This is a genomic window from Caulobacter sp. P4_E5 (genome assembly GCF_056401555.1).
This window is the reverse complement of the sequence record NZ_JBFUJD010000040.1, coordinates 1-44,277: the sequence shown is the minus strand read 5'-3', so window position 1 is coordinate 44,277 and position 44,277 is coordinate 1. Positions and strand designations below refer to the sequence as shown.

The 44,277-nt window shown below is 68.7% G+C and carries 51 protein-coding genes and 3 pseudogenes; 31 read left to right on the top strand and 23 right to left on the bottom strand.

Features of this window, described 5'->3' with window-relative positions; genetic code table 11:
* The coding region (locus AC1DSO_RS13870) for a hypothetical protein (RefSeq protein WP_477069372.1) at positions 1–420 on the top strand (420 nt) is incomplete at its 5' end.
* Between the two features lies 1 nt (position 421).
* On the opposite strand, the gene AC1DSO_RS13865 is transcribed toward AC1DSO_RS13870, so the two are convergent.
* The 3 genes from AC1DSO_RS13865 to uvrB all read right to left on the bottom strand — a co-directional run bounded on the left by AC1DSO_RS13865 (position 422) and on the right by uvrB (position 4,103).
* A complete protein-coding gene (locus AC1DSO_RS13865) occupies positions 422–814 on the bottom strand; it encodes a hypothetical protein (protein WP_477069371.1) in 393 nt (130 codons plus the stop codon).
* 58 nt (positions 815–872) lie between these two features.
* Positions 873–1,607 (bottom strand): hypothetical protein, encoded by a 735-nt coding sequence (locus AC1DSO_RS13860; protein WP_477069370.1) that lies wholly within the window; start codon positions 1,605–1,607, stop codon positions 873–875.
* Between the two features lie 201 nt (positions 1,608–1,808).
* Positions 1,809–4,103 (bottom strand): excinuclease ABC subunit UvrB, encoded by a 2,295-nt coding sequence (gene uvrB / locus AC1DSO_RS13855; protein ID WP_477069369.1) that lies wholly within the window; start codon positions 4,101–4,103, stop codon positions 1,809–1,811.
* 231 nt (positions 4,104–4,334) lie between these two features.
* On the opposite strand from uvrB, the gene AC1DSO_RS13850 reads away from it, so the two are divergent.
* From AC1DSO_RS13850 to AC1DSO_RS13840, 3 genes are all read left to right on the top strand, one after another.
* On the top strand, positions 4,335–4,736 hold the full coding sequence (locus AC1DSO_RS13850) for a nuclear transport factor 2 family protein (RefSeq protein ID WP_477069368.1): 402 nt from the start codon (positions 4,335–4,337) through the stop codon (positions 4,734–4,736).
* A complete protein-coding gene (locus AC1DSO_RS13845) occupies positions 4,733–5,233 on the top strand; it encodes a DUF3237 domain-containing protein (protein WP_477069367.1) in 501 nt (166 codons plus the stop codon). Before AC1DSO_RS13850 ends, AC1DSO_RS13845 begins: the two co-directional genes overlap by 4 nt.
* A gap of 111 nt (positions 5,234–5,344) precedes the next feature.
* The gene (locus AC1DSO_RS13840) at positions 5,345–5,845 is read left to right on the top strand and encodes a winged helix-turn-helix transcriptional regulator (RefSeq protein ID WP_477069366.1); all 501 of its coding nucleotides are present in this window, start codon (positions 5,345–5,347) and stop codon (positions 5,843–5,845) included.
* A gap of 44 nt (positions 5,846–5,889) precedes the next feature.
* Here AC1DSO_RS13840 and AC1DSO_RS13835 read toward each other — a convergent pair whose 3' ends face one another.
* The 8 genes from AC1DSO_RS13835 to AC1DSO_RS13800 form a co-directional block, all read right to left on the bottom strand.
* Positions 5,890–6,738, bottom strand: coding sequence for a DNA/RNA non-specific endonuclease (locus tag AC1DSO_RS13835; RefSeq protein WP_477069365.1), 849 nt, complete (start codon positions 6,736–6,738; stop codon positions 5,890–5,892).
* Between the two features lie 22 nt (positions 6,739–6,760).
* Entirely contained in the window at positions 6,761–7,189 is a 429-nt protein-coding gene (locus AC1DSO_RS13830) for a hypothetical protein (RefSeq protein WP_477069364.1), read from the bottom strand.
* 22 nt (positions 7,190–7,211) lie between these two features.
* A complete protein-coding gene (locus tag AC1DSO_RS13825) occupies positions 7,212–7,619 on the bottom strand; it encodes a hypothetical protein (protein ID WP_477069363.1) in 408 nt (135 codons plus the stop codon).
* A 361-nt stretch (positions 7,620–7,980) separates the two neighbouring features.
* Entirely contained in the window at positions 7,981–8,394 is a 414-nt protein-coding gene (locus AC1DSO_RS13820) for a DUF1801 domain-containing protein (protein WP_477069362.1), read from the bottom strand.
* A gap of 12 nt (positions 8,395–8,406) precedes the next feature.
* A complete protein-coding gene (locus tag AC1DSO_RS13815) occupies positions 8,407–8,622 on the bottom strand; it encodes a hypothetical protein (protein WP_477069361.1) in 216 nt (71 codons plus the stop codon).
* A gap of 30 nt (positions 8,623–8,652) precedes the next feature.
* Positions 8,653–9,084: an SRPBCC family protein gene (locus tag AC1DSO_RS13810; protein WP_477069360.1), complete on the bottom strand. Its 432-nt coding sequence runs from the start codon at positions 9,082–9,084 to the stop codon at positions 8,653–8,655.
* Positions 9,081–9,404 (bottom strand): ArsR/SmtB family transcription factor, encoded by a 324-nt coding sequence (locus AC1DSO_RS13805; protein ID WP_477069359.1) that lies wholly within the window; start codon positions 9,402–9,404, stop codon positions 9,081–9,083. Before AC1DSO_RS13805 ends, AC1DSO_RS13810 begins: the two co-directional genes overlap by 4 nt.
* A gap of 70 nt (positions 9,405–9,474) precedes the next feature.
* Positions 9,475–10,263: a winged helix-turn-helix domain-containing protein gene (locus tag AC1DSO_RS13800; RefSeq protein ID WP_477069358.1), complete on the bottom strand. Its 789-nt coding sequence runs from the start codon at positions 10,261–10,263 to the stop codon at positions 9,475–9,477.
* Positions 10,264–10,444: 181 nt separating this feature from the next.
* Here AC1DSO_RS13800 and AC1DSO_RS13795 point away from each other — a divergent pair, with 181 nt between their 5' ends.
* Positions 10,445–11,239, top strand: coding sequence for a hypothetical protein (locus AC1DSO_RS13795; protein ID WP_477069357.1), 795 nt, complete (start codon positions 10,445–10,447; stop codon positions 11,237–11,239).
* Between the two features lie 7 nt (positions 11,240–11,246).
* A pseudogene (locus AC1DSO_RS13790) lies at positions 11,247–11,373 on the top strand (hypothetical protein); the annotation flags it as partial.
* 29 nt (positions 11,374–11,402) lie between these two features.
* Here AC1DSO_RS13790 and AC1DSO_RS13785 read toward each other — a convergent pair.
* Positions 11,403–12,290, bottom strand: a complete 888-nt coding sequence (locus tag AC1DSO_RS13785; protein ID WP_477069356.1) for a LysR family transcriptional regulator — start codon at positions 12,288–12,290, stop codon at positions 11,403–11,405.
* A 182-nt stretch (positions 12,291–12,472) separates the two neighbouring features.
* On the opposite strand from AC1DSO_RS13785, the gene AC1DSO_RS13780 reads away from it, so the two are divergent.
* Positions 12,473–13,456 carry a quinone oxidoreductase family protein gene (locus AC1DSO_RS13780; protein WP_477069355.1) on the top strand — a complete coding sequence of 328 codons (984 nt, stop codon included), beginning with the start codon at positions 12,473–12,475 and terminating at the stop codon, positions 13,454–13,456.
* Positions 13,457–13,587: 131 nt separating this feature from the next.
* On the opposite strand, the gene AC1DSO_RS13775 is transcribed toward AC1DSO_RS13780, so the two are convergent.
* On the bottom strand, positions 13,588–14,022 hold the full coding sequence (locus AC1DSO_RS13775) for a DUF1810 domain-containing protein (protein ID WP_477069354.1): 435 nt from the start codon (positions 14,020–14,022) through the stop codon (positions 13,588–13,590).
* Between the two features lies 1 nt (position 14,023).
* Positions 14,024–14,401, bottom strand: coding sequence for a VOC family protein (locus AC1DSO_RS13770; RefSeq protein WP_477069353.1), 378 nt, complete (start codon positions 14,399–14,401; stop codon positions 14,024–14,026).
* Between the two features lie 133 nt (positions 14,402–14,534).
* Between AC1DSO_RS13770 and AC1DSO_RS13765 the strand changes: the two genes are divergently transcribed.
* The 4 genes from AC1DSO_RS13765 (at position 14,535) to AC1DSO_RS13750 (ending at position 19,206) form a co-directional block, all read left to right on the top strand.
* Positions 14,535–14,864 carry a PadR family transcriptional regulator gene (locus tag AC1DSO_RS13765; protein ID WP_056047493.1) on the top strand — a complete coding sequence of 110 codons (330 nt, stop codon included), beginning with the start codon at positions 14,535–14,537 and terminating at the stop codon, positions 14,862–14,864.
* A 33-nt stretch (positions 14,865–14,897) separates the two neighbouring features.
* Positions 14,898–15,860 carry an HAAS signaling domain-containing protein gene (locus tag AC1DSO_RS13760; protein ID WP_477069352.1) on the top strand — a complete coding sequence of 321 codons (963 nt, stop codon included), beginning with the start codon at positions 14,898–14,900 and terminating at the stop codon, positions 15,858–15,860.
* Between the two features lie 305 nt (positions 15,861–16,165).
* Complete coding sequence (locus tag AC1DSO_RS13755; protein ID WP_477069351.1) at positions 16,166–17,380, top strand: S41 family peptidase; 1,215 nt, start codon at positions 16,166–16,168, stop codon at positions 17,378–17,380.
* A 626-nt stretch (positions 17,381–18,006) separates the two neighbouring features.
* The gene (locus AC1DSO_RS13750; protein WP_477069350.1) at positions 18,007–19,206 is read left to right on the top strand and encodes a cell wall hydrolase; all 1,200 of its coding nucleotides are present in this window, start codon (positions 18,007–18,009) and stop codon (positions 19,204–19,206) included.
* Here the strand turns inward: AC1DSO_RS13750 and AC1DSO_RS13745 are convergent.
* Together AC1DSO_RS13745 and AC1DSO_RS13740 are read right to left on the bottom strand one after the other, a co-directional pair.
* A pseudogene (locus AC1DSO_RS13745) lies at positions 19,166–19,995 on the bottom strand (SDR family oxidoreductase). The gene AC1DSO_RS13750 and the pseudogene AC1DSO_RS13745 sit on opposite strands and share 41 nt — an antisense overlap.
* A gap of 172 nt (positions 19,996–20,167) precedes the next feature.
* Positions 20,168–20,347 carry a YegP family protein gene (locus AC1DSO_RS13740; protein ID WP_047407703.1) on the bottom strand — a complete coding sequence of 60 codons (180 nt, stop codon included), beginning with the start codon at positions 20,345–20,347 and terminating at the stop codon, positions 20,168–20,170.
* 154 nt (positions 20,348–20,501) lie between these two features.
* Here AC1DSO_RS13740 and AC1DSO_RS13735 point away from each other — a divergent pair, with 154 nt between their 5' ends.
* Positions 20,502–21,056: a DUF1003 domain-containing protein gene (locus AC1DSO_RS13735; protein WP_477069349.1), complete on the top strand. Its 555-nt coding sequence runs from the start codon at positions 20,502–20,504 to the stop codon at positions 21,054–21,056.
* Here AC1DSO_RS13735 and AC1DSO_RS13730 read toward each other — a convergent pair.
* Complete coding sequence (locus AC1DSO_RS13730; protein WP_477069348.1) at positions 21,053–21,403, bottom strand: DUF3147 family protein; 351 nt, start codon at positions 21,401–21,403, stop codon at positions 21,053–21,055. The two genes, AC1DSO_RS13735 and AC1DSO_RS13730, sit on opposite strands and share 4 nt — an antisense overlap.
* Before the next feature lie 129 nt (positions 21,404–21,532).
* Here AC1DSO_RS13730 and AC1DSO_RS13725 point away from each other — a divergent pair, with 129 nt between their 5' ends.
* Both AC1DSO_RS13725 and AC1DSO_RS13720 read left to right on the top strand, forming a co-directional pair.
* Positions 21,533–22,153 (top strand): DJ-1/PfpI family protein, encoded by a 621-nt coding sequence (locus tag AC1DSO_RS13725; RefSeq protein ID WP_477069347.1) that lies wholly within the window; start codon positions 21,533–21,535, stop codon positions 22,151–22,153.
* A gap of 59 nt (positions 22,154–22,212) precedes the next feature.
* Positions 22,213–22,392, top strand: coding sequence for a hypothetical protein (locus AC1DSO_RS13720; RefSeq protein WP_477069346.1), 180 nt, complete (start codon positions 22,213–22,215; stop codon positions 22,390–22,392).
* A gap of 142 nt (positions 22,393–22,534) precedes the next feature.
* Here AC1DSO_RS13720 and AC1DSO_RS13715 read toward each other — a convergent pair whose 3' ends face one another.
* Positions 22,535–22,810 carry a hypothetical protein gene (locus AC1DSO_RS13715; RefSeq protein WP_477069345.1) on the bottom strand — a complete coding sequence of 92 codons (276 nt, stop codon included), beginning with the start codon at positions 22,808–22,810 and terminating at the stop codon, positions 22,535–22,537.
* Between the two features lie 81 nt (positions 22,811–22,891).
* Complete coding sequence (locus AC1DSO_RS13710; RefSeq protein WP_477069344.1) at positions 22,892–23,833, bottom strand: GlxA family transcriptional regulator; 942 nt, start codon at positions 23,831–23,833, stop codon at positions 22,892–22,894.
* Positions 23,834–23,929: 96 nt separating this feature from the next.
* On the opposite strand from AC1DSO_RS13710, the gene AC1DSO_RS13705 reads away from it, so the two are divergent.
* Positions 23,930–24,610, top strand: a complete 681-nt coding sequence (locus tag AC1DSO_RS13705) for a DJ-1/PfpI family protein (protein WP_477069343.1) — start codon at positions 23,930–23,932, stop codon at positions 24,608–24,610.
* A 129-nt stretch (positions 24,611–24,739) separates the two neighbouring features.
* On the opposite strand, the gene ygiD is transcribed toward AC1DSO_RS13705, so the two are convergent.
* Positions 24,740–25,510 carry a 4,5-DOPA-extradiol-dioxygenase gene (gene ygiD / locus AC1DSO_RS13700; RefSeq protein ID WP_477069342.1) on the bottom strand — a complete coding sequence of 257 codons (771 nt, stop codon included), beginning with the start codon at positions 25,508–25,510 and terminating at the stop codon, positions 24,740–24,742.
* A gap of 128 nt (positions 25,511–25,638) precedes the next feature.
* Between ygiD and AC1DSO_RS13695 the strand changes: the two genes are divergently transcribed.
* The 6 genes and pseudogenes from AC1DSO_RS13695 (at position 25,639) to AC1DSO_RS13670 (ending at position 32,349) form a co-directional block, all read left to right on the top strand.
* Positions 25,639–26,829 (top strand): acyltransferase family protein, encoded by a 1,191-nt coding sequence (locus AC1DSO_RS13695; protein ID WP_477069373.1) that lies wholly within the window; start codon positions 25,639–25,641, stop codon positions 26,827–26,829.
* Positions 26,830–27,016: 187 nt separating this feature from the next.
* The gene (locus AC1DSO_RS13690; RefSeq protein ID WP_477069341.1) at positions 27,017–27,790 is read left to right on the top strand and encodes a tyrosine-protein phosphatase; all 774 of its coding nucleotides are present in this window, start codon (positions 27,017–27,019) and stop codon (positions 27,788–27,790) included.
* A gap of 341 nt (positions 27,791–28,131) precedes the next feature.
* Entirely contained in the window at positions 28,132–29,613 is a 1,482-nt protein-coding gene (locus AC1DSO_RS13685; RefSeq protein ID WP_477069340.1) for an MFS transporter, read from the top strand.
* Between the two features lie 11 nt (positions 29,614–29,624).
* Positions 29,625–31,093, top strand: a pseudogene (gene pabB / locus AC1DSO_RS13680) (aminodeoxychorismate synthase, component I).
* The gene (locus AC1DSO_RS13675; protein ID WP_477069339.1) at positions 31,090–31,845 is read left to right on the top strand and encodes an aminotransferase class IV; all 756 of its coding nucleotides are present in this window, start codon (positions 31,090–31,092) and stop codon (positions 31,843–31,845) included. The pseudogene pabB and the gene AC1DSO_RS13675 overlap by 4 nt, the downstream one beginning before the upstream one ends.
* A gap of 207 nt (positions 31,846–32,052) precedes the next feature.
* Positions 32,053–32,349, top strand: a complete 297-nt coding sequence (locus AC1DSO_RS13670; protein ID WP_477069338.1) for a GIY-YIG nuclease family protein — start codon at positions 32,053–32,055, stop codon at positions 32,347–32,349.
* Between the two features lie 13 nt (positions 32,350–32,362).
* Here AC1DSO_RS13670 and AC1DSO_RS13665 read toward each other — a convergent pair whose 3' ends face one another.
* The 3 genes from AC1DSO_RS13665 to AC1DSO_RS13655 form a co-directional block, all read right to left on the bottom strand.
* Entirely contained in the window at positions 32,363–32,929 is a 567-nt protein-coding gene (locus AC1DSO_RS13665; RefSeq protein WP_477069337.1) for a TadE/TadG family type IV pilus assembly protein, read from the bottom strand.
* On the bottom strand, positions 32,926–33,477 hold the full coding sequence (locus tag AC1DSO_RS13660; RefSeq protein ID WP_477069336.1) for a TadE/TadG family type IV pilus assembly protein: 552 nt from the start codon (positions 33,475–33,477) through the stop codon (positions 32,926–32,928). The genes AC1DSO_RS13665 and AC1DSO_RS13660 overlap by 4 nt, the downstream gene beginning before the upstream one ends.
* 186 nt (positions 33,478–33,663) lie before the next feature.
* Positions 33,664–34,110 (bottom strand): pilus assembly protein N-terminal domain-containing protein, encoded by a 447-nt coding sequence (locus tag AC1DSO_RS13655; RefSeq protein ID WP_477069335.1) that lies wholly within the window; start codon positions 34,108–34,110, stop codon positions 33,664–33,666.
* A 318-nt stretch (positions 34,111–34,428) separates the two neighbouring features.
* Here AC1DSO_RS13655 and AC1DSO_RS13650 point away from each other — a divergent pair, with 318 nt between their 5' ends.
* From AC1DSO_RS13650 to AC1DSO_RS13605, 10 genes are all read left to right on the top strand, one after another.
* Entirely contained in the window at positions 34,429–34,605 is a 177-nt protein-coding gene (locus AC1DSO_RS13650; protein WP_082009219.1) for a Flp family type IVb pilin, read from the top strand.
* Positions 34,606–34,783: 178 nt separating this feature from the next.
* On the top strand, positions 34,784–35,296 hold the full coding sequence (locus tag AC1DSO_RS13645; RefSeq protein WP_477069334.1) for an A24 family peptidase: 513 nt from the start codon (positions 34,784–34,786) through the stop codon (positions 35,294–35,296).
* A gap of 189 nt (positions 35,297–35,485) precedes the next feature.
* Positions 35,486–36,382, top strand: a complete 897-nt coding sequence (gene cpaB / locus AC1DSO_RS13640) for a Flp pilus assembly protein CpaB (RefSeq protein ID WP_477069333.1) — start codon at positions 35,486–35,488, stop codon at positions 36,380–36,382.
* A 20-nt stretch (positions 36,383–36,402) separates the two neighbouring features.
* Entirely contained in the window at positions 36,403–38,064 is a 1,662-nt protein-coding gene (locus AC1DSO_RS13635; RefSeq protein ID WP_477069332.1) for a type II and III secretion system protein family protein, read from the top strand.
* A gap of 9 nt (positions 38,065–38,073) precedes the next feature.
* Entirely contained in the window at positions 38,074–38,754 is a 681-nt protein-coding gene (locus tag AC1DSO_RS13630) for a CpaD family pilus assembly lipoprotein (protein WP_477069331.1), read from the top strand.
* The gene (locus AC1DSO_RS13625) at positions 38,754–40,358 is read left to right on the top strand and encodes an AAA family ATPase (protein ID WP_477069330.1); all 1,605 of its coding nucleotides are present in this window, start codon (positions 38,754–38,756) and stop codon (positions 40,356–40,358) included. The genes AC1DSO_RS13630 and AC1DSO_RS13625 overlap by 1 nt, the downstream gene beginning before the upstream one ends.
* Positions 40,359–41,888, top strand: a complete 1,530-nt coding sequence (locus AC1DSO_RS13620; protein ID WP_477069329.1) for a CpaF family protein — start codon at positions 40,359–40,361, stop codon at positions 41,886–41,888.
* A gap of 3 nt (positions 41,889–41,891) precedes the next feature.
* On the top strand, positions 41,892–42,869 hold the full coding sequence (locus tag AC1DSO_RS13615) for a type II secretion system F family protein (protein ID WP_477069328.1): 978 nt from the start codon (positions 41,892–41,894) through the stop codon (positions 42,867–42,869).
* Positions 42,870–42,881: 12 nt separating this feature from the next.
* A complete protein-coding gene (locus AC1DSO_RS13610) occupies positions 42,882–43,871 on the top strand; it encodes a type II secretion system F family protein (RefSeq protein WP_477069327.1) in 990 nt (329 codons plus the stop codon).
* A 64-nt stretch (positions 43,872–43,935) separates the two neighbouring features.
* The gene (locus AC1DSO_RS13605) at positions 43,936–44,127 is read left to right on the top strand and encodes a hypothetical protein (RefSeq protein WP_477069326.1); all 192 of its coding nucleotides are present in this window, start codon (positions 43,936–43,938) and stop codon (positions 44,125–44,127) included.
* The last annotated feature ends 150 nt before the right edge of the window (positions 44,128–44,277 follow it).

The following is a 44,277-nucleotide window of genomic DNA, read 5'->3' as shown; positions in this document are numbered from 1 at the left end:
GTATATATACTAAAAATTGCGGGCCTCGGACCCGATTTCCCATTTTCCTATCATTATTACGGTCCGTACAGTGAGGAGCTGGCCTCATCTGTTCGGGATGCTGTGCTTGATGATATTGTCCGTGAGGAAGAGGATGTCGCAAAATGGGGCGGGCGATATTCAATTTACTCTACAGATGAGCGTGGCGATTTAAATCCGCAATTTGAAGAGGTTGTTAGAACTGCATGTTCAACCGATCCAGTTACCTTGGAGCTTGCCGCGACTGCGGCTTTCCTAAAGCTGTCGGGTATTGAAAATTGGTGGGAAGAAACACAGCGTAGAAAGCCCCAGAAGGCGACGGAAGAGAGAGTGGCTTCCGCTAAGGCGCTTTGGAGCAAATTACGACTTGTAGAAACGCCAGARGCTCTGCCCGCGCTTTAACCTACCGCCCCACCCACCGCTCCGCCGCCACATCACTATCGTCCGGCCGCGTGTTGAACGCGATCCGCGCCCCCGGCGCCCCGCGGTGCACGGCGTTCAGCACCACCTCGAACAGCCCCAGGCTCGGCGGCGGGTTCCTGATGCCGGCCCCGATCACCACCACGTCGTAGGGCGCGCCGGACAGCTGGGCCTCGACCTCGGCTTCGGCGACGACGGGGTCGGGCTGGACCTGGAGCATGTCGACGTGGTGGCCCTTGGTCTCCAAGGCGGCCTCGGCGCGGGCCAGGCCGGCCAGGACCTTCTCGGCGGTCATGCCCGGCGGCAGGGCCGGGCTGGTGTAGTCGACGGTGTTGACGTCCTGGCCCAGGATCAGGATGCGCGTCTGGCGGCTCATGGCTTTGCTCCCGTGAAGGGCCGAGCTTGAGCGCGGCCGGCGGCGGCCGCAAGCCGCCTTACCGGCTCATCAGCGACCGCAGCGCCGCCTGCTCCGCCGGCTTCAGCCCCCGCTCGAAGTGGCGCAGGCACGCGTCGTCGACGCTGGCGAAGCGGGGGATGGCGCGGGCGCGCAGGCTCTGATCGACCGGGGCCAGGCGGAGCAGCAGCGGGCCGAGGTCGCGGGTGTCGCGGAGCAACTGAGCTTCGCGGCCGCTGGGGAAGGCGACGTCGTAGTTGAGGCTGTGCTCACCTTCGCGGGCGTCGTCACGCTTGGCGTTGACGCAGCCGATCCCGACCGCGGTGGCCGCGCCCCAGGACCAGTGCTCGCGCGGCTTGCCGTCGTGCAGCCAGGCCGCGCCGAACGGGGTGGCGACGCTGAGCTCGGGCTTGGTGACCAGGGCCTCCAGGGCCAGGCCGCTGGCGACCAGGGCCGCCGCCAGACCGACCATCCCCCAGCGCCCGCGCCGCGACAGGGCGAGCCGCTGGCTGCGGACGCCGAACGCGCCCGGGATCAGCAGCAGCGGCGGGAGGGCGACCAGGAGCAGCGTCCACAGCTCGCCGGCCGCCGGCTCACGCCACCAGACCAGCACGTCCGGGATGGTGCGCAGGATGGCCTGGTCGCGGCGGGCCAGCAGGTCCTGGATCAGGGTGTGGCCCAGGACTCCGACCAGGGTGAGGCCGAACGCCAGCAGCATGCCGACCAGCTTGGTGGTCAGGCTCTGCTCGGGCGTCGCCTCGGGGCCTTGGGTCATGCGGGGGTCCAGCGAGGGAGGGGCTAGCGTTTGGCTAACGCGGGGCGCGGGAAGAGGGAAGGGGGAGGACGCCCCCTCCGGCCCTCCGGGCCACCTCCCCCGCTTCGCAGGGGGAGGAGGAAGCCCCTCCTCACCCGTGAAACGGGGGAGGTGGCGCGGCGCGAATACGCGCCGTGACGGAGGGGGCGTCTTTTGGCCCGTCTAGCGCCGCTTCTTGCGGAACTCTTCCGCCTTTTCCTGGCGGATCTCGGCGCGCAGGCGCTTGGGGGCGGACTTGTCGACCGTGTCGCCGGTGGCGGCCAGGACCTCGTTGGCGAACTCCAGGTCCATCAGCTTCATGCGCTTGATCTCGTCGCGCAGGCGGGCGGCGGTCTCGAACTCGAGGTTGGCGGCGGCCTCGCGCATCTTGGCCTCCAGGTCCTTGAGCGCGGCCTTGAAGTTGTCGCCATTGAACGGGCGGTCGTCGGTCTCGGACAGGCCCATCGGCACCAGCACGCGGTCGCCGCGCTCGTAGGGGCTGTTGAGGATGTCCTTGATGTCGCGCTTGACGCTCTCGGGCGTGATGCCGTGTTCGAGGTTGTAGGCGTGCTGCTTCTCGCGGCGGCGGGCGGTCTCGGCCATGGCCCGCTCCATGCTGCCGGTGATCCGGTCGGCATAGAGGATGACCTTGCCGTCGATGTTCCGCGCCGCCCGGCCGATGGTCTGGATTAGCGAGGTCTCCGAGCGCAGGAAGCCYTCCTTGTCGGCGTCSAGGATGGCCACGAAGCCGCACTCGGGGATGTCCAGGCCCTCGCGCAGCAGGTTGATGCCGACCAGCACGTCGATATTGCCCAGCCGCAGCTCGCGGATGATCTCGATGCGCTCCAGGGTGTCGACGTCCGAGTGCATGTAGCGGACGCGGATGCCCTGTTCGGTCAGATATTCGGTCAGGTCCTCGGCCATCTTCTTGGTCAGGACGGTGACCAGGGTGCGGTAGCCCTTCTTGATGGTCTGGCGGATCTCGTCGACCACGTCGTCGACCTGGGAGGCGTTGTCCTTGCTGACCGGGCGCACCTCGACCGGCGGGTCGATCAGGCCGGTGGGGCGGATGACCTGCTCGGCGAACACGCCGCCGGCCCGCTCGATCTCCCAGCCGGCCGGGGTGGCGCTGACGTGCACCGTCTGCGGCCGCATGGCGTCCCACTCCTCGAACTTGAGGGGGCGGTTATCCAGGGCCGAAGGCAGGCGGAAGCCATACTCGGCCAGGGTCCATTTGCGGTTGCGGTCGCCCTTGTACATGGCCCCGATCTGCGGAACCGTCTGGTGGCTCTCGTCGGTGAACAGCAGGGCGTTGTCGGGGATGTATTCGAAGAAGGTCGGCGGCGGCTCGCCCGGCCGGCGGCCCGACAGGTAGCGGCTGTAGTTCTCGATGCCGGCGCACGAGCCGGTGGTCTCGATCATCTCCAGGTCGAAGGTGGTGCGCTGCTCCAGGCGCTGGGCCTCCAGCAGCTTGCCGTTCTCGATCATCCAGGCCAGCCGCTCCTTCAGCTCGGCGCGGATGGCGATGATCGCCTGGCGCAGGGTCGGGCGCGGGGTGACGTGGTGGCTGTTGGCGTAGACCTTGATGGTCTCCAGCTCGGACGTCTTCTTGCCGGTCAGGGTGTCGAACTCGGAGATCGCCTCGACCTCGTCGCCGAACATGGTCACGCGCCAGGCGCGGTCCTCGTAGTGGGCGGGGAAGATCTCGATGGTGTCGCCCCGGCGGCGGAAGGTGCCGCGCTCGAAGGCCATCTCGTTGCGCTTGTACTGCTGGGCCACCAGGTCGGCGATCAGCTGCTTCTCGTCGACCTTGTCCCCGACCGTCAGGGTGAAGGTCATGGCGGTATAGGTCTCGACCGAGCCGATGCCGTAGATGCAGCTGACCGAGGCCACGACGATGACGTCGTCGCGCTCCAGGATCGCCCGGGTGGCCGAGTGGCGCATCCGGTCGATCTGCTCGTTGATGGAGCTGTCCTTCTCGATATAGGTGTCGGTGCGCGGGACGTAGGCTTCCGGCTGGTAGTAGTCGTAGTAGCTGACGAAGTACTCGACCGCGTTCTCCGGGAAGAACGACTTCATCTCGCTGTAGAGCTGGGCGGCCAGGGTCTTGTTCGGGGCCAGGATCAGGGCCGGGCGCTGGGTCTCGGCGATGACCTGGGCCATGGTGAAGGTCTTGCCCGAGCCGGTGACGCCCAGCAGCACCTGGTCCTGGTCGCCGTTCTCCAGGCCCCCGACCAGTTCCCGGATCGCCGTCGGCTGGTCGCCGGCGGGCTGGTACTCGGAGACCAGCTTGAACTTCTTGCCGCCCTCGGACTTCGGCGGCCGCGACGGCCGGTGCGGGGTCCAGAGCGTGGCCATGACGCCGGCCGCGACGTCGCCGACGGCGCCGCCGAGGGTATCCCCATGGTTGTCCATGACGAAGGGCGTGGAGACGTCCGAGACGCCCCCAAGGGGGCTGGTATCCGGGGTGCGAGGCATGGCCCCAAGTTAGGTGCGCGCGCGGCTCTCGGCTAGGGGGCCTGCTGACGGCGAGTGGCAGCAGTGTGGCGGGAGGGGGCGGCTTCGGAAGGCTCGCGCGGGATCCCAGGCCTCCGACCGGCCGCCCGAGTCCACGGCTCAAGTGCCTAGGATAATCATAGGCACTTGATGCTATGAAAATCATAGGTATTGTCGAGGGGCGCGGAACGGCTCCGCGACACGGAGGTCACAATGCCCGGACACGCCACTCTGAACGTCGCCGCGATCGCGGAACGCTATGCCGATGCCTGGAAGGCCCGCGACCCGGACGCCATCCTCGCGCTGCACGCGGACGACTCGACCTTCCAGGCCCACGGCCGCACCGGCGAGGTGCGCGGGCGCGCGGCCTTGCACGCCGAGTTCTCGGAGGTCTTCCAGCGCTATCCCGATTTCGGCGTGGAGACCCATCGCCTCCTGCTCGGCGACCGTCACTGGACCCTCGACTGGACGCTCACGTTCCAGCGGACCGGCGAGGCGCGTCGTGGCTTCCGCGCCCTCGACGTCGTCGAAATCGACGCCAACGGACAGGTGACGCGCAAGGACACCTTCTTTGACTACGCGCAGGTCAAGGCGGCCCTGGGGCTCACGGCATGAGCGCCGTTTCGCCGCCCGCGCTGCTGTTCGATCAGCCGCGCCTCGACGCTCTTCCGGTCGCTTATCTCTGCGACATGGCGGTGGATCTGGAAGCGCCTCTTCCCATCCCGACGTCGCGCGGCACGCTCGTGCCCATGGTCGGCAAAGGCGGACGCCTCGAGGGCCCGCGACTAAGCGGGCGGCTGTTGCCGGGCAGCGTCGACTGGGTGTTGATCGGCGACGATGGCCTGGGGCGACTGGACATCCGCGCGACGATCGTCACCGACGATGGCGCGCTGATCTATTTTGAATCCAGGGGGGTGTCGAAGCTGCCGCCTGACGGCCGTCAGCGTCTGGCGGCCGGCGAGCGCCTGTCGTTCGCCGAGACCTATATCCGCACGACCCCCAAGCTGGAGACAGCGGACGCGCGGTATTCGTGGCTGAACGAGGCCGTTCTGGTCGGCTACAACGAACTATCCGCGGGCCACGTCGATTTCCGCATCTATCACGTTCTCTGATCCGCTCCGCGCCGCGTCAGGGCGTGGCGCGGCCCGTTCGGTCTGAGCTCTCGTCGACTTGCCGCCACCAACGCCTATGATTATCATACGAGATATGGAGGCATCCGCCCGATGACGTCAGAGCCGGCGGAGTTCGACCGCACACTCTGTCCGGTGGCGCGCGCCCAGATGATCGTGGGCGACCGCTGCACGGTGATCATCCTGCGCGAGCTGTTCATGGGCAACCATCGCTTCGAGCAGATCCAGGCCCAAGCCGACGTTACGCCCCAGATGCTGGCGGCCCGGCTCAAGAAGCTGCAGGCCGACGGTTTGGTGGAGCGTCGCGCCTACAGCACACGGCCCGTACGGTACGAGTACGTCCTCACGCCGATGGGGCTGGCGTTCCACCCGGTTCTGCTGGCGTTGCGGGCCTGGGGCGAAACCTGGTTCAAGGATGAGGATGAAGCGGTGGCGATCCGCTACCGACATCATCCGTGCGGCGAAGATCCTGGCCTAGGCCCCACCTGCCAGAGCTGCGGGCAGGTGATGCGTCGCGAGGACCTCACCGCCGCCTTCGACGAAGCCTACGCCGCGGAACGCGACAAGCGATGGGCGAGCTTCAAGGCGGGGTGATCCTGCGGTCCCTTCCGGTCATGTAAGGCGACGGTTCGTCCTGCTCAGTCCTTCACCTGGTTCGCGCAACTCTGGCCGTGGCCCCAGAACGTCCCCTTGCTGCGCTCCAGGACGTTCTGGTCGCGGCGGGACAGGGCGCCGAGGAAGTCGAGGCCGGTCTCGACCTCCAGCTGGCTGATCGGCACGATGAAGTGGTCCGACGGCGTCTTCGTATAGGCCTTGTTGTCGAGGCGGAAGCCGACGGCGCGGCCGGCGCGGACGTCGTACAGCACCTTGAAATAGGCCGCCGGCGACAGGATCTTGAACGGGCCGGGGCCGATCCAGGTGGCGCTTGAGCCGTAGATCGGGCCGGTCATGACGATGATGTCGTCGTGGCCGCCGCACAGCACCGCCGCCCGGATGTCCTCCTCCAGGAACCGCCATTGGGCGCGGTTGAAGCCGGCGCCGACCTGGGGCGACATGTTCGACATGAAGAAGCTGTCGTCGGTCTGGGGCTGGCTGAACTTGAAGTCCGCCGCCGGGGCCTGGTGGCCGCGGTCGCGTGGATTGGCGGGGTCGGTATAGTCCTTCTTGGCCGGGCTGCCGGGGACCAGCGGGTCGGGACGGAAGTTGTCCTTGCGACTGGCCTTGCCGGTCAGGGCGGCCGGGGTCAGGCGCTCGATCACCCAGTCGGGATTGCGGGTCTGGCCATTGAACGACAGGGCGTAGCCGTCATGGCAGGCCAGCGTCTGCTTCAGGGCGATGTCGTCGCCGCGATGGCGTGGCAGGCCGACGACCGAGAAGCGCGCCAGGCACGCGGACGACGGGGGGGCGGGCGGCGCAGCGGCCGTCTCGCGCGGCGTCGCCGCGAAGATGGCGGCCAGGGCGGCCGCGCCCAGGAGCGAGCGGATCATGGCGGAGCCTCCAGCGGGCTGGCTACTTGCTGTTCGAGATGCCCTTGGAAATCACGAAGCTGCCGCCGCTGATGCCGATCAGGCCCAGCACGGTCGGCGGCACCTCGACGAAGGCCCCGGCCTCGATCGATAGCAGCAGGAACAGTCCCGCCACGACGAAGGTGAACAGCAGGAACTGGAAGCGCGACAGGCTGGCCTTGGACGGGATGCCCTCGGCGGCCTGCTGGACGGCGGCGGCTAGGGCCGCGCCCACGGGCGGATTGGGACCGGCGGTGAGGCCGGCGGCCAGGGCCTTGACCGTCTCGGAGCCCAGCGGCTCGGCGATCAGGCCGTCCAGGGCGCCGGGCTTGGAGATCAGCCGCCAGACCACCACGGCCGCGAAGCCGAGGATGATCACGATGATGGCGATGCCGACGATATAGGCCAGGAGGGCCCAGGGCGTGGTGGGCATGGTGTCGTCCTTCCTCTGAAGCTCAGGATTTCGGCTTGCGGCCGGACTTGGGTCGGCGCGGCTTGGTTTCGGCGCTGTCGTGGGAACCGGCGGTCCGGCGCGGATGGCGTTCGTAGAGCTTGCCGCCCATGTGCACGCCCAGGCTGGCGGCGACGATGGACAGGGTCTCGGGCTTGATGTCGGGCAGGCGCGCGGCGCCTTCAGCAACAGCCTGCAGGCCCGCGGTGAGGTAGTAGCCGGCGAAGCCGATCGTCACGCCCAGCGCCTGCAGTCGGGCCGGCGAGACGCCGCCGCCGCGCGGCTCGGCGACCAGGTCGCGCAGCTTGCCGCTGACCAGGCCGCGATAGGTCACGAACGCCAGCAGCACGGCCAGCCAGATCAGYAGGCCGTACTCTCCCCACTGCGAGACCTGTTTCAGAGGCAAGGCCATTCTGAACCCCGGCGCTGGCGAAGGCGCGCGCGATGTCGACGCGACGCCATGAGACGATTGCGGACGCGGACTCTTACGACTGGAAAGGCTACCGGTGCGCGGCGGCGGACGGGCCGTTGTTGGCCATCGTCATCTGGAAGCGACGCCCCCGCGCCTCACGAAGGTCGCGCGAATACTCCGACCTGTCAACGCAGAGCTGTATGACGGACGTCTGTTTTGAGTAGGCTTTAGCGCTCCTCCCCCGCGATGCGGGGGAGGTGGCCCGGAGGGCCGGAGGGGGCAAGCTCGGCTAAGGCCGCATTAGCCCCCTCAGTCGCTCCGCGACAGCTCCCCCGCATCGCGGGGGAGCAGACTCCTGGATCTACGCCCTCTTCTTCGCCCGCGCGGGCTTGGCGGCGTTCAGGGCCACGGCCTCGCGGATCAGGGCCTTGAAGGCGGCCTCGTCGATGGGCTCGCCCGGCCGGAAGTCGATGGCCCGGCGGACATTGCCGTCCAGGCTGGAGTTGAACAGGCCCTTGGGATCGGCAACCGCCGCCCCCTTGGCGAAGGTGGTCTTGACGTAGGCCTTGTAGACCTCGCCGGTGCAGATCAGGCCGTCGTGCGACCACACCGGCTTGCCCCACTTCCATTCCTCGACCACGTCGGGATCGGCTTCGTGGATCAGGGCGCGCAGGCGGGCGAGGGTCTGGCCGCGCCAGTCGCCCAGCGCCGCGATGGCGTCGTCGATCAGGTCCGAGACCGGGACGCCCTCGGGCGCGGGCTGCATCTTGCTCATGTCGTCTTCCCCTTAGGCGTTGACGCGACGGCCACCGCGCCACTTCCGGGCGTAGGGCAGCACGAACATGTACAGCCCCGTGACCAGCAGCAGGATCAGCGGGATCAGCGCGAAAAGGCCAACCCAGAAGGGCGGCTGGCCCTGGGTCATGACAGCGATGTAGCCGAGCACGCCCAGGGTGAAGGCGATCGACAGCCAGCGGTGGATCTGGCGGATGGTGTTGCTCATGGCGGTCTCCTTTCGAGGCCGGAATAAGGGTCAGTCGGCCTTGGCCAGCAGCTGGTCCAGGTTGTCCAGGAAGGTCTTCCAGCCGGCGTGGGCGCCGCCGAAGGCCTGCTTCTGGTCGGGGCGGAAGCCGGCCTGCTCCATGCGCAGATGCGTGCCCGAGGCGGTCGGCGTCAGGGTGAAGGTCACCACGCTGGTCAGGTCGTAGGCGGGATCCTCGTGCTTGAAGTTCCAGGTGTAGGACAGGGTCTTGTGCGGCTCGATGGCCAGGACCTCGCAGTCCAGCACGCCGCCCCATTCGCCGCGCAGATTGAAGCGGTGGCCGACCTGGGGCTTGAAGTCGTTCTTCATCAGCCATTCTTCCATCAGGTGGGGCTGGGTCAGGGCGCGCCAGAGCTTCTCGGGCGCGTGGGCGATCTCGCGTTCGACGACGACGGAACGGGTGGCGGTCGCGGTGTCGGTCATTGGTCCATCCTCTTGAGCAAGTCCTCGAGCGCGTCGAACCGGCCTTCCCAGAAGCCGGCCATCTGGCTCGTCCAATCGATCAGCGGGGCCAGGGCGCCCAGCTGGGCGCTGTAGTGGGTCTGGCGGCCTTCGTGGCGATCGCGCACCAGCCCGGCCTGTTTCAGGACGCCCAGATGCTTCGATACCGCCGGCTGCGAGACCCCGGCCTGGGCCGTCAGGGCCCCGACCGTCTGCTCGCCCTGGCGGCACAGGCGCTCGAACAGGGCCCGACGGGTGGGATCCGCCAGAGTCCGGAACAGCACGTCGTGGGCGTTTTCCATGTGAAATCCATAACCCCGTGGCTATGGGTTGTTTCATAACTCTGGGGTTATGGGTGAGTCAAGCGGGGTTTTAGCGCCGCAGCGCCTCGCCCAGCTCGTTCATGGCCTTGGCGATCTCGCGGGGCGTCAACTCCTCGTATCCCGAGGTCATGCCCATCCAGAGCACCGGGCCGTCGGGCGACTGGGCCAGCATCGTCACGGTCGGCCGGCCTTTCCAGATGATCAGACGGGCGCTCAGCCGCACCGCGTCGGACGGCGGATGAGCGGCCTCGCCACGAAACACCCGCGCGCCGCGGATCTTGCGGGCGTTGGCCACCAGGACCTCGCTGGCGGCGCTGGCCTGGGGCTGGAAGCGCGGCTCGCCGGTGGCGTTCTCGACCTCGGTGACGAACAGCGGCGTGACGGGCGGGTGAAAGGTCCGCAGGGCCGACCACGCCGCCAGGCCGACGATCAGCAGGACCAGCAGTAGCCCGATCGCCCGGGGCAGGCGCGGCCGCTCAGCCGGGATCGCGATCGCTTCAGCCTCGACGGCCTCGGGCAGCAGCCGGTAGCCGCGCTTGGCGTGGGTGACGATGCAGCGCGGGTCGCGGGCGTCGTCGCCCAGCGCCTGGCGCAGGTCGCGGATCACCACCGGCACGCTGTTGGCGCTGATCGCGCGGCCGCCCCAGACCTCGCGGACGATCTCGTCCTGCGAGACGATCTCGCCGCGCCGGCGGCACAGCAGCTCCAGCGTCCGCGCGGCCCGGTGCTCCAGCCCCCGGCGCGTCTCGCCGCGCCGCAGCTCGTTGGCGTCCGGCGAGAACAGCCAGTCGCCGATCTGGTAGGCGCCGATCCGGTAGGCACGTGTGTCGGTGTCCAAGTCGCGGTCTCCGCCCTTCAAGGACTCAGGTCTCGGGGACTTAGAAGGTAGCGGTCCCGTCCGCCATGCGGGCAAGATCGGCTTTAGAACAAATTGAGGTTTTCCTTAGTCGATTTCCACCGGAGCTTGAGCCTCCTGATCCCGTTCGGCGAGCGTTTCGCCGCATCGGGAGTGGACATTGATGAGCGTCGCGTCGCTGCTGCGAAAAACCAACGATCTTGATCTGGGCAAGGGGATCCTGGGGATCTCGACGATCTGTTTCGGGATCGCCTGCTTCCTGCAGGGAGACTTCACGAGCTTCTGGCAGCCGGCGCCGGCGTGGCTTCCGTTCCGGCCGGTGCTGGCCTTCGCCTCGTCCAGCCTGCTGGTGCTGTCGGGCGCGGGCCTGTTCTTCACGCGGACCCTGCGGATCGCGGCGATCGTCCAGACCGTGCTGTTCAGCGTCTATGCCGCCATGTGGCTGTCGAGCCTGATCGCCGCGCCCGACAAGCTGGGCGGCTATCTGGGCCTGGCCGAGCAGCTGGGTATCGCCGTGGCGGCCGCCACGCTCTGGGCGCGGTCCTCGCCGGCCATGGCGGCGCGCGGCGCGCTGGGACCGGACGTGGCGCGGATCGCCTATGGCTGCTGCTCGATCGTGTTCGGCTTCGCCCACGTGGTCGGCATGAGGGGCACGATGAAGCTGATCCCCGATTGGATGCCCGGCGACGCCATGTTCTGGGCGCTCTCGACGGGCGTCGGGCACCTGGCCGTCGGCGTGGCCCTGATCTCCCACCGCCTGGCCATTCCGGCCACCCGGATCGGCGGCCTGATGTACCTCTGTTTCGCGCTCCTCGCCTGGATGCCGGGGGCGATCACCCATCCGCAGCAATGGCTGCGCTGGGCGGGCGCGGCCATCTCGCTGGTGCTGATGGGCGCGCTCTGGCTGATCGGCGACTATCTGTGGAGCGAGCCGGAGGGCGAGGGTCCGGTCGTCTAGACCAGATGTGATTGAACCGCCCTTAGCTCGTCATCCCGGCCGCAGCGAAGCGGAGAGCCGGGACCCAGGGGCAACCGCACTGGGCTTGGCCCCTGGGTCCCGGACAGCCTCTGCGAGGCTTCCGGGATGACACGGGTTTAGAGCGTTTGAGGTCCTTGGACCCTCAATGCGCCGCGCGGCCGGCCAGGGCGTGGTCGATCACGGCGCGGACCTTCGGCGACAGCTGGCGGGTGGCCGGATAGAGGGCGTAGAGCTCGCGGTCCTCGACCTTCCAGTCGCCGAAGGTCAGCTCGACCAAGTCCGGGAAGCGGCTGGCCAGGCCGCGCGGCAGATAGGCGACGCCCAGGCCTTGGCTGGCGGCCAGGGCGCCCATCGACAGGTCGTCGACCGAGGCCCCGATGGTGCGTGGAGCGGCCGCATAGGTTTCGCCGCTCGCATGCACGAACCGCCAGTTCAGGATCGGCGGGGTGACGACGACGGGCAGGCGGGCCAGGCGCCGGGGATGGTCCAGGCTGGCCGCCTCGGGGCGCCGCTCCAGGAAGCTCCGGCTGGCGCAGATCAGATAGGGCGAGGTCCACAGCTTGCGCGCCACATGGCGGCCCTCGGGCAGCGGGGCCAGCTGGAAGGCGACGTCGATCCCTTCCTCGATCAGGTCCGGCGCGCCATTGGTCAGACGCAGGTCCAGCACCAGGTCCGGATGCTGGGCGGCGAATTCCAGCAGGTGTGGGGCGAAGGTCTCGTTGCAGACATGATAGGGCGCGGTGACGGTCAGCTTGCCCGACAGTCGCTTGTCGCAGACGTCCAGGCCACGCGCGGCCGCTTCCAGCTCGTCCATGGCCGCCGCCGCCCGGTCGACGAAGGCGCGGCCGTCCTCGGTCAGGGCCACGGCACGGGTGGTGCGGCGCAGGAGCTGGGTCTTGTAGCGCGCCTCCAGGGCCGCGACCCGGCGGCTGACCGAGCTGGTCGGCAGGCCCAGGGCCTTGGCGGCGGCGACGAAGCTGCCCTCGCGCGCCACCTTCAGGAAGATCGCCACGTCGTCATAGCCCAGCATGGCCTCGGATCCCGGTTCAAAGCTCCGATCGCAGATCGGCGCCGGGACGCGGCCGCGCAAGGCCGGCGATTGTCCCGGATACGGAAAACAGAGCTCCCGGTGGCACGATTGTCCCGTTGGGCGGTGGTCCGCATCTGAGGCTCCAGCTCGCGGCATTCGCGGGCGACAAAGGAGTTCAGGCCATGAAGGCGCTCGTTCAGGACCGCATCGGTTCGCCTCTCGACGTCGTGGAGCTGCGGGAGGTCCCCCAGCCCGAACCGGGTCCGGGCGAGGCCCTGGTGCGGATGGTCGCCGCCGGGATCCATCCGGGCGACTTCTTCTTCACGCAAGCCCAGTACCCCGAGGCCAAGCGGCCCAGCCTGCCGGGGCAGATCGTCGGCAATCACGGAGTGGGGCGGGTGGTCTCGAACGGCGGTCGCGCCGATCTCGAACCGGGCCAGCTGGTGGCGTTCAGCGCCACGCGGCTATGGGCCGAATATGTGACGGTCGATCCGGCCTATCTGGTCCCGCTGCCCGACGCCTATCCGGTCGAGCGCGCCGCCCAGCTGATGCCGGCGATCACCGCCCGCGACCTCTTGGACGCCAGCGAGGTCCAGGCCGGCCAGTGGCTGGCGGTGACGGCGGGTCACTCGCTGGTCTCCACCCTGCTGATCCAGATGGCCCGGCGGCGCGGCGTGCGGGTCGTGGCGATCGTCCGCAAGACGGTCGAGGGTCGTGACCTGACAGCTCTGGGCGCGGAAGCGGTGGTCGAGCTGTCCGTGCTGGAAGTCCCTCTGGCCGAAGCGGTGCGCGAGGCGATCGGCGGCGCCAATCTTTCCGGCGTGGTCGACGCGATCGGCGGGGCGGTGCTGACCCAGTTGCTGGAGGCCCTGGGCTTCCTGGGCCGCGCCGTGATCGTCGGGGCCTACGACCTCGCGTCGTTCCAGACCAACGCCCTGAAGGTGCTGATGGAGGGCCAGGTGATCCGCGCCTACATCTACCGCTACTTCTTCGACGCCCCGCCGGCGGCGGACGCGGCCTGGCTGAGAAGCGTGCTGGACGAACTGGCCGATCCGGCCACCGAGGTGCTGATCGCGGGGCGGCGGCGGATCGAGGACTTCCGCGCGGCGCTGGAGGAGACGGCGCGAGCGCCGGAGAGGGGCAAGCAGGTGCTCAGCTTCGAATAACCTAACGTCGTGTCATCCCGGGCGAAGCGCAGCGAAGACCCGGGACCCAGGGGCGGCGCGCACGGCGCTCCTTCACCCCCTGGGTCCCGGACAGCCTCTGCGAGGCTTCCGGGATGACACGGGTTGGATGGCTACAGCATCTCCAGCGTCAGCGGATCCGCCCGCCCGCCAAAATACTTGTCCAGCGCGCGCTGAAACGCCGGCTCCTCCGGATCCGCCGCCTGGAACAGCGTCAGGCTGGAGTGCAGCTTCAGGTCGTCGGGCGAGCCGAACACCGCGTGGGCGTCGCGGCCGGGCAGGGCGTTGATCGCCTCGACGGCCTCGATCAGGCGCGGCCCCAGCACCGGATGGGCCAGGTAGGCGCGGGCCTCGGCCAGATCGGAGATGGCGTAGAACCGGGCCGTGGGGCTGCGGCCCAGCCCCGCGATCTGCGGAAACACGAACCACATCCAGTGGCCGGTCTTCTGGCCCCGCCGCAGCTCGGCCAGCACGCCGTCGTAAACGCTGGCCTGGGCCTCGACGAAGCGGCTCAGGGGATCTGGGGCGCGGGGAGCGGCCTGACCCATCTCAATAGTTCCCCAGGCTCAGAATGTTGCCGTCTGGATCCTTGAACCACACGACCCGCATCTCGCCCGCCACGTGGACGTCGCCGTCGTGGGTCATGCCGGGCAGGTCGTAGCGCTCGAACACGACGCCCTTGGCCTTCAGCGCCGCGACCGTCTCGTCGAAGGCCTCGCCCAACGCCCAGGTCAAGACCGTGGCCTTGTTGGTCCCGGCGAATTCCGACTCATAGACCAGCACCACCGACTGGCCCGCCCTGAAGGCTTGCACCGACGGCTCGTCGCCCGGCAGCGGCGCAAGGCCCAGGATCTCGGCGTAGAACGGCCGCGCGACCTTCAGGGCCTTCACCGCCACGGTGGCCTGGGCGTCTTTGTTTCCCAGCATCGAAACCTCCGTCTCGTTCGCGAAAAGAAGCCGCGAAGCCGAACGGCGTTCCGCCTGTTGACTCCCGATCTTACTGTGTGACATACAGTGTACGTCACACACCATGTGATGCACACTATGTGGCGCACACCCAATGCCAACCGATACGGACATCTTTGAATCGCTCCGCCAGGAGCTGCGGCGGGGGACCCTGATCCTCGCCGTCCTCGCCCAACTGCGGGAGGAGCGCTACGGCTACAGCCTGCGCCAGGCCCTGAGCGGCGTGGGCGTGGAGATCGACGAAGGCGCCCTCTACCCGATGCTGCGCCGGCTGGAGGCCCAAGGCCTGTTGGCCAGCGAATGGCGCGAGGAAGACAAGCGCAAGAAGCGTTTCTATCAGCTGTCGGAAGAGGGCCGGGCCGTGTTGGCCCGCCTCGCCGGCGAATGGCGCGCGATCAACGCCGCCCTCGAGCCGCTGCTGTAAGCGCGGCCCCCTCACTTCCAAGGAACCAAGACCATGAGCGATCTGATCGATCGTTATCTGGGCGCCGTCGCCGCCCTGCTGCCCAAGGCCCAGCGCCAGGACATCATCGCCGAGCTGCGCGACCTGATCATGAACCGCGTCGAGGAGAAGGAAGCCCAGCTGGGCCGGCCCCTCGACAAGCGCGAGATGGAGGCCCTGCTGCGCGAGATCGGCCATCCGATCGCCGTCGCCGGCCGCTACGGGCCGGGGCGCGCCCTGATCGGCCCCGAGCTCTATCCGTTCTGGCTGTTCGGGGTGAAGGTGATGCTGGTCATCGCCGCCGCCGCCGCGATCATCCCGGCCGGCGTGCTGCTGGTCTCGGGGCAGGGGAGCACCCATACGATCAACGGCGTGATCTCCGACTTCATCCCGACCGCGCTCAGCCTGGTCGGCTGCGCCACCCTGATCGCCGCCGCGATCGAGCGCGGCTGGATCAAGACGGGCGACTTCGGCCAGTGGAAGGTCAGCGACCTGCCGCATATCCCCAAGACCCGGCCGCTGTTCTCCAAGACCCGCTTCGAGGGGCTGTTCGAACTGGTCGCCGTCGCCTTCTTCATCGCCTGGTGGACGGGCATGATGCCCTTCCCGATGGGCGGCATCGCCTACGACGGCGACCAGGTCGGCGTGGTGCTGAGCCCGGCCCTGAAGGCGCTCTATTGGCCGGTCCTGGGCCTGGCCGTCGTGCAGGCGATCTCGTCCCTGTTCGTCGTGCTCAAGCCGGCCTGGGTGCGGCCCCGGGCGGGAACCGAGCTGATCGGCGCCGTGGGCGGCCTGGCCGTGGTGGCGGTCCTGTGGCCGGCCCAGCCGATCCTGACCTTCGCGCTGCCCAACGGAGGCGACGTGGCCAGGCTGCAGGAGGTCGTCGACCTGACCTTCAAGGTGATCATGGCCGTGTCCGCCGGCATCTGCCTGACGAAGCTGTTCGTCGACGGCTGGCGGCTGGTGCGGGGGCGGTAATTCCCAAAAGCCTGCCTGCTATCAAGGGAGCCCCCTCGCGGGCTCCCTTTTTCCTGCCTTCCTAGGTCTTGAACTTACCGCAACCGACAGAGTTTCCTCTACCGCGCCTTCTTCATCCTCAAGGTGCTTGCTGATCGTGAACGAACCTTAAGTATCGCGCCAAAGCCGCTCGCGCCTAGACTGATCAAATGACCACACGGCGTGATTTCTCCCTTCTGCTAGCCGGCAGCCTGGCGGCTCCGGCGGCTCCGGCGGCGCTGGCGGCGGCCCCGGTCCCCGCACTCCGCGGCGCGGAGGCTCGTCGATTGCAGAAGTACGCCGAGACGACCCACCCGCGCGGTTGGGAAGCCGCCGCGGATCCGGCGTGGCGGTCGGGTTGGGACAGGCTCGCGGCCGAAGCGGATGGCCTGACGACGGAGGCCTGGGTCATGGGCCTCATGGCTCGGTTGGCTTGGTTCCGCGACGGCCACACGACCATCTACCCGTTTATGGTCAAGCTCCCGGGCTTCGACCTTGACCTGCCGATCACAGCCAGCCCCTTCTTCGACGGCCTCTACGTCACCGCCGCCAAGGCGGAGGGCGCGGCGTTGCTGGGTGGCCGGATCGTGCGGGTCGACGGGGTCGCCGTCGAGCAGGTCCTGCGCGCCTTCGCAGCCGTATGGCCTGCCAACAACGCCGCCGGGGCCTATCACCACGCGGGCCTCGCCCTGAAGCCTGCGATCCTGCGAGGGGCGCGACTGGCCGGGCCGGCAGCCGCGTCGGCGCCGGTCACCGTCGAAGCGGAGGTCGAGGGGGCAGTCGTCAAGGTCGCGCTGACGCCGCGTCCGGATGGCGGCAACGCGCTGGTCGCACTGTCACGCAAGCTCTGGCCGGTCGAGACCTGGCGGCCGGGCGCCCAGGCCAACTTCGTCCATGCGGACGGCAAGGTGCTGGTCATCGCCTTCGATCGCCTGAGCGACAAGCGCGCCTCGATCTTGGCTTTCGTGCGCGACGCTTTCGCGGCGATGGAAACCCCCGAGATCGAACGTGTCGTGCTGGACCTGCGCCGTAACGACGGCGGCAACAACCTCATGGGCGAGGGCCTGAGGTGGCGCCTCGAGCGGTCCCGGTTCAACCGGCCCGGCGGCCTTTACGTGCTCACCAGCGGCAAGACCTTTTCCGCGGCCCAGAACCTGACCTCGCGGATTGAGCGGGAGACCTGGGCGGTCTTCGTGGGCGAACCCAGCGGCGGCGCGCCTAACCACTACGGCGATGCCGCGCCGTTCCAGGCCGACGGGTTTCCGGCGTATGTCTCGACCCTCCCCTGGTTCGACTCCGATCCCTTGGACAAGCGCATCTGGACCATGCCCGACGTCCTGGTCCCGCGCAGATTCGCGGACTGGGCGGCCGGCCGGGATGCGGCGATGGAGGCCGCATTCGCCCATGTCGACAACCGTACGCTTGATGACCTGAGCGAAGCGCGCACCCTGTATTCCGGCCGCCCCAGCCAGAAGACTGAGTGGAAGCCATTCTGGATATGAACCTCAGGCCCTTGTGGTTCGCCGAAAGGTCGTTCTCGATTTCATCGAAATCCTTCTGGAGAAGGATGCGCGCCGCCGTCGTGGGCGCTCGCCCAGTGACGCCGAGTGAACGGAAGCATGGGTCCTAGGCACGAGGCCGGGGAAGGCAGGATTTAATTGTGAGGCTGGTCAGGGACGGATCTCGCCCCGGGGTTTTGGACGCGTCCCGCCACCGCCCGCCGGACCCCTCCCAACCCTCATGGTTAAGGGCTGGCGTTAAGGTTTATGTCGTCGTCGAGTAACGATGCGGACTCTTTCAGCTTCCGCCAGGAACGGTTGAGCAAAGGCCTGGCAAGGCTTTCGCGAGGGCAAAAAAACGACGATCGCTGTTGTCGAGCTTTTCGCGCGGATTCAAGGCGTTAACAATTTAACTGTGCGGCCGTTGAGCGCAGAGGCCATGTTGCAGCGCAGCAAGTGCTTGCGAGTCGGTCACGGATACGTCATAAGCCGGGACAAGCGGGATCTTGGCCACGTCGTGATACGGCCGATCCTCCGCTTCGAAGGGCTCCCCGCCAGTGCTTTTACCGGGGATTTCGAGGCGTATTTTGTCGGGGGGCGGTACGCCCTCGCCGCGCAGGACACGAGTTTTGTATATCAAGTCGCAGACGCGCGCGGATGCGCGCGGGCTGGTCGGCGCCGTATTGGTCGGATCCATCACGGGTCTGGCCCTGGGCGGCGTTTACCTTTTGGGTGGCCTGGCGCAATCGGCCTCCACCCATGCCCGCGTCGCTCGCTTGGCCGACGGCGCCTCGGGGAGTTTCTCCGACGCCGCCATGGTCAGCGCGGCTACGCGTATGGACCCCGGCGCCCTCGCCGTGGCCAAGCGTCATGACCCCTATCTGTTCGCCGCCTTGGACCAGCGCGACCGCCAGTCGCAAATGCTGGCCGCCCGCCTCGAAGGCGCCGGCGCGGCGAACCTGCTTCCCGGACAGAGCGGCCGCAGCGGTCCGCTGATGCTCCGGGCCAGCTTCGGTTCTGGATTCAACGTCGGCGGAGCCGGCCCGTTCCAAGGTGGCCCGTTCCAACTGGGCAATGCGCTGGAGAGCTCGCGCGAGCTCGAATGCCTGGCCGACGCGGTCTATTACGAAGCCCGCGGCGAGACCCCCAGCGGCCAGGCGGCCGTGGCCCAGGTGGTTCTGAACCGCGTGCGCCACCCGGCCTTTCCGAAGTCGATCTGCGGCGTCGTTTTCCAAGGCGCCTATCACCGCACCGGCTGCCAGTTCAGCTTCGCCTGCGACGGCTCGATGCGCCGCGCCCGCGACCTCGGCGCCTGGGCCCGGGCCCGCAAGGTCGCCTCGCGCACCCTGGCCGGCACGATGTCCAGCGAGGTCGGCTCGGCCACGCACTTCCACACGATCAACGTCTCGCCCGGCTGGGGTCCGCGCCTGCTGCGCGTCGCCCAGGTCGGCATGCACATCTTCTATCGCTTCGGCCGTCATGGCGGGGCTTCGAGCTTCACGCCGTCGCACCTGCCGACCGTCGATGACATCGCCCCGTCCGAGATCGCCAGCCTGACCGCCGACGGCAAGCCGCCGGTGGTCTACGCCGCCAGCGCGCTCGGCCGCCTCGAGCCCGCGTCCCAAATGGGCATGACCTCGCCCGGCATGGGCGGTCCGGTCGGCCCGGTGACGGAACCGGCCTCGGCTCCGATCGCCACGGCCGCCAAGACGCCTTCGCAAGCGACCGACAAGCCGGCCGCCGCCAAGGCGATCCCGGTGTCGTCCGACCGCCAGCCGCTGGAAGGTCTCAAGACGACAGTAGGGGCCGGGAGCGGAGCTGCTTCCTGACGACGCCCGGCATGTGACTGGCGGCGAAGCGCATTTGTTTCGCCCGCTTGCCCACGAAATAGTGCAGCGCCTTGCCGTGCGCCGCCTCCCAGACCACCTGGGCGGCGTCCTCGACCGGATAGACCTCGAGCCCGGCCGTGCGCAGGGCGTCGGCCATGTGCTCGTTCGTGCCTGAGGCGCCGGCGTTCAGGATCGGCGTCTCGATGAACCACGGCATCACGCAGGCGACGCTGACCCCGTGCCGGGCGTATTCGACGTCCAGCGCCTCGGAGAGGCCGCGCACCGCGAACTTGGTGGCCGAATAGACCGCCAGCTTCGGCGAACCGTACAGCCCCGCGCACGAGGCGATGTTGACCAGCCGCCCGCCGGCGCTTTTCAGCAGCGGCAGCCCGGCGCGCGCGCCGTTGATCACGCCCTTGATGTTGATGTCGATCTGGATGTCGCAGTCGGCGTCCGACAGGTCCTCCAGCACCCCGAACCGAGCGACGCCGGCGTTGTTCAGCAGCAGGTCCGCCTTGCCGCCGGTGTGCTGGCCAAAGTCGCCCAGCGCGTTGGCCCAGGCCTCGCGGTCGCGGACGTCCAGCGCGTGGACCGAGCCGTTGGCGGCCCCGATCGCCGCGTGCGCGGCCTTCAGGCCTGCCTTGTCGATGTCGGAGAGGCCGACGAACCAGCCCGCGCCGGCGAACCGCTTGGCGCAGGCCAGGCCGATGCCGCTGGCGGCGCCGGTGATGAAGATGGATTTGCGACCTTCGGCGGCCATGACGTCCCCTCCCATATCATTGTTATCAATGATCAGAGGCCCGGGAGCGGGAGGGGTCAAGGTCCTTAGATCCTCCCTCGCGCCGCGGGGGAGGTGGCCCGAAGGGCCGGAGTGGGCAAGCTGGACGCATGCCGCATTGGCCCCCTCAGTCGCTTCGCGACAGCTCCCCCGCATCGCGGGGGAGCATCTTCACTCGCGACCTTAGTCCGTCTGGTCGTCGATTTCGGCGGTCGGGCCGTTCTTGATGATCGACTCGATGGCGTTCTTGGCCGAGGCCTTCGACGAATAGCCCTCCGTCGAGAAGATGGTCTCGCCGTTGTAGGCGAAGTTGACGCGGAACTCGCCCGCCTTGTCTTTCTTGATCACGAACTTATGGGCCATCGGAACTCTCCTTGAAACATGAAGGTGATCGGCCCCACCCGATGGAGAGAAGCGTCGCCTTCCCGACAGCGTCCTGTCAACCGCGGCCTTGTCACGTGAGGGCGTGCGCGCCGATGATCGGCCCTCCCGCCGCCGCGAGTCCCCCAAGAATCCCATGACCCAGGAACATCTCGACCAGCTCTCCCGCGACCTGCTCGGGCGGCCCTATGACGCGCTGACCGACGTGCAGAAGCGGGTCATCGACCGGATCCTGACCCAGGAACCGTCCGAGGAGCCGGACGCAGAAGAAGAGAACACCTTTTGGACCCGCCTGGCCGACCGGGTGGCGGCGGTCGGCGGCTCGTGGGCCTTCATCGGCGGTTTCGGCCTGGCTCTGGTGCTGTGGATGGGGACCAACCTGGCGCTAAGGCCCTTCAATCTGGCCTTCGACCCCTATCCCTTCATCTTCCTGAACCTGCTGCTCTCGACCCTTGCGGCGATCCAGGCCCCCGTGATCATGATGAGCCAGAACCGCCAGGCCAAGAAAGATCGGCTGACCGCCGAGCACGACTACGCGGTCAACCTGCGCGCCGAGCTGGAGATCATGCGGGTGATCGACAAGCTGGACGCCCTGCGCAGCGACGAGCTGATGGTCCTGTGCCGCGAGCACGCCACCCGGCTGTCGGACCTGCAGGACGAGGTGGCGCGGCTGCGGGCGCAGCGGGGCTAAAGCTTCAGCCCCAGCCTCGGTCCCGCCCAGACCATCGCCGCGTACAGGGCCATGGTCAGGACGCAGCCGGCGACCAGGGCGGCCCAGAACGGCGCGCCGCGCTTCAGCATCGCCGGGATCAGCAGGAACATCGGCAGCGAGGGTAGCACGAACCAGAAGGTGCCGCTGGCGTGGGCGGCCATGCGGGCCGGGTCGTGGGTGTCGCGCCACAGCCAGATCATGCCCAGCACCGAGACCAGCGGCAGCGACGCCACCAGCCCGCCCAGGCCCGGATAGCGCTTGGAAATCTCCGACACGGCGGCGACGATGACGCCCGAGACGGCGGCCTTGACGACGAGATAGAGCATGCGGCCAGCCTGGACCGATCCGGCGTCCGGGCCAAGCCGGGCGGCGACGTTCGGCGCGCATTGAGCTGGCGCCGCCGCGTGCCTAGATAAGGGACCGGCCAGGCGGGATGCCGGGCGGGAGGGCTTCCCATGCGGATCGCGGTGCTGACGTTCGACGGCTTCAACGAACTGGATTCGTTCGTGGCGGCGGCGATCCTCAATCGCCTGAAAGGCCGAGGCTGGAAAGCCTACATCACCGCGCCGACCGAAACGGTGACCTCGATGAACGGTGTGACCGTCCAGCGCCAGCAACCGCTGGAATTCGCCGCCGAGGCGGACGCGGTGATCATCGGCAGCGGGATCAGGACACGGGAGGTGGCGGCCGACGCCGATTTGCTGGCCCGCATCCGGCTCGATCCGGCGCGCCAGCTGATCGCCGCCCAGTGCTCGGGCACGCTGGTGCTGGCCAAGCTGGGCCTGGTCGGCGACCTGCCGGCCTGCACGGACGTGACCACCAAGCCCTGGGTGATCGAGGCCGGGGTCCAGGTGCTGGACACGCCGTTCGTCGCCCACGGCAATGTGGCGACGGCCGGCGGTTGCCTGGCCTCGCAATATCTGGCCGCGTGGATCATCGCCCGCGGCGCGGGCCTGGCCGAGGCCGAGGCGGCGATCGACTATGTCGCGCCAGTCGGCGAGAAGGCCGCCTATGTAACCCGGGCGATGGCGGTGATCTCGCCCTTCCTGCCGGCCGAGGCTATCCAGGCGGCTTGAGCCTAGGAACAGGCGCGGGCGAGGCGGGTTAAGCCGGGACCCCACGCAGGAGCGTTCCGATGCCGACGATCAACGCCACGCCCGAGAAGTCCCTCGAGCAGCAAGCCGAAGAGGCCGCGACCAAGGCCAACCCCGACCTGAACGACCAGGGCGACATCGCCGCCGACGACGCCGGCGGCACGGCCGTCGGCCATCGGGTCGAGGAAGCCCTGGAGAAGACGCCGCGGGCGCCGGACTAGGTCGAGGCGCGAAAATACATCGTGTCATCCCGGCCGTAGCGCAGCGGAGAGCCGGGACCCAGGGCCGCCGCGTTGCGCTTGGCTCTGGGTCCCGGACAGCGCTGCGCGCTTCCGGGATGACACGGTTTTAGGGCGTTCAGTCCTACCGCCAGGTCCAGTAGCAGACCCGCTCGCGGTGATGGTGCCGCCACTCGCGGTGGCAGACCTTCACCTTGTGGGCGCGGTGGTGGCGACCGCGGTCGTACCGGACCCGGTCGTAGCCTCCGCGGTCATAGCGATCGTAGCGATCATGGCGGTCGTAACGGTCAGAGCGATCGTATCGCTCGTACCGGTCGTGGGCGCCGGCGACGGTGGGAACGCTGGCGACCATGGCGGCCGCCGCCAGGGCCGAAACTCCCAGCAGTTTCATGACGGACATGATGTCCTCCAAGGATCGATGTCCCTCGATCACGACCACGATCCGAGCGGATTGTTGCCGAACTATGTCCGAATTGTAGCTTCAGCCGGCCTTGGCGGCCCGCCGCAGGGCCTGGGGCGGCTGGCCGAACGCGCGGATGAAGGCGCGGCGCATCCGCTCGGCGTCGCCGAAGCCGGTTTCCAGGGCCACGTCCTCGACCTGCAGCGGCGCGCTGTCCAGCAGGGCGCGGGCGGCCTCGACGCGTAGCCGCTCGACCGCCTTGGCCGGGGTGACGCCGGTCTCCTGGGCGAACAGGCGGGCGAAGTTGCGCGGGCTCATGGCGGCGCGGTCGGCCAGTTGCTCGACGCTCAGCGCCTCGCCCAGGTTCTGCCGCGCCCAGGACAGCAGGGCGTCGAAGCGGCCGGGGCGCAGGTCGATCAGGGCCGAGAACTGCGACTGGCCGCCGGGCCGCTGGTGGTAGACCACCAGCTGCTGGGCCGTGCGGCGGGCCACGGCCTCGCCCTCGTCGGCGCCGATCAGGGCCAGGGCCAGGTCGATGCCGGCGGTGATCCCGGCCGAGCTCCACACCGCGCCGTCCTGGATCCAGATGCGGTCGGGCTCCAGGCGGATGCCCGGATAGCGGCGCTGGAAGTCCTGGGTCCGGCTCCAGTGGGTGGTGGCGCGCTTGCCGTCCAGCAGGCCCGCCTCGGCCAGGATGTAGGTCCCCGAACAGACCGAGGCCACGCGGCGGGCGTCGCGGCCGGCGGCGCGGACGAAGGCCAGGGTCTCGGCGCAGGTGGCCGGGACCTTCACCCCGTCGCCGCCCGAGACCAGCAGGGTGTCGAGTCTCGGCGCGTCGGCCAGGGCGGTCGTCTGGATCACCACGCCGGACGAGCTGGGCGTCAGGCCCCCGCGCAGCGACAGGAAGTGCAGGCTATAGGCCCCTGGCGCGAGGCGGCCGGCGATCTCGAACGCCGAGATGGGGCCGGTGGCGTCCAGCAGCTGGAAGCCCGGATAGACCAGGAAGCCGATCGGGCGAGGCATGGCGGGAACCGTGGCTGAAACCGTGGGATCTATGTCATTTCCGCCAGACGCTAGCTGAACCATGTTCTCCAAGTCAATCGCCACGGAGACTATCTCATGAGCCAGCCCCTACAGATCGTCATCGCCCTGTTTCCCGGCGTGACTCACCTGGACTTCACCGGCCCCCACCAGATCCTGTGCCGCCTGCCCGGCGCCAAGGTGACGGTGGCCAGTCTGCGCGGCGGCGAGATCGAGGCCGACGGCCTGGTCTTCGCCCATCTGCCCAAGTTCTCCGACATCGACCACTGCGACGTGCTGATCGTGCCGGGCGGCTTCGGTGTGACCGAGGCTATGGCCGACATCGACTTCATCGCCGAAATCCGCCGGCTGGCCGATGAGGCGAAATACGTCTGCTCGGTCTGCACCGGCTCGCTGGTGCTGGGCGCGGCGGGCTTGCTGAAGGGCAAGCGGGCGGCCTGTCACTGGGCCTGGCGCGACCAGCTGGCGCTGTTCGGCGCGATCCCCGACCCGTCGCGGGTGGCGCGAGACGGCCGCTACATTACCGGCGGCGGGGTGACCGCCGGCATCGACTTCGCCCTGACCATGGTCGCCGAACTGGCCGGCGACGACATGGCCCAGAGCATCCAGCTGGCGGTCGAGTACGCCCCGGCCCCGCCGTTCGACGCCGGCCGGCCCGAGACGGCGCCCGAGGCGGTGCTGCGACGGGTGTCGGCGCTGTACGGCAAAGGGATGGACGAGCGGGTCGAGGCGGCGAAGAAGGCGGCGGAGGTGATGTGAAGCTCCTCCCCCGCGTTGCGGGGGAGGTGGCCCGAAGGGCCGGAGGGGGCAAGCTCGGCTTAGGCCGCATTAGCCCCCTCAGTCGCTCCGCGACAGCTCCCCCGCAGCGCGGGGGAGCATCTTTCCGCCTCACCCCACCTTCACCCCCGTCATCGAGATCGCCGCGAACACGTCGTCGGTGAAGAAGCTCACGCTCTCCCCAGCCGTCTGCGCCCCAAGCACATAGAGCAGCGGCAGATAATGCTCGGCGCTGTTGATCGACGCCTCCGCGTCGGGACCCAGGCTCCGCCAGTCGATCAGCGGGTCGTGGTCGCCGGCCAGGATCAGGGCCTTGGCGGTCTCGTTGAAGCGGTCGGCCCACTCCGGCGCTTCGGGGCGGCGGAAGTCGGCGGCGCGCAGGTTGTGGACGATGTCGCCGCTGCCGATGATCAGCACGCCCTCGTCGCGCAGAGCGGCCAGGCGCTGGCCGGCCTCGTAGTGCCAGCGGTCCGGGCGCCCGCGATCGAGGCTGAGCTGCACCACCGGAACGTCGGCCTCGGGATACATGGGCCGCAGCACGCCCCAGGCGCCGTGGTCCAGGCCGCGGGTCGGATGCTGGACGACCGGATCGGGCGACAGCAGCGCGGCCACCCGCGCCGCCAGGGCCGGATCGCCCGGCGCGCGGTACTGGACGTCGAACAACGCCTGCGGAAAGCCGCCGAAGTCGTGGATGGTCTCGGGCGCGGTCGAGGCGCTCACGGCCGAGGCGCCGCGCGTCTCCCAGTGGGCGCTGATCATCAGCACCGCCTTCGGGCGCGGCAGCTCGAGGGCCAGTCGCGCCCAGTCGCGGCTCCAGGCGTTGTCCTCGATGGCGTTCATCGGCGAGCCGTGGCCAAGGAACAGGACGGGCATGCGGAACATGGCGAAACCTACGGGTGAGACCTATTAGAAACAGATATGGTTGCAGATAGTGGCCGCGACGCCATACCGCAAGACGATGCTCCGGTGACGGCTTTTCGGAGGGCGGCGGCTTTGGTATGCCGCCCGCCGTGACCGTCGCGCTTCCCCAGATTCCGCCGGGCGAGACTCCCGTCTCGGCCGGGCTGCTGGCCCCCTCCCAGGGCGCGCCTGCCTCGGAAGCCGTCGGCTTCCGTCCAGGCAAGGAGTCCGTGCGTGGCGGGGCCCTCGATTTCCTGCGCTTCCTCGCTTCGCTGCTGATCGTCGTCTACCACTATGGCGCCGAGAGCCCGATGCGGATCGAGCGCTTCGCCCAGGTGTTTTCGCGCGGGTTCCTGGCGACGGACTTCTTCCTGATGCTGTCGGGCTATGTGCTGGGCCGGGCCTATGGCGCCTCGACCCTGAACGGACATCTCAGCACGCCACGCTTCTGGGCCCGCCGCGCGGCGCGGATCTGGCCGGGGCATCTGATGGTGCTGGCCATGCTGGCCGGTCTCGTCTTCCTGCTGAACACGATCGGCACCGACGCCCACAAGCCCAGCCGCTTCGCCTGGGACCAGCTGGTGACCCAGGCCCTGCTGATTCATGCCTGGGGCTTTCCCAGCGACGGCTGGAACCTGCCCAGCTGGTCGCTGTCGGCCCTGATCGTCTGCTATGCCCTGTTCCCGACCTTCTGGCGGGCGGTCAGCAAGGTGCGCCACGCCTGGGTCCTGCCGATCGGCGCCGCCGTCATCCTGGGCGTGTTCGAGATCATCGCCCGCAAGGTCTTCCTGCACCCGCTGCCCGACCTGCAGTTCCAGTACGGCGTGGTCCGGGCCCTGCCGCTGTTTGTGCTGGGCGTCTGCCTGGCTCGGGCCGTCGACATGCGCTGGCCGTCGGAGAAGATGGCCAAGATCCTGCTGTGGAGCGGCGTTGGCCTGCTGGTCGTCACCCAACCGCTGGACCGCTACGCCCTGCCGGACCCGTCGCTGTTCGACGCCCCGTCGCTGCTGGCCATCGCCATGATCGTGCTGGGGGCCGGCCGGCTGCCGGTCAAGCGTCCGCGCGCCTGGATCGAGGAGGGCGCCAAACTGTCGTTCGCCCTGTTCATCACCCACATCTTCGTCGGGGTGATCTATTGGAGCGCCGTCCACAAGCTGATCGAGACCGTGCCGATCGGCATCGGCTGGCAGTGGCTGATGTGGCTGGCCGGCTTCCCGGTCGCCTACGGTGCGGCGTGGCTGTTCCACACCTATATCGACCAGCCGATCCAGGATCGCATCCAGCCGCTGTTGCGGAAGTAGTCGGGACGCCCCCTCCGTCTCACCGCGTCTTCGCGGCGATCCACCTCCCCCGTTTGCACGGGGGAGGATGAAACGCACCCCCTCCTCACCCGGGAAACGGGGGAGGTGGCGCGATGCGGATACGCATCGTGACGGAGGGGGCGTCAGGGGCTCGCAATCGTCACCCAGGAACGCTAAATCCCCCGCCATGACCCGACACATCCCCCTGCAAGGCGTCGAGAACTTCCGTGATTTCGGCGACTACGCCGCCGGGGTGGGACGGCTGAAGAAGGGGGTGCTGTTCCGGGCCGCCCACCAGGCCGAGGCGACCGACGCCGACCTCGAGGTGCTGGCCGGCTTAAGCATCGTCACCCTGGTCGACCTGCGCCGCCCCAATGAGCGCGAGCGTTCGCCGTCGCGGCGCTGGCAGGGCTTCGCCGCCCAGGTGATCGACAACGATCTGGGGATGACCGGCGAGGATCCCTGGCACACCTTCCTGAAGAGCTCGGATCTCTCGGTCGGCTCGTTCCACGACTACATGGACGCCTATTACCGCCGCGCCCCGTTCAAGGAGCGGCACATCGACCTGTTCAGCCGCTACTTCCAGGCGGTGGCCAAGGGCGAGGGCGCGGTGCTGATCCACTGCGCGGCGGGCAAGGACCGCACCGGCATCCTGGCCGCCCTGACCCACCACATCGCCGGGGTCGCGGACGACGACGTCATCGACGACTACCTGCTGACCAACGACCCCGGCCGCTTCGAACGGCGCGGCGCGACCTTCATGGACCATATCGAAGAGGTCACCGGCCGCCGCCCGACCGAGGCCGCCATGCGCGCGGCCATGGGCGTCGAGGCCCGCTACCTGGCGGCGGCGTTCGACGCGATGAAGGACCAGTTCGGGTCCCTGGACGGCTATCTGGAGACGGCCGTGGGGCTGGACGCGGCGACGCGCGAGCAGGTGCGAGCGCGGATACTGCTTTAGGGCTCGAGGGTGCGCGAAATCCCTCTCTTTGAGAGAGAGGGAGGGGCCCGCCGCCGCAGGCGGTGGGAGGGTGAGAGGTTTCACCGTTTACCGGAAACCCCCGAGATCCTGCCGTTCAGCGCTTTCCTTCAGGGGATGATCGAGGCTCCTGTCCTGGACGCCGCCAAAGCGTCCTGTCGCCATTGTCAGAACTTCGTTCGGAGAGAGTGTAACCTCTCACCCTCCCGTCGCTACGCGATGGGCCCCTCCCTCTCTCTATGAGAGAGGGACTCCGGTTGGGCCGTTGTACACCCCCGAATCCGTAAGGTGACAAACGCCCGTTTAAGGTCCAGCCTCGCCGCATGGTCCCGTCAGAGGACCGAGCGTCATCAGGGTGTGGCATGAGTGAGCTGGCGGGGTCGCCTCCGGGCCTGAGTGAAGTCGTGGCGGACGATGTCCTCGTTCCAACGCCATCCAAGAAGCTCTCCAGAAGCGCGCTCAGTTGGATCCTGCACCAGGGCACGCGCGACCCCTACGTCATCCTGGTCACCATCTATGTCTTCGCGCCCTATTTCTCGCGGGTGCTGGTCGGCGACCCGGTCAGGGGGCAGGCGGCCGTCGCCGACATCTCCACCGTCTACGGCCTGCTGACCGCTGCGCTGGCCCCGATCCTGGGCGCCTCGATCGAGCGGTTCGGGCCGCGCAAGCCGCTGATGGCCCTGGTCCTGGCGATCATGGTCCCGCTGCTGTGCCTGCTGTGGCTGGCCAAGCCGGGCGGCCTGCCGGTCAGCGTGGTCGGGGCGGCGCTGATCGCGCTGGGCGTGGCCTACAACTGCGGTGACGTGCTCAACAATTCGCTGCTGGCCCGGGCCTCGGAGAAGGGCCAGGAGCCGGTGCTGTCGGGCCTGGGCTATGCGACGGCCAACGGCCTGTCGGTGTCGCTGCTGATCTTCGTCATGTGGGCCTTCGTGCTGCCCGGCGTCGTGCCGTGGTCGTTCGTCCCGTCCGCTCCGCTGTTCGGCCTCAGCCAGACCGCGTACGAGCCCAGCCGCATCGTTGGCCCGCTGTCGGCCATGGTCATGCTGCTGGGCGCGATCCCGTTCTTTCTGTGGACCCGCGACGCCCCGCGCACCGGCGTCACCCTGCTGGCCTCGGCCAAGCAGGGACTGAAGCTGATCGCCGACACCTTCGGCAACCTCAAGGGCCACGCCGACGTCGCCAAGTTCCTGGGCGCGCGGATGCTCTATTGCGACGGCATGACGGCGCTGCTGATCTTCGGCGGCCTGTTCGCCGCCGGGCTGATGAAGTGGGGCGAGCTGGAGATGCTGGCCTATGGCATCTCGCTGTCGATCTTCGGCGTGCTGGGCGGCCTGATCGCGCCGACGCTGGATCGGACCCTGGGGCCCAAGCGCGCCGTGCAGGTCGAGGTCGGGATCTGCATTCTCATCTTGCTGGGCACGCTGGGCATGGGTCGCGAGAAGATCCTGTTCTTCTGGACCTGGGACGCGGCGACCCACCCGGCGATCTGGAACGGCCCGCTGTTTCGCACCCTGCCGGAGATCGTCTATCTGTGCATGGGCCTGCTGATCGCGGTCTTCGTCACGGCCCAATACGCCTCGAGCCGCACGCTCCTGGTGCGCCTGGCTCCGCCGGACCGGATGGCGGCGTTCTTCGGCCTGTTCTCGCTGTCGGGCACGGCGACCATGTGGCTGGGCTCGCTGCTGGTGGCGATCGCCACCAAGGTCTGGGCCAGCCAGGTCGCCGGCTTCATCCCGATCGCCGGGCTGCTCGCGCTGGGGCTGGTGGCGCTGTTCACGGTCAAGGGCGGGGAGCGGGAGGTTTAGGCTTCCCCCACCTGATCGCTTCGCGATCGTCCGCCCCCAAAGGCGGGCGGAAGGTCGTCCGTCTTCCCCCTCCGGGGGAGGAGCGCGAAGCGCGGAGGGGGCGAGTCCTGGCGTCCGCCAACTCATATCGCTATCAACCTGACCCATGCGCCGCGTCGCCATCCTCACCGCCTCCTGGCGCGAGCCGGTCTGGGCGCTGGCTCCGTTCCGGGACGAGCCGTACGCCTGCGCGCTGATCACCGGCGGGGCGGGGCGGTGGTCGTACCTCCTGCGCGCGCCTGACCAGACGTTCAGCCTGTCCGCCGACGCCGCCGACCCGTTCGCGGCCCTGGCCAGGCTGGTGGGCCCACGCGCGCCGAGCGATCCAGAAGGCCCGCCGTTCCAGGGCGGGGTGGTCGGCCTGGCCACCTACGAGCTGGGCGACCGGGTCGAGGCCCTGGGCCTGGCCCGCACCGACTGGCCGGACCTGGCCTGCGCTCGCTATCCGGCCCTGCTGGCCTTCGACCACCACGGCCGCCAGGTGCTGGCGATCGGACGCGGCGACACCGAGGCCGAAGCCGTCGCGCAGGCTCGCAACGCCCTGACCTGGCTGGACGCCCCCACGGTCCAGCGCTCGTCGCCGACCGGCCCGCTGTGCCCGGACCTCGCCGCCAGCGACGGCGAAGCCTACGAGGCCGCGGTGGCCCAGGTGGTGGATCGCATCGTGGGCGGCGAGATCTTCCAGGCCAATATCGCGCGCGCCTGGACGGGGCGCTTGGCGCCCGGCGCCGATCCATTCGATCTGTTCGTCCGCCTGCGCGACAAGAGCCCGGCGCCGTTCTCGGCCTATCTGCGCCTGCCAGGCCGGGCCGTCGTCTCCAACTCGCCCGAACGGTTCCTGAAGCTCGACCCGGCTGGGGCCATCGAGACCCGGCCGATCAAGGGCACCCGTCCCCGAGGCCGCGATCCGGCCGAGGATCAAGCCCTCGCCGCCGAACTGCTGGCCAGCGACAAGGACCGGGCCGAGAACCTGATGATCGTCGACCTGATGCGCAACGACCTGGCCCGGGTGTCGCCGCCCGGCAGCGTGCAGGTCCCCGAGCTGTTCAAGGTCGAGAGCTTCGCCAATGTCCACCACCTGGTCTCGACCGTGACCGCGCGGCTGGTCGAAGGACGGAGCGTCGCCGACCTGCTGCGAGCCAGCTTTCCGCCTGGCTCGATCACCGGCGCGCCCAAGGTCCAGGCGATGAAGGTGATCGCCGGCCTGGAGCCGCCGCGCGGACCCTATTGCGGTTCCTTGTTCTGGGCCGGCTTCGACGGGGCGTTCGACTCCAGCGTGCTGATCCGCACCGTCGGCCTGGTCGCGGACGAAGACGGCTGGCGGCTGGAGGCCCGGGCCGGGGCGGGGATCGTCGTCGACAGCGACCCCCACGGCGAACGGCTGGAGACCGAGGCCAAGATCGCGGCGTTGAAGCGCGCGCTGACGGAGGCGGCTGAATGACCCCCCACGACGCCATGCCTCTGGATGATCGCGGGCTGCTGCTCGGCGACGGTCTGTTCGAGACGATGCTGGCCATCGACGGCGTCTTGCCGCATCTGACCGCCCACCTCGACCGGATGGCGGCCGGCTGCGCGGTGCTGAACCTGCCGTTCGAGCGGGGCGAGGCCGAGCGGCTTGTCTACGAGGCCGTTCGCGCCGAGGGCAGGTTCGCCGTCCGCCTGACCCTGACCGCCGGCTCGGGTGGGCGCGGCCTCGACCGTCCCGCCGCGCCGGTCCCGCGCCTGTTCGCCACGGCCGCCGCCTCCGCGCCGCCCGAAACCCCGGCCGTCCTGATCGTCGCCGAGACCCGCCGCAACGAGGGCTCGCCGGCCGCGCGGCTGAAGACCCTCTCCTATGTCGACAACGTCCTGGCTCGGGCCGAGGCGCGGGCGGCGGGCGCCGACGAGGCGGTGATGCTGAACAATCGCGGCGAGATCGCCAGCGCGGGGGCGGCCAACCTGTTCTGGGTCGAAGGCGAGCGGCTGTTCACCCCGCGCCTCGACTGCGGCGTGCTGGCGGGGATCACCCGCGCGCGGCTGATGGCGCTGCGGCCTGTCGAGGAGGTCGCCGTGGGCCTCGAGGCGCTGGAGCGGGCCGACGCGATCTTTCTGACCAACAGCCTGATCGGCCCGCGGCCGGTGTCGCGGTTGGGAGGTCGGACGTTCGGGGAGCATCCGGTGGCGGGGAGATTGCGGGAGTTGCTGGCAAGCTGAGGTTTTTCCAAAAGCTCAAAGAGTTCGCCTTCCTAGGCCTTGTGCCTAGGACCCAGCGTTCCGCTTGCGTTGAGTAGATGGAGCCTGGCCCAACCGATGCGGCTTCCTTGAAAGTCACCGTCCGGCGGCGCCATGGGTCCTCGCCACACGGGCGAGGAAGGCAATGTTAATATTGCTGAAGTTGTGTAAATTTGAAACGCTCTCCTCATGCGGGAAGAGCGCTACATCGCCGTCTACATCATGGCCAACCAGCGGCTCGGTACGCTGTACATCGGCGCGACCGGCTACCTGAACCGCAGGATCTGGGAGCACCGCGAGGGGCTGATCAGAGGCTTCACCAAGAAATACCGCTTAAGGCGCTTGGTCTGGTACGAGCCTCACGAGGACATGATCGCCGCGTTCCAGCGCGAGCGAAGTCTCAAGCGCTGGCCTCGGCAGTGGAAGATCAACCTGATCGAACGCGAGAATCCCTATTGGGACGATCTCTATCCAGGGCTGACCTAAGAGTTTGAACCCCTCAGCTCGTCTGCGACCACAGCACGGAGTCGGTCTTGMGCGGACGTAGGTAGTAGGTGCGCGAGAAGGTCAGGCTTGTCGGCATCACCAGCTGGATCGGCGAGGTATAGACGTAGCTGGCCCGGGCCAGGATCACCGTCTTGCTGGCGGGCAGCACGCCGACGGGCACGTCGGTCAGCACCGCGCCCTGGGCCGGACAGGTCGTCATGGTGGTCGAGGGCTTGGACCAGACCACGGTGTCCTTGCCCGTGGCGTCCGAGGAAACGCTGGCGACGCACATCTTCAAGGTCGTGGTCGAGAACGGCGCCATGATGGTGTTGCCGATGGTGAAGATATCGGCCGTCTTGAGCGGTCCGGTCTGACTGCTCTGGGCCACCAGGTCGCCGATCGACGAGGCGATGTTCGACAGGCGCCGCTGGGCCATCATCGCCTGGGTCAGCTCGGCCATGCCGCAGTACATGACAATCAGCACCGGGGCGATCAGGGCGAACTCAACGGCCGACACGCCGCGGCGATCGCGCCAGAAGCTGGTCCAAACGCCAACAAGAGGGGGGCGACGGCGGGTCATTCTTCGTACGGCTCGTTGGTGAAGGCGGTGGCGGCGTAGATGATCCGCTTGCCGTCCGCGCTCTGCAGGCCCGTCTGCAGCAGCGGCGTGATCAGCGGCCAGGTGTAGTAGGCGCGGATCAGCACGATCGAACCGGACACGCCCGGGTTCCAGGCCATCGAGGTGGGGACGGTGGTGTTCGACGCCGAGCCGCTGGTGGCGGCGAAGTCGCTGAAGGTGCGCACGTCGACCTGCAGCGCGCTGGAGCAGCTCGGGCCGATCCAGCTCATCTTGTCGCAGACGGCGGCCTTGAAAGTGGCGGCCGTGCCGTTGCTGGTCTGGACCTGACCTGTGCGGATCGTGCGGCCCGCGTCGATGACCGCGTTCTCCAGGCCCAGGGACACCAGGATCACCAGCCCCAGTTCGAGCAGAGCGAAGACCAGGACCAGGAACGGCAGGGCCACGAGGGCGAACTCGACGGCCGTGGCGCCACGCTCGGCGCGCGCGAAGCGGCCGGCCAGGCGGGCCAGCCGGCGTCGGGCGCGGTCGAGGACGAAGCTGTGAGCCATGCGGCGGGCGTTCCCTTGATCCTGGGGATCGGCGGGCAGCCTAGCCGAACGATCCTAACCACTGGTTAGGGCGCGCTCCCGCGGTTAGGGCGCGCTCCCGCGGTCGGGGCGCGCTCCCGCGGTCGGGGCGCGCTCCCGCGGTCGGGGCGCGCTCGCGCGGTAGGGCGCCCGCGCGTATGTGAGGCGCTACGGCGTGACGCCCGGCGCGCCCAGGCGCGTGCATTGGGCGGCGCAGGCATAGTTGCTGGCGGTCGCGCCGCGATAGACGGTGACCCCGCCGCCGCCGTTCTCGGAGACGACGACCTGGCGATCGGCGAGGGCGCGGCCACCGGCGCCGAAGGCCAGCAGGCTGGTGACCCCCGGACGCTTGCCCAGGACGACCAGGGTGCGATCGTTGACGACGCTGACGTCGGCGATGGTCGGGTCGCCGACCACGACATCGCGCACCGCGCCGCTCAGGCTGACATACGAGGCCTGGCCGGCGGCCACCGGCAGGTCGGTCGGCGCGCTCCTGATCGGCAGCGCGCCCGTCATGGTGGCGCTCTGGGCGACGGTCGGGGAGGCGGTCTGAGCGCTCGCGGAGACCCCCGAAAGGGTCAGGGCGGCGGTGATGACGAGCGAAAGGCGGCGCATGAAGGTTTCCGATCCCGGATCCGAACGTGCGCCAGTATCACTTTCTTTGGTCAACAAAAGACTAAAGCGCGACTGTATGCGGCCAAGCGTCGCTTGAGAAAGTCTTGGATTCAAAGGGGTTTGCGGAGGGCGTGGGCAGCCATGGTTAAGAACAAATAATAGTAAACGCAAATAAACCAAAAGAAAATTCGCGGAAGCTATTCGCTGTTTACTGGCCATTAAGTGCAGTCGGCGAAATTGATCGTGTTTTCGGGGGTGAGCAAGTCAGACGGCTTGAAAGCCTCAAATCAACTAGCCCTGGTTTTTGGAGACCAAGTCATGACCAAGTTTGTCACCCGCTTCCTGAAGGACGAATCCGGCGCCACGGCGATCGAGTACGGCCTGATCGCTGCTCTGATCGCCGTCGTCATCGTGACCGCCGTCACCACGCTCGGCACCACGCTGAACAGCAAGTTCGCGGTCGTGTCGACCAAGGTCGCCAACGCCGGCACCTGATCGACGCAGCTCACTCGAAAAGAAAAGGGTCGAGGCTCAGCCTCGGCCCYTTTTCTTTGTGCGCTGCGCCTTGTCGCGGCCAGAAAGCCGGCCCGGCGGCTATCCCCGGGAAACGTTTGCTTCACCCGTCCGTCGCAGAATGACGCGACCTCGAACCGGCGCGAAGAAGGCGCAAGACATGCAAGCCGTCCAGATCTCGCTGCTGCTGGTCTTTCCGGCCCTGGCCATCGTCGGGGCGCTGAAGGACCTGACCAGCTACACCATCCCCAACTGGATCTCGCTGGCCCTGATCGCCGCGTTCGTTCCGGCCGCCCTGGCCGTCGGCGCGCCGCTGCCCGTGGTCGGCCTGTGCCTGGCCGCTGGCCTTGGCGGCCTGCTGCTGGGCATGGGCATGTTCGCGGCCGGCTGGATCGGCGGCGGCGACGGCAAGCTGTTCGCGGTCTGCGCCCTGTGGCTGGGTTGGCCGGCCGCCCTGCCGTTCATGCTGTATACGGGCCTGGCCGGCGGAGCCTTGACCCTCGCCATCCTGACCCTGCGATCGGGCTGGGTGGCCCCGGCCTTGGCGGGCGGCCCGGCCTGGATACGCAAATTGGGTACGGAAGGCGGCGACCTGCCGTATGGCGTGGCCATCGCCGTGGGGGCCCTGGCGGCCTTCCCGCAGGGCGCTTTGGCCCATGGAATGCTGGGCTAAGGCCCATTTCCCCTGACCAAGGGCGCGACAGCCTGTCGCGCGGCGCCTCGGTTCCAAGCTGAAAACTTTTAGTGGGCGTTAACCATGCGCGGGCGACCATGGAGCGTGGCCAGAAAGGCTGACTGACGAATCGTGCGTGCCCGCCGGACGGCGACCGCGCGGCTCACCCAAGAGTTCCTAGCCCGCGCCATGAGCCCTGTTCGCCTCCTGATCGTCCTTGTCGCCGCCGTATCGGCCATCGGCCTCGCCGTGGTCCTGCAGCGCGCATTGGGCGGCAAATCGGCCGCGCCGACGGCCATGGCCGCGCCCGCTCCCACGGCGACCAAGCCGATGACCCAGGTCCTGGTGGCCAAGCGCGACCTGCCGATCGGCACGCGCCTGGTGGCCGCCGACGTGACCTGGCAGGCCTGGCCGTCCGACGCCGTCAACGGCGCCTTCATCACCAACGGGGCGGCCCCGGTCGCGCCCGACGGCAAGGTCCAGGCCGCCAAGGCCGCGGTCACCGCCACGGCCGACCAGATGATCGGCGGCGATCCGGCCAAGATCGTCGACGGCGCGATCGTTCGCGACCCGATCCTGACCGGCGAACCGATCACCCCCCGCAAGATCGTCCGCGGCGGCGAGGGCGGCTATCTTTCCGTCGTGCTGACCCCGGGCAAGCGGGCGATGGCCGTGCAGGTCACCTCCGACACCGCCGTGGGCGGCTTCATCCTGCCGGGCGACCGCGTCGACGTGCTGGTGACTCGCGAGGGCCAGGCCAGCGGCGGCGACACCGGCGGCTCGACGGGCAAGGTGGTGGTCGCCGAGACCGTCCTGCAGAACATCCGCGTCCTGGCGCTGGACCAGGCGACCGCCGCCGAAAAGGACGCCAAGTCGATCGTCGCGGCCACCGCCACCTTGGAGGTCGGTCCGGTCGAGGCCGAGGTCCTGGCCCGCGCCAAGGCCACGGGCTCCGTCTCCCTGGCCCTGCGCGCCTATACCGATCTTGGCGGTCCCTCGGGCATGACCCGTCCGGTCGCCGCCGACGATTCCACCGTCCGCATCAATCGCGGCGGGACGACCACCAGCGTGGCGGTGCGCCCGTGATCCGCCCGGTGAAAGCAAACATGTCCTTCAAGCGCCGCCTCCTGACGGTCCACGTGGCCGCCCTGCTGGGCCTTTCCTCGACCGTCCCGGCGCTCGCCGACGGCCCGGTCGCGGGCTCGCACGTCTATCGCCCCGCCGCCCGCGTCGCGCGCCCGGTCCCGCCGCCCGCGCCGATGGCGTTCGCGCCGCAGGGCGCCGACCAGGTGACCCGCATCGTCCTGACCGCCGACCAGACCGCCACGACCATCGAACTGGCCAAGGGCAAGTCGGCGATCATCGAGCTGCCGACCGACGTCCGCGACCTGCTGGTCACCAACCCGGCCATCGCCGACGCCGTGCTGCGCGACAAGCGCCGCATCTATGTCGTGGGCCTGACCGAAGGCACGACCGACGCGGCCTTCTTCGACGCGACCGGCCGCCGCATCCTGTCGCTGGCCATCCGTGTCGCCCAGCCGGTCGACCAGCTGGCCGACACGCTGAGCCGGGTGCTGCCCGACGCCAAGATCCGCGTGCAGCCGATCCGCGACAGCGTGATCCTGACCGGCATGGTCCGCACGGCCGCCGAATCCGAATCCGCCTCGCGCATCGCCGCGCAGTTCGTCGGCAAGCCGGAAAACGTCCTGAACATGCTCAGCGTCGCCGGCAAGGACCAGGTGATGCTGCAGGTCCGCATCGTCGAGGTGCAGCGCAACGTGGTCAAGCAACTGGGCTTCGACCTCAACGCCTTGATGGGGCAGTTGGGCCAGGACCAGTTCAGCTTCGGCATCTCGCCGACCTACGGTGTCAACGGCAGCCTGCTGGGCGGGGTGACGGGCGGCTACAAGCTGGACACCACGAAGGTCCCAGTGATCAGCCGCGACGTGAGGGTGCCGCTCACCACCTGCAACGCTAGTGGCTGCACCACCAGCGAAACGCTGAAGACCTACGACTTCGTCGATCCCAAGGATCCGCTGTCCACGATCCGGAACTCGGCCGGCAGCACCGGCATGAACCAGGCCAAGAGCATGATCCAGGCCTTCGAGCGCGTCGGTCTGGTGCGCACCCTGGCCGAGCCGAACCTGACGGCCGTGTCCGGCGAGGCGGGCCACTTCCTGGTCGGCGGCGAGTTCCCGGTCCCGACCGGCAGCGACAACAGCGGCAAGATCTCGATCGAGTTCAAGCCGTACGGCGTGGGCCTGGGCTATACCCCAGTGGTCCTGTCGGGCGGCCGCATCTCGCTGAAGATCTCGACCGAGGTCTCCGAGCTGTCCAGCCTGGGGGCGTTCACGATCGCCTCGGGCTCGGCGGCGGCCAACCTGACCGTCCCCGGTCTGTCGGTGCGCCGCGCCGAGACGACGGTCGAGATCCCGTCCGGCGGCTCGCTGATGATCGCCGGCCTGTTGCAGCAGACCACCAAGCAGACCATCGACTCGATCCCGGGCATGACCTCGATGCCGATCCTGGGGACGCTGTTCCGCTCGCGTGACTTCCTGAACGGCCAGACCGAGCTGGTGATCATCGTCACCCCGTACATCGTCGACCCGACCCGTCCGCAGAACCTGCAGACCCCGGCCGACGGCCTGGTTTTCGCCAACGACATGAGCACGGTCCTGCTGGGCCGGCTCAACAAGGTGGTCAAGGCGCCGGCTGGCGCCAACGCGGGGCGCGCGTACCAGGGCCCCGTCGGCTATGTGATCGAGTAGGACGCCGCCATGACGCACATCACCTCCGTCAAGATCGTCCTGTTGGCGGCCGCCCTGGCCGGCCTGACCGCCTGCGCCTCGGCGCCGCCGGAGCAGGGGCCGTCCAAGACCGCCGCCACCGAAACCCAGCAGTGGATCGACAAGATCAAGGTCACGTCTGCGCCGGACGAGATCGTCCTGGCCCCGCACGCCACGGGCCTGTCGGCCAACCAGGGCTCGGCCCTGGAAGCCCTGGTCGGGCGTTGGCTGGAGGCGGAGGGCCGCGAACTGGTGGTCACCGCGCCGAACAGCGCGGGCGCCATGGCCACCCAGGTCCGTGACCGGCTGATCACCCTGGGCGCGCCGGGGGCGCGCGTGCGGGTCGTCGGCTTCAATCCGACCGGCCCCGAGGACAATACGATCCGCGTCGGCTTCCTGCGCTACGAGGCCCAGCCGCTGAGGTGCGGAGAGCGCTGGGAGAACCTGACCGCCACCCGCAACAACACCGCCTACGAGAACTTCGGCTGCGCCATGGCCGCCAACATCGCCGCCCAGGTGGCCAACCCCGAGGACCTGATCCGGCCGCGTGACGCGACCCCGATCGACGCCGGCCGCCGTGACACCGTCCTGGGCAAGTACCGCAGAGGCGAGATCACCAGCGCGGCCAAGGACGATCAGGCCAGCGGCGCCATTTCGAAGGCGATCCCGTAATGCGGCCGACCGATAGCGATCCCTTCGACCTGGGCTTCGACGCCGCCGACGAGTTCACGACCGGCGCTTCCGACCCCTGGCGCGCGTCCGCCCCACCGTCGCTCAGCCCGGTGGGCGGCTTCGACGACCCGTTCGCCGAGTTCCCGCCGGCCCGCCCGCGCGACGAGGCGCAGACCGTTCGCGCCCCGGCCACCCGGCCGACGCCCCAACCCGCCGGCCAACCCGCCGGCCAGCCCGCGGGCAAGCCCGCGGCGCCCCAGGCCGTGGCGTCAGCGCCCGCCGCCCAGCGCCGCGCGCCGCAGCTCGTGGCCGCTGGGGCGGATCACGACGATCGCGACCTCGACATCCCGGTCGAGGCGCCCGTCGTCGCGCCCACCTATCACGAGCCTATCGCCGAAAGCGGCCTGGGCGATGTGGCGATCCCACGGATCACCATCCACGCGTTCTGCGCCCGGCCCGAGACCGCGGCCCTGATCGAACTGGCCGCCGCCGACCGTCGCATGGCCCGCGCCTCGACCATCGTTCGCGACGGCGGGCTGGAAGCGGCGGTCGACTACTATCAGAACCAGCCGACCCCCTCGCTGGTCATGGTCGAGACCACCCAGAGCGCCCAGCGCCTGCTGCACCTGCTGGACAGCCTGGCCCAGGTCTGCGACCCGGGCACCAAGGTGGTGGTGGTCGGCCAGACCAACGACATCGCCCTCTATCGCGAGCTGATCCGCCGCGGGGTCAGCGAATACCTGACCCAGCCGCTGGGTCCGCTGCAGGTGATCCGCGCCGTCGGCGGGCTGTACGCCGATCCGTCGGCGCCGTTCGTCGGCCGCCAGATCGCCTTCGTCGGCGCCAAGGGCGGGGTGGGGTCCTCGACCCTGGCCCACAACTTCGCCTGGTCGATGGCCGAGAAGATGCAGACCGCCACCGTCCTGGTCGACCTGGACCTGGCCTTCGGCACCGCCGGCCTCGACTTCAACCAGGACCCGCTGCAAGGCGTGCTGGACGCCCTGACCCAGCCCGACCGCCTGGACCCGGTGCTGATGGACCGGATGATGGTCCGCTGCGGCGACCGCCTGTCGCTGTTCGCCGCCCCGGCCTCGCTGGACGACGACTACGAGATCAGCGCCGACGCCTACGAGGAAGCGACCCAGAAGATCCGCGGCGCCGCGCCGTTCGTGGTGCTGGACATCCCGCACGTCTGGAACGCCTGGAGCCGTCGGGTCCTGGTCGGCTCGGACGACTTGGTCGTGGTGGCCACGCCCGACCTCGCGTCCTTGCGCAACGCCAAGAACATCATCGATCTGGTCAAGGGCGCGCGACCCAACGACGTGCCGCCGCGCCTGGTCCTGAACCAGGTCGGCGTGCCCGGCCGTCCCGAGATCCCGGTCAAGGACTTCGGCGAGGCCCTGGGCGTCCAGCCTTCGCTGGTGCTGCCGTTCGATCCCAAGCCCTACGGCCAGGCGGCCAACAACGGCCAGATGCTGGCCGAGGTGGCGCCCAAGTCGAAGGCCGCCGAGGGGCTGGAGCACCTGGCCCGCCTGATCAGCCGACGCGAACCGCCGGCTCCGCAGAAGTCGTCCATGCTCTCGGGCCTGTTCAAGAAGAAGTAGATGTTCGGCAAGCGCGATCCGTCAGCCCCCGCCGAACAGAAGGCGCCGCCCCCCGCTCCGACGGGCGGCGCGGCCATCGCCACGCGCCCGCAACGGATCGAGCCGACGGCCGCGCCGGAGCCCAAGGCGCCGGCCCCCAAGCTCAGCGGTCCGGCTTCGAAAGGCGGCGCCGCGCCGAAGGCGACGCCCGGCCTGGACCAGCTGCGCGCCGCCCAAGGCATCGCCGCCGCCCAGACGACCAACATCGTCCGTGAACAGAGCGACTACTACCACGCCACCAAGACCACGATCTTCAACGCCCTGCTGAACACCATCGACCTGAGCCAGCTGGCTCAGCTCGACGTCAAGGCGGCGGCCGAGGAGATCCGCGACATCGTCGCCGAGCTGGTGGCGATCAAGAACGTTTCGATGTCGGTGGCCGAGCAGGAGCACCTGGTCCAGGACATCATCAACGACGTCCTCGGCTATGGTCCTCTGGAGCCCCTGCTGGCCCGCGACGACATCGCCGACATCATGGTCAACGGCGCCCACCGGGTGTTCATCGAAGTGGGCGGCAAGGTCCAGCTGACCAACGTCCGCTTCCGCGACAACCTGCAGCTGATGAACATCTGCCAGCGGATCGTCAGCCAGGTCGGTCGCCGGGTCGACGAAAGCTCGCCGATCTGCGACGCCCGCCTGCCCGACGGCAGCCGCGTCAACGTCATCGCCCCGCCCTTGGCTCTGGATGGTCCGACCCTGACCATCCGGAAGTTCAAGAAGGACAAGCTGACGATGAAGAACCTGGTGGAGTACCTCTCCATCAGCCCGGAAGGGGCGCGGGTCCTGGGCGTCATCGGCGCCTGCCGCTGCAACGTCATCATCTCGGGCGGCACCGGCTCGGGCAAGACCACCCTGCTCAACACCATGACCGCCTTCATCGACCCCACCGAGCGGGTCGTGACCTGCGAGGACGCGGCCGAACTGCAGCTGCAGCAGCCGCACGTGGTGCGCCTGGAAACCCGTCCGCCGAACCTGGAAGGCTCCGGCGCGGTGACCATGCGCGACCTGGTCAAGAACTGTCTGCGGATGCGTCCCGAACGCATCATCGTCGGCGAAGTCCGCGGGCCGGAGGCGTTCGACCTCCTCCAGGCCATGAACACCGGCCACGACGGCTCGATGGGCACGCTGCACGCCAACAGCCCGCGCGAGGCCATCAGCCGCGTCGAGAGCATGATCACCATGGGCGGCTACGGCCTGCCCTCGAAGACCATCAAGGAGATGATCGTCGGCTCGGTCGACGTGATCATCCAGGCCGCCCGCCTGCGCGACGGCTCGCGCCGCATCACCCACATCACCGAGGTCGTCGGCCTGGAGGGCGACGTGATCGTCACCCAGGACCTGTTCATCTACGAGATCACCGGCGAGGACGAGCACGGCAGGGTGCTGGGCAAGCACCGCTCGACCGGCATCGCCCGCCCGCGCTTCTGGGACCGCGCCCGCTATTACGGCCTGGAGCGCGAGCTGGCCGAAGCCCTCGACGCGGCGGAGTAGGCGATGCTGTTCATCATCGCCGGGATCCTCGGTTTCATCACCATCGCGGGCCTGGGCTTCGCCTTCGCCGGCGGCGACAGCGGCTCGGCCAAGGCGGCCAAGCGCGCCCAGATGATCGCCGGCGGCGGCGAGCGCCAGGCCAGCGTTCGCGCCAAGGCCGCGGCCAATACGCCCGACGCCCGCCGCCAGGCCATCCTCAAGTCGCTCAAGGAACAGGAGCGCAAGCAGAAGAAGGCTTCGCTCAGCATCGGCGCGCGGATGCAGGCCGCAGGCCTGGGCGAGAACGTCCGGATGTTCTGGATCATCAGCGGCGTGCTGGGCGTGTTCGTCGCCCTGGTGTTCCTGCTGCTGCGCCAGATGCCGCTGGTCGCCCTGGGCGCGGGCTTCGCCGCCGGGGCTGGCCTGCCGCGCTGGGTTCTGGGCTTCCTGGCCAAGAGCCGGACCCAGAAGTTCACCGAGGCCTTTTCGGACGCCATCGACATCATCGTGCGCGGCATCAAGTCGGGCCTGCCGGTCCACGACTGCCTGAAGATCATCGGCAAGGAGAGCCCCGAGCCCCTGGCCGGCGAGTTCCGCACCCTGACCGAGAACATCGCCATGGGCGTGCCGGTGGATGCGGCCCTGGAGAAGATGTACGAGCGCATGCCGACCAGCGAGCTGCGCTTCTTCTCGATCGTGCTGGCCATCCAGGCCAAGACCGGCGGCAACCTGGCCGAGGCCCTGGGCAACCTCTCCACCGTCTTGCGGGCGCGCAAGCTGATGAAGGAGAAGATCAAGGCGCTGTCGGCCGAAGCCATCGCCTCGGCCGTCATCATCGGCTCGCTGCCGCCCGGCGTCGTCACCCTGATCAGCGTGACCTCGCCCTCGTACATGCGGCCGATGTTCACCGACCCGCGCGGCCATCTGATGCTGCTGGCGGGCGCGCTGTGGATGACCCTGGGCATCTTCGTCATGCGCCGCATGATCAATTTCAAGTTCTAGGGGGAGGGCCGCGTGAAGATCATCGACACCCTGACCAACCCCACCAACCTGCTGACCGCCTTCATCGCCGTCGTGGTGTTCGCCACCATCATCACCCTGGCTTCGCCGGCCCTGCGCGACAACAATCTGGCAGGCCGCCTGAAGTCGGTGGCCAACCGGCGCGAGGAGCTGCGGCGGCGGTCGCGCCAGAACATCGCCCAGCGGAACGGCGGGGCGAGCACCGGCTCGCTGCGCCACCAGGACGAGGGCCTCTACAAGAACGTCGTGGACCGGCTGCAGCTGTCGCGGCTGCTGGAGGATCCCAAGGTCGTCGACAAGCTGGCCCAGGCCGGCTTTCGCGGCCCGCGCCCGGTGACCACCTTCTACTTCTTCCGCTTCGTGATGCCGTTCGTGTTCGGGGCGGTGGTGGCCTTCTATCTCTATGTCGTTAACGACTTCGGCCTGTTGCCATTGCAGAAGATGTGCGCGTGCGTGGCGTTCCTGGCGCTCGGCTACTACGCGCCCAACGTCTACATCAGCAACATCGCCCAGAAGCGCCGCGAGTCGATCGTGGCGGCCTTTCCAGACTCGCTGGACCTGCTGCTGATCTGCGTCGAAAGCGGCATGTCGATCGAGGCGGCGATCCAGAAGGTCGGGTCGGAAGTCGGCGCCTCGTCGATGGAGCTGGCCGAGGAGCTCAGCCTGCTGACCGCTGAGCTCTCGTACCTGCCCGACCGTCGCCTGGCCTATGAGGGCCTGGCCCGCCGGACCAACCATCCGGGCATCAAGTCGGTGGCCACCGCGATGATCCAGGCCGAGCGCTACGGCACCCCGCTGGGCACCGCCCTACGCGTCATGGCCAAGGAGAACCGCGACCTGCGGCTTTCCGCTGCGGAAAAGAAAGCCGCGGCCTTGCCGGCCCAGCTGACCGTGCCGATGATCATGTTCTTCCTGCCGGTGCTGTTCATGGTCATCATGGGTCCCGCGATCATCAAGATCCAGGACGTGTTCGGGAAGCACTAGAACCCCCGCCTGGCGCCGGACTTGCGCGCGCTCGCCAAGACGTTTTCGTTTTGGGACAGGGCGCGTGGCGGACAGGCACAGGAAGATCTCGGTCGGTTTCGTCGACGAGGAAAAGGGCGGCGCGGCGTTGGAGATGGCGCTGGTGGCGGGCTTGGCGGCCTTTTTCGCCTACGCCATGAAGTATTTGCTGGCCGATCCCCTGTTGGCCAATTTCTCGCGGACCGCGAAGGTGTTGAGCCAGGCGTTGGGCGGGTAGCCCTCACGCGCCGATAAAAGCGGCCAGCTCGTGCGGCTCGCCGGTGGGGAAGGCGGCCTTGAGGTGATCCAGGAACGCCGAGACGCGGGCGCTGAGCAGGCGGCGCGATGGGTAGAGCGTCCATAGGGCGATCTCCGGTCCATCGATATC

What these genes read in the sequence shown, in the direction of transcription:
- AC1DSO_RS13865 (WP_477069371.1), bottom strand. Translation starts at nt 814, where the DNA reads ATGAGCCGCCAGACGCGCATCCTGATCCTGGGCCAGGACGTCAACACC.
- AC1DSO_RS13860 (WP_477069370.1), bottom strand. Translation starts at nt 1,607, where the DNA reads ATGACCCAAGGCCCCGAGGCGACGCCCGAGCAGAGCCTGACCACCAAG.
- AC1DSO_RS13850 (WP_477069368.1), top strand. Translation starts at nt 4,335, where the DNA reads ATGCCCGGACACGCCACTCTGAACGTCGCCGCGATCGCGGAACGCTAT.
- AC1DSO_RS13845 (WP_477069367.1), top strand. Translation starts at nt 4,733, where the DNA reads ATGAGCGCCGTTTCGCCGCCCGCGCTGCTGTTCGATCAGCCGCGCCTC.
- AC1DSO_RS13840 (WP_477069366.1), top strand. Translation starts at nt 5,345, where the DNA reads ATGACGTCAGAGCCGGCGGAGTTCGACCGCACACTCTGTCCGGTGGCG.
- AC1DSO_RS13835 (WP_477069365.1), bottom strand. Translation starts at nt 6,738, where the DNA reads ATGATCCGCTCGCTCCTGGGCGCGGCCGCCCTGGCCGCCATCTTCGCG.
- AC1DSO_RS13830 (WP_477069364.1), bottom strand. Translation starts at nt 7,189, where the DNA reads ATGCCCACCACGCCCTGGGCCCTCCTGGCCTATATCGTCGGCATCGCC.
- AC1DSO_RS13820 (WP_477069362.1), bottom strand. Translation starts at nt 8,394, where the DNA reads ATGAGCAAGATGCAGCCCGCGCCCGAGGGCGTCCCGGTCTCGGACCTG.
- AC1DSO_RS13815 (WP_477069361.1), bottom strand. Translation starts at nt 8,622, where the DNA reads ATGAGCAACACCATCCGCCAGATCCACCGCTGGCTGTCGATCGCCTTC.
- AC1DSO_RS13810 (WP_477069360.1), bottom strand. Translation starts at nt 9,084, where the DNA reads ATGACCGACACCGCGACCGCCACCCGTTCCGTCGTCGTCGAACGCGAG.
- AC1DSO_RS13805 (WP_477069359.1), bottom strand. Translation starts at nt 9,404, where the DNA reads ATGGAAAACGCCCACGACGTGCTGTTCCGGACTCTGGCGGATCCCACC.
- AC1DSO_RS13795 (WP_477069357.1), top strand. Translation starts at nt 10,445, where the DNA reads ATGAGCGTCGCGTCGCTGCTGCGAAAAACCAACGATCTTGATCTGGGC.
- AC1DSO_RS13785 (WP_477069356.1), bottom strand. Translation starts at nt 12,290, where the DNA reads ATGCTGGGCTATGACGACGTGGCGATCTTCCTGAAGGTGGCGCGCGAG.
- AC1DSO_RS13780 (WP_477069355.1), top strand. Translation starts at nt 12,473, where the DNA reads ATGAAGGCGCTCGTTCAGGACCGCATCGGTTCGCCTCTCGACGTCGTG.
- AC1DSO_RS13775 (WP_477069354.1), bottom strand. Translation starts at nt 14,022, where the DNA reads ATGGGTCAGGCCGCTCCCCGCGCCCCAGATCCCCTGAGCCGCTTCGTC.
- AC1DSO_RS13770 (WP_477069353.1), bottom strand. Translation starts at nt 14,401, where the DNA reads ATGCTGGGAAACAAAGACGCCCAGGCCACCGTGGCGGTGAAGGCCCTG.
- AC1DSO_RS13765 (WP_056047493.1), top strand. Translation starts at nt 14,535, where the DNA reads ATGCCAACCGATACGGACATCTTTGAATCGCTCCGCCAGGAGCTGCGG.
- AC1DSO_RS13760 (WP_477069352.1), top strand. Translation starts at nt 14,898, where the DNA reads ATGAGCGATCTGATCGATCGTTATCTGGGCGCCGTCGCCGCCCTGCTG.
- AC1DSO_RS13740 (WP_047407703.1), bottom strand. Translation starts at nt 20,347, where the DNA reads ATGGCCCATAAGTTCGTGATCAAGAAAGACAAGGCGGGCGAGTTCCGC.
- AC1DSO_RS13735 (WP_477069349.1), top strand. Translation starts at nt 20,502, where the DNA reads ATGACCCAGGAACATCTCGACCAGCTCTCCCGCGACCTGCTCGGGCGG.
- AC1DSO_RS13730 (WP_477069348.1), bottom strand. Translation starts at nt 21,403, where the DNA reads ATGCTCTATCTCGTCGTCAAGGCCGCCGTCTCGGGCGTCATCGTCGCC.
- AC1DSO_RS13725 (WP_477069347.1), top strand. Translation starts at nt 21,533, where the DNA reads ATGCGGATCGCGGTGCTGACGTTCGACGGCTTCAACGAACTGGATTCG.
- AC1DSO_RS13720 (WP_477069346.1), top strand. Translation starts at nt 22,213, where the DNA reads ATGCCGACGATCAACGCCACGCCCGAGAAGTCCCTCGAGCAGCAAGCC.
- AC1DSO_RS13715 (WP_477069345.1), bottom strand. Translation starts at nt 22,810, where the DNA reads ATGTCCGTCATGAAACTGCTGGGAGTTTCGGCCCTGGCGGCGGCCGCC.
- AC1DSO_RS13710 (WP_477069344.1), bottom strand. Translation starts at nt 23,833, where the DNA reads ATGCCTCGCCCGATCGGCTTCCTGGTCTATCCGGGCTTCCAGCTGCTG.
- AC1DSO_RS13705 (WP_477069343.1), top strand. Translation starts at nt 23,930, where the DNA reads ATGAGCCAGCCCCTACAGATCGTCATCGCCCTGTTTCCCGGCGTGACT.
- ygiD (WP_477069342.1), bottom strand. Translation starts at nt 25,510, where the DNA reads ATGTTCCGCATGCCCGTCCTGTTCCTTGGCCACGGCTCGCCGATGAAC.
- AC1DSO_RS13690 (WP_477069341.1), top strand. Translation starts at nt 27,017, where the DNA reads ATGACCCGACACATCCCCCTGCAAGGCGTCGAGAACTTCCGTGATTTC.
- AC1DSO_RS13685 (WP_477069340.1), top strand. Translation starts at nt 28,132, where the DNA reads ATGGTCCCGTCAGAGGACCGAGCGTCATCAGGGTGTGGCATGAGTGAG.
- AC1DSO_RS13675 (WP_477069339.1), top strand. Translation starts at nt 31,090, where the DNA reads ATGACCCCCCACGACGCCATGCCTCTGGATGATCGCGGGCTGCTGCTC.
- AC1DSO_RS13670 (WP_477069338.1), top strand. Translation starts at nt 32,053, where the DNA reads ATGCGGGAAGAGCGCTACATCGCCGTCTACATCATGGCCAACCAGCGG.
- AC1DSO_RS13660 (WP_477069336.1), bottom strand. Translation starts at nt 33,477, where the DNA reads ATGGCTCACAGCTTCGTCCTCGACCGCGCCCGACGCCGGCTGGCCCGC.
- AC1DSO_RS13655 (WP_477069335.1), bottom strand. Translation starts at nt 34,110, where the DNA reads ATGCGCCGCCTTTCGCTCGTCATCACCGCCGCCCTGACCCTTTCGGGG.
- AC1DSO_RS13650 (WP_082009219.1), top strand. Translation starts at nt 34,429, where the DNA reads ATGACCAAGTTTGTCACCCGCTTCCTGAAGGACGAATCCGGCGCCACG.
- AC1DSO_RS13645 (WP_477069334.1), top strand. Translation starts at nt 34,784, where the DNA reads ATGCAAGCCGTCCAGATCTCGCTGCTGCTGGTCTTTCCGGCCCTGGCC.
- cpaB (WP_477069333.1), top strand. Translation starts at nt 35,486, where the DNA reads ATGAGCCCTGTTCGCCTCCTGATCGTCCTTGTCGCCGCCGTATCGGCC.
- AC1DSO_RS13635 (WP_477069332.1), top strand. Translation starts at nt 36,403, where the DNA reads ATGTCCTTCAAGCGCCGCCTCCTGACGGTCCACGTGGCCGCCCTGCTG.
- AC1DSO_RS13630 (WP_477069331.1), top strand. Translation starts at nt 38,074, where the DNA reads ATGACGCACATCACCTCCGTCAAGATCGTCCTGTTGGCGGCCGCCCTG.
- AC1DSO_RS13625 (WP_477069330.1), top strand. Translation starts at nt 38,754, where the DNA reads ATGCGGCCGACCGATAGCGATCCCTTCGACCTGGGCTTCGACGCCGCC.
- AC1DSO_RS13620 (WP_477069329.1), top strand. Translation starts at nt 40,359, where the DNA reads ATGTTCGGCAAGCGCGATCCGTCAGCCCCCGCCGAACAGAAGGCGCCG.
- AC1DSO_RS13615 (WP_477069328.1), top strand. Translation starts at nt 41,892, where the DNA reads ATGCTGTTCATCATCGCCGGGATCCTCGGTTTCATCACCATCGCGGGC.